The 57,671-nt window shown below is 73.1% G+C and carries 46 protein-coding genes; 27 read left to right on the top strand and 19 right to left on the bottom strand.

Annotated features, from left to right (window positions below):
• Positions 1-3 precede the first annotated feature (3 nt).
• Positions 4-1,239 (top strand): RNA polymerase sigma factor, encoded by a 1,236-nt coding sequence (locus ACFYYN_RS07035; RefSeq protein WP_500544969.1) that lies wholly within the window; start codon positions 4-6, stop codon positions 1,237-1,239.
• Between the two features lie 383 nt (positions 1,240-1,622).
• On the opposite strand, the gene ACFYYN_RS07030 is transcribed toward ACFYYN_RS07035, so the two are convergent.
• Both ACFYYN_RS07030 and ACFYYN_RS07025 read right to left on the bottom strand, forming a co-directional pair.
• Entirely contained in the window at positions 1,623-2,021 is a 399-nt protein-coding gene (locus tag ACFYYN_RS07030; RefSeq protein WP_500321844.1) for a RidA family protein, read from the bottom strand.
• Positions 2,018-3,124, bottom strand: coding sequence for an acyl-CoA dehydrogenase family protein (locus tag ACFYYN_RS07025; protein ID WP_500544968.1), 1,107 nt, complete (start codon positions 3,122-3,124; stop codon positions 2,018-2,020). Before ACFYYN_RS07025 ends, ACFYYN_RS07030 begins: the two co-directional genes overlap by 4 nt.
• Positions 3,125-3,219: 95 nt before the next feature.
• On the opposite strand from ACFYYN_RS07025, the gene ACFYYN_RS07020 reads away from it, so the two are divergent.
• From ACFYYN_RS07020 to ACFYYN_RS07010, 3 genes are all read left to right on the top strand, one after another.
• Positions 3,220-4,824 (top strand): AMP-binding protein, encoded by a 1,605-nt coding sequence (locus ACFYYN_RS07020; protein WP_500544967.1) that lies wholly within the window; start codon positions 3,220-3,222, stop codon positions 4,822-4,824.
• A 4-nt stretch (positions 4,825-4,828) separates the two neighbouring features.
• Positions 4,829-5,653 carry a PaaX family transcriptional regulator gene (locus ACFYYN_RS07015; RefSeq protein ID WP_500544966.1) on the top strand — a complete coding sequence of 275 codons (825 nt, stop codon included), beginning with the start codon at positions 4,829-4,831 and terminating at the stop codon, positions 5,651-5,653.
• An 82-nt stretch (positions 5,654-5,735) separates the two neighbouring features.
• On the top strand, positions 5,736-6,317 hold the full coding sequence (locus ACFYYN_RS07010) for a Uma2 family endonuclease (protein WP_500544965.1): 582 nt from the start codon (positions 5,736-5,738) through the stop codon (positions 6,315-6,317).
• A 12-nt stretch (positions 6,318-6,329) separates the two neighbouring features.
• Here the strand turns inward: ACFYYN_RS07010 and ACFYYN_RS07005 are convergent, their stop codons facing one another.
• The 11 genes from ACFYYN_RS07005 to ACFYYN_RS06955 all read right to left on the bottom strand — a co-directional run bounded on the left by ACFYYN_RS07005 (position 6,330) and on the right by ACFYYN_RS06955 (position 20,222).
• Positions 6,330-8,597, bottom strand: a complete 2,268-nt coding sequence (locus ACFYYN_RS07005) for a bifunctional salicylyl-CoA 5-hydroxylase/oxidoreductase (RefSeq protein WP_500544964.1) — start codon at positions 8,595-8,597, stop codon at positions 6,330-6,332.
• A gap of 2 nt (positions 8,598-8,599) precedes the next feature.
• Entirely contained in the window at positions 8,600-9,427 is an 828-nt protein-coding gene (locus ACFYYN_RS07000) for an enoyl-CoA hydratase family protein (RefSeq protein ID WP_499514561.1), read from the bottom strand.
• Between the two features lie 98 nt (positions 9,428-9,525).
• A complete protein-coding gene (gene argF / locus ACFYYN_RS06995; protein ID WP_500544963.1) occupies positions 9,526-10,530 on the bottom strand; it encodes an ornithine carbamoyltransferase in 1,005 nt (334 codons plus the stop codon).
• Positions 10,531-10,644: 114 nt separating this feature from the next.
• Entirely contained in the window at positions 10,645-11,868 is a 1,224-nt protein-coding gene (locus ACFYYN_RS06990; RefSeq protein WP_499514559.1) for an arginine deiminase, read from the bottom strand.
• 75 nt (positions 11,869-11,943) lie between these two features.
• On the bottom strand, positions 11,944-14,490 hold the full coding sequence (locus ACFYYN_RS06985; RefSeq protein ID WP_500544962.1) for a polynucleotide kinase-phosphatase: 2,547 nt from the start codon (positions 14,488-14,490) through the stop codon (positions 11,944-11,946).
• On the bottom strand, positions 14,487-15,944 hold the full coding sequence (locus ACFYYN_RS06980) for a 3' terminal RNA ribose 2'-O-methyltransferase Hen1 (protein ID WP_500544961.1): 1,458 nt from the start codon (positions 15,942-15,944) through the stop codon (positions 14,487-14,489). The genes ACFYYN_RS06985 and ACFYYN_RS06980 overlap by 4 nt, the downstream gene beginning before the upstream one ends.
• A complete protein-coding gene (mmuM, locus tag ACFYYN_RS06975) occupies positions 15,935-16,897 on the bottom strand; it encodes a homocysteine S-methyltransferase (protein WP_500544960.1) in 963 nt (320 codons plus the stop codon). The genes ACFYYN_RS06980 and mmuM overlap by 10 nt, the downstream gene beginning before the upstream one ends.
• 30 nt (positions 16,898-16,927) lie before the next feature.
• A complete protein-coding gene (locus ACFYYN_RS06970) occupies positions 16,928-17,851 on the bottom strand; it encodes an LLM class F420-dependent oxidoreductase (protein WP_500321857.1) in 924 nt (307 codons plus the stop codon).
• 118 nt (positions 17,852-17,969) lie between these two features.
• Positions 17,970-18,425 (bottom strand): DUF6099 family protein, encoded by a 456-nt coding sequence (locus tag ACFYYN_RS06965; protein ID WP_499514554.1) that lies wholly within the window; start codon positions 18,423-18,425, stop codon positions 17,970-17,972.
• 184 nt (positions 18,426-18,609) lie between these two features.
• The gene (locus tag ACFYYN_RS06960; RefSeq protein WP_500321859.1) at positions 18,610-18,942 is read right to left on the bottom strand and encodes a nucleotide pyrophosphohydrolase; all 333 of its coding nucleotides are present in this window, start codon (positions 18,940-18,942) and stop codon (positions 18,610-18,612) included.
• 11 nt (positions 18,943-18,953) lie between these two features.
• A complete protein-coding gene (locus ACFYYN_RS06955) occupies positions 18,954-20,222 on the bottom strand; it encodes an AAA family ATPase (RefSeq protein ID WP_500544959.1) in 1,269 nt (422 codons plus the stop codon).
• Between the two features lie 102 nt (positions 20,223-20,324).
• On the opposite strand from ACFYYN_RS06955, the gene ACFYYN_RS06950 reads away from it, so the two are divergent.
• On the top strand, positions 20,325-20,867 hold the full coding sequence (locus ACFYYN_RS06950) for a DUF1697 domain-containing protein (RefSeq protein ID WP_500544958.1): 543 nt from the start codon (positions 20,325-20,327) through the stop codon (positions 20,865-20,867).
• A 39-nt stretch (positions 20,868-20,906) separates the two neighbouring features.
• On the opposite strand, the gene ACFYYN_RS06945 is transcribed toward ACFYYN_RS06950, so the two are convergent.
• From ACFYYN_RS06945 to ACFYYN_RS06935, 3 genes are all read right to left on the bottom strand, one after another.
• The gene (locus ACFYYN_RS06945) at positions 20,907-21,902 is read right to left on the bottom strand and encodes an extracellular catalytic domain type 1 short-chain-length polyhydroxyalkanoate depolymerase (protein ID WP_500544957.1); all 996 of its coding nucleotides are present in this window, start codon (positions 21,900-21,902) and stop codon (positions 20,907-20,909) included.
• An 85-nt stretch (positions 21,903-21,987) separates the two neighbouring features.
• On the bottom strand, positions 21,988-23,937 hold the full coding sequence (locus tag ACFYYN_RS06940; RefSeq protein ID WP_500544956.1) for a GTP-binding protein: 1,950 nt from the start codon (positions 23,935-23,937) through the stop codon (positions 21,988-21,990).
• 176 nt (positions 23,938-24,113) lie between these two features.
• The gene (locus ACFYYN_RS06935) at positions 24,114-25,127 is read right to left on the bottom strand and encodes an alcohol dehydrogenase (RefSeq protein WP_500544955.1); all 1,014 of its coding nucleotides are present in this window, start codon (positions 25,125-25,127) and stop codon (positions 24,114-24,116) included.
• A gap of 145 nt (positions 25,128-25,272) precedes the next feature.
• Between ACFYYN_RS06935 and ACFYYN_RS06930 the strand changes: the two genes are divergently transcribed.
• On the top strand, positions 25,273-25,665 hold the full coding sequence (locus ACFYYN_RS06930; protein WP_500321865.1) for a PPOX class F420-dependent oxidoreductase: 393 nt from the start codon (positions 25,273-25,275) through the stop codon (positions 25,663-25,665).
• 46 nt (positions 25,666-25,711) lie between these two features.
• Here ACFYYN_RS06930 and ACFYYN_RS06925 read toward each other — a convergent pair whose 3' ends face one another.
• Positions 25,712-27,385: an acyl-CoA dehydrogenase family protein gene (locus ACFYYN_RS06925; RefSeq protein ID WP_500544954.1), complete on the bottom strand. Its 1,674-nt coding sequence runs from the start codon at positions 27,383-27,385 to the stop codon at positions 25,712-25,714.
• Between the two features lie 29 nt (positions 27,386-27,414).
• Complete coding sequence (locus ACFYYN_RS06920; RefSeq protein ID WP_500544953.1) at positions 27,415-28,020, bottom strand: TetR family transcriptional regulator; 606 nt, start codon at positions 28,018-28,020, stop codon at positions 27,415-27,417.
• Between the two features lie 975 nt (positions 28,021-28,995).
• Between ACFYYN_RS06920 and ACFYYN_RS06915 the strand changes: the two genes are divergently transcribed.
• The 21 genes from ACFYYN_RS06915 (at position 28,996) to ACFYYN_RS06815 (ending at position 56,599) form a co-directional block, all read left to right on the top strand.
• Complete coding sequence (locus tag ACFYYN_RS06915; protein ID WP_500544952.1) at positions 28,996-30,474, top strand: sugar transferase; 1,479 nt, start codon at positions 28,996-28,998, stop codon at positions 30,472-30,474.
• 73 nt (positions 30,475-30,547) lie between these two features.
• On the top strand, positions 30,548-31,864 hold the full coding sequence (locus ACFYYN_RS06910; RefSeq protein ID WP_500544951.1) for a nucleotide sugar dehydrogenase: 1,317 nt from the start codon (positions 30,548-30,550) through the stop codon (positions 31,862-31,864).
• Positions 31,854-33,119 carry a glycosyltransferase family 4 protein gene (locus ACFYYN_RS06905; protein ID WP_500321873.1) on the top strand — a complete coding sequence of 422 codons (1,266 nt, stop codon included), beginning with the start codon at positions 31,854-31,856 and terminating at the stop codon, positions 33,117-33,119. Before ACFYYN_RS06910 ends, ACFYYN_RS06905 begins: the two co-directional genes overlap by 11 nt.
• Positions 33,116-34,483, top strand: a complete 1,368-nt coding sequence (locus ACFYYN_RS06900; RefSeq protein ID WP_500544950.1) for a Wzz/FepE/Etk N-terminal domain-containing protein — start codon at positions 33,116-33,118, stop codon at positions 34,481-34,483. The genes ACFYYN_RS06905 and ACFYYN_RS06900 overlap by 4 nt, the downstream gene beginning before the upstream one ends.
• Positions 34,480-36,009: a Wzz/FepE/Etk N-terminal domain-containing protein gene (locus tag ACFYYN_RS06895; RefSeq protein ID WP_500544949.1), complete on the top strand. Its 1,530-nt coding sequence runs from the start codon at positions 34,480-34,482 to the stop codon at positions 36,007-36,009. Before ACFYYN_RS06900 ends, ACFYYN_RS06895 begins: the two co-directional genes overlap by 4 nt.
• Before the next feature lie 2 nt (positions 36,010-36,011).
• Positions 36,012-37,946 carry an asparagine synthase (glutamine-hydrolyzing) gene (asnB, locus tag ACFYYN_RS06890; RefSeq protein ID WP_500544948.1) on the top strand — a complete coding sequence of 645 codons (1,935 nt, stop codon included), beginning with the start codon at positions 36,012-36,014 and terminating at the stop codon, positions 37,944-37,946.
• Positions 37,947-37,975: 29 nt separating this feature from the next.
• Positions 37,976-40,156 (top strand): bi-domain-containing oxidoreductase, encoded by a 2,181-nt coding sequence (locus ACFYYN_RS06885; RefSeq protein WP_500544947.1) that lies wholly within the window; start codon positions 37,976-37,978, stop codon positions 40,154-40,156.
• Positions 40,153-42,114: an alginate lyase family protein gene (locus ACFYYN_RS06880; protein WP_500544946.1), complete on the top strand. Its 1,962-nt coding sequence runs from the start codon at positions 40,153-40,155 to the stop codon at positions 42,112-42,114. Before ACFYYN_RS06885 ends, ACFYYN_RS06880 begins: the two co-directional genes overlap by 4 nt.
• Positions 42,115-42,122: 8 nt before the next feature.
• Entirely contained in the window at positions 42,123-43,664 is a 1,542-nt protein-coding gene (locus ACFYYN_RS06875; protein ID WP_500544945.1) for a right-handed parallel beta-helix repeat-containing protein, read from the top strand.
• A gap of 1 nt (position 43,665) precedes the next feature.
• Positions 43,666-44,970, top strand: a complete 1,305-nt coding sequence (locus ACFYYN_RS06870) for an O-antigen ligase domain-containing protein (RefSeq protein ID WP_500321882.1) — start codon at positions 43,666-43,668, stop codon at positions 44,968-44,970.
• A gap of 2 nt (positions 44,971-44,972) precedes the next feature.
• Positions 44,973-46,250 (top strand): glycosyltransferase family 4 protein, encoded by a 1,278-nt coding sequence (locus tag ACFYYN_RS06865; protein ID WP_500544944.1) that lies wholly within the window; start codon positions 44,973-44,975, stop codon positions 46,248-46,250.
• The gene (locus ACFYYN_RS06860; RefSeq protein ID WP_500544943.1) at positions 46,247-47,482 is read left to right on the top strand and encodes a class I SAM-dependent methyltransferase; all 1,236 of its coding nucleotides are present in this window, start codon (positions 46,247-46,249) and stop codon (positions 47,480-47,482) included. Before ACFYYN_RS06865 ends, ACFYYN_RS06860 begins: the two co-directional genes overlap by 4 nt.
• On the top strand, positions 47,479-48,273 hold the full coding sequence (locus ACFYYN_RS06855) for a sugar phosphate nucleotidyltransferase (RefSeq protein WP_500321887.1): 795 nt from the start codon (positions 47,479-47,481) through the stop codon (positions 48,271-48,273). Before ACFYYN_RS06860 ends, ACFYYN_RS06855 begins: the two co-directional genes overlap by 4 nt.
• A complete protein-coding gene (locus ACFYYN_RS06850; RefSeq protein WP_500321888.1) occupies positions 48,270-48,917 on the top strand; it encodes a PIG-L deacetylase family protein in 648 nt (215 codons plus the stop codon). Before ACFYYN_RS06855 ends, ACFYYN_RS06850 begins: the two co-directional genes overlap by 4 nt.
• 3 nt (positions 48,918-48,920) lie before the next feature.
• On the top strand, positions 48,921-49,946 hold the full coding sequence (locus ACFYYN_RS06845) for an NAD-dependent epimerase/dehydratase family protein (RefSeq protein ID WP_500544942.1): 1,026 nt from the start codon (positions 48,921-48,923) through the stop codon (positions 49,944-49,946).
• Positions 49,934-51,217, top strand: coding sequence for a DUF4910 domain-containing protein (locus tag ACFYYN_RS06840; RefSeq protein ID WP_500544941.1), 1,284 nt, complete (start codon positions 49,934-49,936; stop codon positions 51,215-51,217). The genes ACFYYN_RS06845 and ACFYYN_RS06840 overlap by 13 nt, the downstream gene beginning before the upstream one ends.
• 5 nt (positions 51,218-51,222) lie before the next feature.
• Positions 51,223-52,518 carry a hypothetical protein gene (locus ACFYYN_RS06835; RefSeq protein WP_500544940.1) on the top strand — a complete coding sequence of 432 codons (1,296 nt, stop codon included), beginning with the start codon at positions 51,223-51,225 and terminating at the stop codon, positions 52,516-52,518.
• Complete coding sequence (locus ACFYYN_RS06830) at positions 52,515-53,462, top strand: glycosyltransferase family 2 protein (RefSeq protein ID WP_500544939.1); 948 nt, start codon at positions 52,515-52,517, stop codon at positions 53,460-53,462. The genes ACFYYN_RS06835 and ACFYYN_RS06830 overlap by 4 nt, the downstream gene beginning before the upstream one ends.
• The gene (locus tag ACFYYN_RS06825; protein WP_500544938.1) at positions 53,459-54,709 is read left to right on the top strand and encodes a polysaccharide pyruvyl transferase family protein; all 1,251 of its coding nucleotides are present in this window, start codon (positions 53,459-53,461) and stop codon (positions 54,707-54,709) included. Before ACFYYN_RS06830 ends, ACFYYN_RS06825 begins: the two co-directional genes overlap by 4 nt.
• On the top strand, positions 54,706-55,257 hold the full coding sequence (rfbC, locus tag ACFYYN_RS06820) for a dTDP-4-dehydrorhamnose 3,5-epimerase (protein WP_500544937.1): 552 nt from the start codon (positions 54,706-54,708) through the stop codon (positions 55,255-55,257). Before ACFYYN_RS06825 ends, rfbC begins: the two co-directional genes overlap by 4 nt.
• Before the next feature lie 7 nt (positions 55,258-55,264).
• Entirely contained in the window at positions 55,265-56,599 is a 1,335-nt protein-coding gene (locus tag ACFYYN_RS06815; protein ID WP_500544936.1) for a glutamate-1-semialdehyde 2,1-aminomutase, read from the top strand.
• Positions 56,600-56,606: 7 nt separating this feature from the next.
• Here ACFYYN_RS06815 and ACFYYN_RS06810 read toward each other — a convergent pair whose 3' ends face one another.
• Positions 56,607-57,347: a phosphatase PAP2 family protein gene (locus tag ACFYYN_RS06810; RefSeq protein ID WP_500544935.1), complete on the bottom strand. Its 741-nt coding sequence runs from the start codon at positions 57,345-57,347 to the stop codon at positions 56,607-56,609.
• Between the last annotated feature and the right edge of the window lie 324 nt (positions 57,348-57,671).

The following is a 57,671-nucleotide window of genomic DNA, read 5'->3' as shown; positions in this document are numbered from 1 at the left end:
GGCGTGCCGGAGCCGGGCGCACCGGAGGTCGAGCGGGTCTTCCGCGAGGAGTACGGGCGCGCGGTGGCCGTCCTGGTCCGCCGGTTCGGCGACATCGACGTCGCCGAGGAGGCGGTCCAGGACGCCTTCACCACGGCCGTCCAGCGGTGGCCGCGGACCGGACTGCCGCCGAGCCCCGCGGGGTGGATCATCACCACCGCCCGCAACCGCGCGATCGACCGGCTGCACCGGGAGGCGGCCCGCGAGGACCGGCACGCCCGGGCCGCCCTGCTGCAGGACGCCCGGGACGTCCGGGAACCCGGCGAGGAGGGCCCCGTGCGGGACGAACGGCTCCGTCTGCTCTTCACCTGCTGCCACCCCGCGCTCGCCCCGGCCTCACGGGTGGCGCTGACGCTCCGGCTGCTGGGCGGGCTCACCACCGCCGAGATCGCCCGGGCCTTCCTCGTCCCCGAGAGCACCATGGCCCAGCGCCTGGTCAGGGCGAAGCGCAAGATCCGCGACGCCCGGATCCCGTACCGCGTCCCGGACGAGGCCGACCTGCCCGAACGGCTCGGCGCCGTCCTCGCGGTGGTGTACCTGGTCTTCAACGAGGGGTACCTGCCCGGCTCCGGGGACCGCCTGGTCCGCGAGGACCTGTGCGCCGAGGCGATCCGCCTGGGCCGGCTGCTGGCCGGGCTCATGCCCGACGAGCCCGAGGTGCTGGGGCTGCTCGCCCTGATGCTGCTGGTCCAGGCACGCCGCCCGGCCCGCACCGCCGCGGACGGCGAAGCGGTGCCGCTGGCCGAGCAGGACCGCGCCCTGTGGGACCGGGCGCTGGTCGCGGAGGGCCGGGCACTGGTCCGCCGCTGCCTCAGGCGCGGCCGGCCGGGGCCGTACCAGATCCAGGCGGCGATCAGCGCCGTGCACAGCGACGCCCCGGTCGCGGCCGCCACGGACTGGCGGCAGATCCTGGGGCTCTACGACCAGTTGACGACGCTCGCCCCGGGCCCCGTGGTCGCCCTCAACCGCGCCGTCGCCCTCGCCGAGGTCGAGGGTCCGGCCGCCGCGCTCGCCGCCGCCGACGGCCTCCCCCTGGAGGGCTACCCCGCCTTCCACGCCGTCCGCGCCGACCTCCTGCGCCGCCTGGGCCGTACGTCCGAGGCCGCGCAGGCGTACGGAGCAGCCGCCGCCCGCACCGAGAACGAGGCCGAACGGGACTTCCTGCTGCGCAGGCGTGAGGCGCTCGGCGGCCCGCCCTGACCGCCGTGCGGGGCCTTCGGAACCGGGCGGACGCGCGCGGAGCGGTGCCACCTCCGCCGCGACTGCGCGGGCCCCGCACGACGCCGCGGCCGCATCACCGGTGGTGACACCGCCTCGCGTCCCGGCCCGGGCCTCACGCACCCACCCGGACTCGTCTCGTACCGGCAGCGGCCGCGCCATCCTGACGTACGCCCGGCGGCGCGTGGAGCCGCGCCACAGCCACCGTCGCGAAGCGTCGCGGACACCGTGACGGCCGGCCACCGCCCCCGGCACGCGGCGGCCGCCCCCTCGGCGAGCCCCGGCCGTCGGACGCAGGCAACGGCGAGCGGCCACCACCGACGTGCCGGGCCACCCCCGTATCCCGGGTTCCTCCTGACCTCGGGTCAGGAGAGCACGGCGAGGCCGTCGAGTTCGACCATGGCCTCCTCGTCCCACAGGCGGGTGATGCCGATGACCGCCATCGCCGGGTAGTCCCGGCCGGCCAGGGCGCGCCAGATCCGGCCGAGTTCGGGCGCGTGGTCGCGGTAGGCGGCGACGTCGGTGGTGTGGACGGTGAGGCGGGCGAGGTCGGCGGGGGTGCCGCCGGCGGCCTGGAGGGCGGTGAGGAGGTTGATCAGCGCGTGCTCGAACTGGGCGGGGAGGGTGTCCCCGACGACCTTGCCCCCGGAGTCCAGCGCGGTCTGGCCCGCGAGGAGGACGAGGGTGCGGCCGGTGGCGGTGACGGCGTGGCTGAAGCCGGTGGGCGGGGAGAGCTCGGGCGGGTTGATCCGGTTCAGGGTCATGCGAAGAGCTCCTTGGCGATGATCGACCGCTGGACTTCGGTGGCACCTTCGTAGATACGCGGTGCGCGGACCTCGCGGTAGAGGTGTTCCAGGACGTGGCCGCGCTCCAGGGCGCGGGCCCCGTGGATCTGGACGGCCGCGTCGACGGCGTACTGGGCGGTCTCGGTGGCGAAGAGCTTGGCCATGGCGGAGCTGCGGGCGGTGCCGGGGGCACCGGAGTCGTAGGCCTCGGCGGCGGCGTAGACCAGCAGGCGGGCGGCCTCGGTGCGGGTGGCCATCTCGGCGAGGGCGTGGGAGACGGCCTGGAGCTCCTTCAGGGGCGCGCCGAAGGCGGTGCGGGAGGCGGCGTGGGCGGTGGCCGCGTCGAGGGCGGCCTGCGCCATGCCGACCGCGAAGGCACCGACGCTGGGCCGGAAGCGGTTGAGGGTGGTCATGGCGACCCGGAAGCCGCGGTCGACCTCGCCGATCACGTCGTGCCGCCCGACCGGTACGGCGTCGAAGCGCAGCCGGCCGATGGGGTGCGGGGAGAGCATGTCGAGGTGTTCGCCGCCGAGGCCGGGGCGGTCGGCGGGGACGGCGAAGGCGGTGACGCCGCGGGCCCCGGCGCCGGGGGTGGTCCGGGCGAAGACCGTGTAGAGGTCGGCCTCGGGGGCGTTGGAGATCCAGCACTTCTCGCCGGTGAGCCGCCAGCCGCCGTCCGGGGCGGGCTCCGCGGCCAGTTCGAGGGCGGCCGCGTCGGAACCTGCGCCCGGCTCGGTGAGCGCGAAGGCCGCGACGGCCTCGCCGGAGACGACCCGCGGGATCCAGCGGGCGGCCAGTTCGGGGGATTCCAGCAGGGGGTGGGCGCCCAGGCCCTGCAGGGCGAGTGCGGTCTCCGCCTCGGTGCACTCCCGGGCCAGGGACTCCCGGAGCAGGCACAGCTCGAGGGCGGTACCGGGGAAGAGGCGCCCCAGCAGACCGAGTTCACCGAGGGCCGCGAGCAGTGGCCGGTTGACCCGCCCGGGTTCGCCGGACCCCGCCAGCGGCCGGAGCCGTTCGGCGGCCCAATCACGGACCTGTGCGCACCACTTGAGCTGTTCCGGGTCCAGCGCGAACGATGCCACGCGGCACCTCCCGTATCGCGTACCGTTGACTGCCGTCACAAACACGTTACGCTGAATCCGTCCGCAACCAGGGGCCAACGAGGGGCGAACCCGCCATGGACCTGCTGCCATCAGCACACGTGGACACTTTCCCGCGGGATCACCTCCCGCCGCGTGACCAGTGGCCCGTCCTGACCCAAGACCTCCCCGAACTGGCCTATCCCGGCCGGCTCAACTGCGGCACCGAACTCCTCGCCGCCGGCCTGCCCGAGGCGCCCTGCCTGCGGATGCCGGGCGGTGAGGTCTGGTCGTACGCGGACCTGCGCGCCGCCTCCGACCGCATCGCGCACGTGCTGACCGACGAGCTCGGGGTGGTGCCCGGCAACCGCGTGCTGCTGCGCGGCCCCACCACGCCGTGGCTGGTGGCGTGCTGGTTCGCCGTCATGAAGGCGGGCGCGGTCGCGGTGACCGTGCTCGCGGCGCACCGCCCGCACGAGCTGGCGACGATCTGCGAGATCGCCGCCGTCCGGCACGCGCTGTGCGACATCCGCGCGGTCGACGACCTCGCCAAGTGCGAGGCGCCCGGGCTGCGCATCGCCACGTACGGCGGGGAGGCGCCGGACGATCTGCTGCGGCTCGCGGCCGACCGGCCGGACTCCTTCCCCGCGGTGGAGACCTCGGCCGACGACGTCGCGCTGATCGCCTTCACCTCCGGGACGACCGGACGGCCCAAGGGGTGCATGCACTTCCACCGGGACGTGCTGGCGATCGCCGACACCTTCTCCGCGCACATACTGCGACCGACCTCCACCGACGTGTTCGCCGGCAGCCCGCCGCTGGGCTTCACCTTCGGGCTGGGCGGCCTGGTCGTCTTCCCGCTGCGCGTGGGGGCGTCGGCGCTGCTGCTGGAGCAGGCCGGCCCCGAACAGCTCGCCCGGGCCGTCGCGGAGCACGCGGTGACCGTGCTGTTCACCGCGCCCACCGCCTACCGGGCCATACTCGCCTCGCACGGCACCCGCGACCTGTCCTCGCTGCGGCGCTGCGTGTCGGCGGGCGAGAACCTGCCCGAGGCGACCTGGCACGCCTGGTACGAGTCGACGGGGCTGCGGATCATCAACGGCATAGGGGCCACGGAGCTGCTGCACATCTTCATCTCCGCCGCCGACGACGTGATCCGGCCGGGCACCACGGGCCTGCCGGTGCCGGGCTACCAGGCCCGGGTCGTCGACCCCTCGACGCTGTCCCCCGTGCCGGACGGCGAACCGGGGCTGCTCGCGGTGCGCGGTCCCACGGGCTGCCGCTACCTGGCGGACGAACGGCAGCGGGAGTACGTGCGCGACGGCTGGAACATCACCGGCGACACCTACGTGCGCGAGCCGGACGGCTACTTCCGCTACGTGGCCCGCGCCGACGACATGATCATCTCGTCGGGGTACAACATCGCGGGCCCCGAGGTCGAGGAGGCGCTGCTGCGCCACCCCGACGTACGGGAGGCCGCGGTCATCGGCGTGCCGGACGACCAGCGCGGCCAGATCGTCCGGGCCTTCGTCGTGCTGCGGGACGGCCCCCCGCGCGACGAGCACACGGTCGAGGCGCTGCGCGCCTTCACCCGGGAGGAGATCGCGAGCTACAAGTGCCCCCGCGAGATCGCCTTCCTCGACGCCCTGCCCCGCACTCCCACCGGGAAACTGCAGCGCTTCCGGCTGCGCGACCTACAGTGATCGCGTGACCGAGCACACCCCCAGTTCGCTGATCGTGACCTTCTTCGGCGCCTACGGCCGGGCCGAGGCCTGGGACGGGCGGATACCCGTCGCCGGGCTGATCCGGCTGATGGGCGCCGTGGACGTGGACCCGCAGTCGGTACGCTCGGCGGTCTCCCGGCTCAAGCGCCGCGGCCTGCTGGAGCCGGACCGCGTCGCCGGCGCCGCGGGCTACGCCCTGTCCGAGGACGCCCGGCAGCTGCTCGCCGACGGCGACCGCCGCATCTACGGTCACCCGGCCGGCGGAGCCGGCGACCAGGAGTGGGTGCTCGCGGTCTTCTCCGTGCCGGAGAGCGAGCGCCACAAGCGGCACCTGCTCCGCTCCCGCCTGGCCCGGCTGGGCTTCGGCACCGCCGCCCCGGGCGTGTGGATCGCGCCCGCCCGCCTCCACGAGGAGGCCCTGCACACCCTGCGCCGGCTCGGCCTGGACACCTACGTCGACCTCTTCACCGGCACCCACCTCGGCTTCGAGCCGACGGCCGCGGCCGTGCGCCGCTGGTGGGACCTCGACGCCGTCGCCAAGCGCCACCACGCCTTCCTCGACGCCCACGAGCCCGTGCTGCGCGCCTGGGCCGCCCGGGAGGCGACCCCGCCGCAGGAGGCCTTCGCGGACTACCTGCGCGCCCTCGACTCCTGGCGCCGCCTCCCCTACGCCGACCCGGGCCTGGCGCCCGCCCTCCTCCCGCCCGACTGGCCCGGCGGCCGCGCCGCCGCCGTCTTCGAGGGCCTGCACGCGCGCCTGCACGACGCCGGGGCGGAGTTCGCGCGGTCCGCCGGCCCCACGGCGTGACCGCCCTGCTCCGGTGATCGTTGGCAGGATGTACGCCCGCGCCACCCGGCGGGGCATAACCTGACCACATCGGAGCGGAACCATGACGATCGAGGAGGTACGCGAGATGGCACTGCCCGCGACCGAACGCCCGGGCTCCGGCGGCGACGCCGTGCTCGCCGCCTTCCTCGACCTCACGGTGCCCGAGGGGTACCGCGCCGAGCTGATCGAGGGGGAGATCGTCGTGACCCCGCCGCCCGACGGAGACCACGAGGACATTCTCGGCCGCTTCGTGCGCCAGATGATCCGCAAGTCCCCCGCCGAGTTCTACACGTCCGGGGCCAAGGGGCTCATCACTCCTGCCGGGCGCTTCATCCCGGACCTGACGGTGGGTCCCGAGGGCGTGTTCGCCGGCACGGACTCGTGGTTCGTCCCGGACGGCGTGGTCATGACCGTCGAGGTGACGTCCTCCCGCCCGGACAAGGATCGCGGCCCGAAGCGACGCGGCTACGCCGCCGCCGGCATCCCGTTCTACCTGCTGGTGGACCGCACCGAGGGCACGGTCACCCTGTACGGCGAGCCGGACGCCGAGGACTACCGCCAGGACGTCCGGGTGCTGTTCGGCAAGGAGCTCGACCTCCCCGAGCCGTTCGCGTTCGCCCTCGACACCTCCGCCTTCGGCTGAGGCGGCCGCCTCTCACACGTCCAGCGTGAGCCGGGGCCGGGGGGCGTCCGTGCGGCCTGTGGGCGGGCGGCGGCTGCCCGCCTGGTAGGGGAGGGGCCAGGGGGCGCCGGGGCCGGAGTAGTCCTGTTCGGCGGCTGCGTGGAGCGTCCAGTTGGGGTCGTAGAGGTGGGGGCGGGCGAGCGCGCACAGGTCGGCGCGGCCCGCGAGGATCAGGGAGTTGACGTCGTCCCAGGAGGAGATGGCGCCGACCGTGATGACGGGCACCCCGAGTTCGTTGCGGATCCGGTCGGCGTAGGGGGTCTGGTAGGAGCGGCCGAAGTCGGGGGCCTCGTCGGCGACGACCTGGCCGGTCGAGACGTCGATGGCGTCGGCACCGTGCGCGGCGAAGGCCCGGGCGATCTCGACCGCCTCGTCGGCGGTCGTGCCGCCCTCGGCCCAGTCGGTGGCGGAGATGCGGACGGTCATCGGGCGGTCGGCGGGCCAGACCTCGCGGACGGCGTCGAAGACCTCCAGGGGGAAGCGCAGCCGCCCGGTCAGGTCGCGGCCGTAGGCGTCGGTGCGCCGGTTGGTGAGCGGAGAGAGGAAGGACGAGAGCAGGTAGCCGTGGGCGCAGTGCAGTTCCAGCAGGTCGAACCCGGCGCGGGCGCCGCGCGCGGCGGAGGCGGCGAACTGCTCGCGGATCGCGGCCAGCCCGGCGTCGTCCAGGGCGTGCGGGACCTGGCTCACGTGGGGGTGGTACGGCAGCGGGGAGGGGGCCGCGAGCGGCCAGTTGCCCTCCGGGAGCGGCTGGTCGATGCCCTCCCACATCAGCCGGGTGGACCCCTTGCGGCCGCTGTGGCCGAGCTGGAGGCCGATCGCGGCCCCGGGCCGGGCGTGCACGAAGTCGGTGACGCGGCGCCAGGCGTCCTCGTGCCCGTCGTTCCACAGGCCCGCGCAGCCGGGGGTGATGCGGCCCTCGGGGCTGACGCAGACCATCTCCGTCATGACCAGGCCGGCGCCGCCGAGGGCGCGGGCGCCGAGGTGGACGAGGTGGAAGTCGCCGGGGGTGCCGTCGGTGGCGGAGTACATGTCCATCGGCGAGACGACGACCCGGTTGCGCAGGGTCAGCCCGCGCAGGGTGAAGGGGGTGAACATCGGCGGGGTGTCCGGACCGGTGCCGAACTCCCGCTCCACGGAGGCGGTGAACTCCGCGTCGCGCAGCCGCAGGTTGTCGTGGGTGACCCGGCGGCTGCGGGTGAGCAGGTTGAAGGCGAACTGCCGGGGCGGCTGGGCCGTGTACTGCTCCAGGTGCTCGAACCACTCCAGGCTGGCCCGCGCGGCGCGCTGCGTGCTGGCGACGACCGGCTTGCGCTCGGCCTCGTAGGCGGCCAGCGCCTCGGGGACGCCGGGCTGCTCGTGCAGGCAGGCGGCGAGGGCGAGGGCGTCCTCCATGGCGAGCTTGGTGCCGGAGCCGATGGAGAAGTGCGCGGTGTGCGCGGCGTCGCCGAGGAGCACGATGTTCCCGTGCCGCCAGCGCTCGTTGACGACGGTGGTGAAGGCGATCCAGCGGGAGCGGTTGCCGCGCAGGCCGTGGCCGTGCAGGGCGTCGGCGAAGATCTTCTCGCAGCGGGCGATCGACTCGGCCTCGTCCAGCCGGTCCAGCCCGGCGCGCTGCCAGACGTCCTCGCGCATCTCGACGATGAAGGTGCTCGCGTCCGGCCGGTACGGATAGCCGTGGGCCTGCATCACGCCGTGCTCGGTCTCGGCGATCTCGAAGCGGAAGGCGTCCAGGACGAGGTCGGTGGAGAGCCAGATGTAGCGGCAGCGGTGGCCGGTGAGGGTGGGGCGGAAGACGGCGGCGTGGGCGCCGCGGGTGGCGCTGCCCGCGCCGTCGGCGGCGATGACCAGGTCGTGGTCGCGGGCCAGCCGTTCGGCGGCCGGGGCGAGTTCGCGGCTGCGGACGGTCACACCGAGCTCGCGGCAGCGGTCGTGGAGGACCGCCAGCAGCGTGCGCCGGTCCACCGCCGCGAAGCCGTGGCCGCCGGAGGTGACGGCACGGCCGCGGTGGCGCACGTCGATGTCGTCCCAGCGGGTGAACTCCCCTTCCAGGGCACGGAAGACGACCGGGTCGGCGTGCTCGATGCCGCCGAGCGTCTCGTCGGACAGCACGACGCCGAAGCCGAAGGTGTCCTGCGGCGAGCCGCGCTCCCAGACGGTGATCTCGCGTTCCGGGTCGAGGCGCTTGAGCAGTGCGGCCGCATAGAGCCCGCCGGGGCCGCCGCCGATGATGGCCACCCGCACGGCTAACGGCCCTTCCAGTTGGGGCTGCGCTTGTCGGTGAACGCGGCGTGGAACTCGGCGTAGTCCTCGCTGGTCATCAGGAGCGCCTGGGTCGCGGCGTCCATCTCCACGGCCGCGCCGAGCGGCATGTCGAGCTCCGCGGTGAGCAGGGCCTTGGTCTGCGCGTACGCCAGCGCAGGGCCGGCCGCCAGGCGCTTGGCGAGGGCGGCGGCGCTCGCGTCCGCCTGCCCGTCGTCGACGAGCTCGCTGACCAGGCCGATGCGGTCGGCCTCCGCGGCGCCGACGGTGTCGCCGAGCATCAGCAGCCGGGTGGCATGGCCGAGGCCGACGATGCGGGGCAGCAGGTAGGCGGCGCCCATGTCGGCGCCCGCGAGGCCGACCTTGGTGAAGAGGAAGGCGAAGCGGGCCGAGCGCTCGACGATCCGGAAGTCGGACGCGAGGGCGATGACGGAACCGGCTCCGGCCGCGACGCCGTGGACGGCGGCGACGACGGGGAAGGGGGCCTCGCGGAGGGCGCGGACGACCTGCCCGGTCATGCGGGTGAAGTCCAGGAGCTGGCCCGCGCCCATGGCGAGGGTGGCACCGATGATCTCGTCGACGTCCCCGCCGGAGCAGAAGCCGCGACCGGCCCCGGCGAGCACCAGCACACGGGTGTCGCCGTGGTGGGGCAGCTCGGTGAGCAGGTCGCGCAGGTCGGCGTAGGCGCCGAAGGTGAGCGCGTTGAGCTTGTCGGGCCGGTCGAGGGTGACGGTGACGACGCCGTCGGCGCGCTCGACGCGCAGGTGCCGCCATTCCTCGGTCCGGCCTGCGGAGCCTCGGTAGGGGCTCATGGGCACGTCCTCCTTCGCGGGGGAGGCAGGCTTGCCAACACCGCGAAGTTATCACTCCTTCGTGACCGCCGTCACGAGTGCGCGATATGCGCGGCGCCTCACATGCCTGCCAGCGTGGCGACGAGCACGGCCTTGATGGTGTGCATCCGGTTCTCGGCCTGGTCGAAGACGATGGAGCACGCCGACTCGAAGACCTCGTCGGTGACCTCCAGCGAGGTCAGCCCGTGCCGTTCGTGGATCTCCCGGGCCAAGGTGGTGCCCAGGTCGTGGAAGGCGGGCAGGCAGTGCATGAACTTCGCGTCGGGGCGGCCGGTGGCCCGCAGCACGTCCGCGGTCACGGCGTACGGCTTCAGCAGTGCGATGCGCTCGTCCCACACCTCGGCGGGCTCGCCCATGGACACCCAGACGTCGGTGTGGACGAACTCCGCGCCGGCGACCCCCTCGGCGACGTCCTCGGTCAGGGTGACGCGGGCGCCGGTGGCCTGCGCGAGCCGCCGCGCCTCGGCGACGACGCCGTCGTCCGGCCACAGCTGCTCCGGGGCGGCGATGCGGACGTCCATGCCGAGGAGGGCGCCGGTGACCAGCAGCGAGTTGCCCATGTTGGAGCGGGCGTCGCCGAGGTAGGCGTAGGCGGTCTCCCCCAGCGGGGAACGGGAGTGCTCGGCCATGGTGAGCACGTCGGCGAGCATCTGGGTGGGGTGCCACTGGTCGGTGAGGCCGTTCCACACCGGCACCCCGGCGTGGGCGGCCAGTTCCTCGACGACCTCCTGGCCCGTCCCGCGGTACTCGATGCCGTCGTACATCCGGCCGAGCACGCGGGCGGTGTCCTTCACCGACTCCTTGTGGCCGAGCTGGGAGCCGGCCGGGTCCAGGTAGGTCGTGGACGCGCCCTGGTCGGCCGCGGCGACCTCGAAGGCACAGCGGGTGCGGGTGGAGGTCTTGGCGAAGATCAGGGCGATGTTCCGGCCGGCGAGCCGCCGGACCTCGGTGCCCGCCTTCTTGGCCGCCTTCAGCTCGGCGGCCAGGTCCACCAGCCCGCGGAACTCCTCGGGGGCGAAGTCCAGCTCCTTGAGGAAGTGGCGGCCCGTGAGGTCGATGGCCATGGGGGCTCCTAGGTCGGGGTCGGCCGGGTGCCGAACATGAGTGCGCCGAGACCATGGAAGTCTATACGACCAGTCGCATCCTTATACAGCCGGGCCCGGCCCCGGATCGCCCCGTCAGACCGGGTCCCGCTCGATGGGGCAGCTCATGCAGCGTGGACCGCCGCGGCCGCGCCCCAGTTCGCTCCCGGGGATCTCTATGACCTCGATGCCGCGCTTGCGCAGGAAGGTGTTGGTGGTGACGTTGCGCTCGTACGCCAGCACGACGCCCGGCTCCAGCGCGAGCACGTTGCACCCGTCGTCCCACTGCTCGCGCTCGGCGGAATGGACGTCCTGGGTCGCGGTGAGCACGCGGATGTCGTCCAGGCCCAGTGCCGCCGCGATGGCCCGGTGCATGTGCTCCGGCGGGTGGTCGGTGACCTTCAGGTCGCGCTCCCCCGCGCCGGGCTCGATGGTGTACGAGCGCAGCATGCCCAGGCCCGCGTACTTGGTGAAGGTGTCGCCGTCGACCATCGTCATCACGGTGTCCAGGTGCATGAAGGCACGGCGCTTGGGCATGTCGAGGGCCACGATCGTGGTGGCCGACCCGGCGTTGAACAGGCGCTGGGCCAGCATCTCCACGGCCTGCGGGGTGGTGCGCTCGCTCATGCCGATGAGGACGGCGCCGTTGCCGATCACCAGGACGTCGCCGCCCTCGATGGTGGACGGGTAGGCCGCCTGGCCCTCGGACCACACGTGGAAGGAGCCGCCCGCGAAGAGCGGGTGGTGGCGGTAGATCGCCTCGTAGTGGATCGTCTCGTGCCAGCGGGCCGGCCAGCGCATCGCGTTGATGCTGACCCCGTCGTAGACCCAGGCCGAGGTGTCCCGGGTGAAGATGTGGTTCGGTAGCGGGTTGACCAGGAAGTCGTCCAGGTCCGTCACATGGAAGCGGACCGAGGTCGGCTCCGCGAAACGGGCCAGGAACTCCCGCTTGGTCATGCCGCCGACCAGGGCCTCGGTCAGCTCGGCCGCGGACAGCTCGTCGAAGGCGGCGCGCAGGTGGTCGGTGACCACCGGGCCGTACTCCTTCTCGTCGAAGACCCGGTCCAGCACCATGCGCCGGGCCTCGGGCAGGGTCAGCGTCTCCCGCAGCAGGTCACCGAAGAGGTGCACGGCCACGCCCCGGTCGCGCAGCACGTCGGCGAAGCCGTCGTGCTCGGCACGGGCCCGGCGCACCCACAGGACGTCGTCGAAGAGCAGGGCGTCCTTGTTCGACGGCGTGAGCCTTTTCAGCTCCAGGTCGGGGCGGTGGAGGATGACGCGGTGCAGCCGCCCTGCCTCGGAGTCCACATGGAATGCCATGGAGCTAGACATTCCCACTTGGCAAGGGTTTACCGCCAGGGAGGGGCGGGCACCCGGGTGCCCGCCCCCCGCCCGTCACAGCCGGGGGTCCACCGGCTCGGACTCCAGCGCCAGGACGGCGAAGACCGCCTCGTGCACGCGCCACAGCGGCTCGCCCGCGGCCAGCCGGTCCAGCGCCTCCAGGCCCAGCCCGTACTCGCGCAGCGCGAGGGAGCGCTTGTGGCCCAGTGCGCGGGAGCGGAGCCTGGCCAGCTGGTCGGGCCGGGTGTACTCGGGACCGTAGATGATCCGCAGGTACTCCCGGCCGCGGCACTTGATGCCGGGCTGGACCAGCCGGTTGCCGTCCTCGGTGCGCACCAGGGCCTGGAGCGGCTTGACGACCATGCCCTCGCCGCCGGCGGAGGTCAGCTCCAGCCACCACTGCGTACCGGCCGCCACCGACTCCTCGTCGCGGGTGTCGACCAGCAGCCGGCGGGTCTCCTGGAGCAGCCCCGTCGGGTCGTTGGCGACCATGCGGTCGATGAGCGCCAGCTGCTCGTCGTGCGCGAGCGCGGCGAGACTGCGGCCCTGGGCGGCCAGGATCTGGAACGGCGCGAGACGCACCCCGTCCAGGCCCTCGGTCGTCCAGCAGTAGCGCCGGTACGCCTCGGTGAAGGCGGCGGCGTCGGCGGACCGCCCGCGCTGCCGCTCCAGCAGGCCCGCCACGTCGGTGCCGCGCGCGGCGGCGGACTCCAGGGCGGCGATCGCACCCGGGAAGACCGCGCCGGAGGCGGCGCCCACGGCGGCGTACTGCCTGCGCAGCAGGCCGGTGGCCTTCAGCGACCAGGGCAGCAGCTCGGCGTCGAGCAGCAGCCAGTCCGTGCCCAGCTCCTCCCAGAGGCCGGCGGCGGTGACCGAGGCCCTCAGCCGGTCCAGGACCTGCTCGGTGACGGCCGGGTCGTCGAAGAACGGACGGCCCGTACGGGTGTGCAGCGCGCCCGTCACGCCGCCGGTCACCCCGAAGCGCTCGCCGGCCGTCTCCGCGTCGCGGCACACGAGCGCCACGGCGCGGGAGCCCATGTGCTTCTCCTCGCAGAGCACCTGGCCGACGCCGTCCGCGCGGTAGGCGGCGAACGCCTCGTGCGGGTGCTCCAGGTAACCCTCCCGTTGCGAGGTCGCGCACGGCGACATCGTCGGCGGCAGGTACATCAGCAGCCGCGGGTCGACCGCGAAGCGGCTCATGACCTCCAGCGCGGCGGCAGCGTTCTCCTCACGGACGGCGACCCGGCCGTGGTGCACGGTCTCCACGACACGGCGGCCGGCGACGTCGGCGAGGTCGAGCGGCCGCCCGTCCTGCCCGCCCGGGGCCTCGCTGGCGAGCGGCTTGGCCGGCTCGTACCAGACCCGCTCGGCGGGGACGTCGACGATCTCGCGCTCGGGCCAGCGCAGGGCCGTCATCCGCCCGCCGAAGACGGCGCCGGTGTCGAGGCAGATCGTGTTGTTGATCCACGAGGTGCTCGGCACGGGTGTGTGGCCGTACACGACGGCGGCGCGGCCGCGGTAGTCCTCGGCCCACGGGTAGCGCACGGGCAGGCCGAACTCGTCGGTCTCGCCGGTGGTGTCGCCGTACAGGGCGTGCGAGCGGACCCGGCCGGAGGTGCGCCCGTGGTACTTCTCGGGCAGGCCGGCGTGGCAGACGACCAGCTTGCCGCCGTCGAGGACGTAGTGGCTGACGAGCCCTTCGATGAACTCCCGCACCTGCTCGCGGAAGGCGGGGTCCTTCTCGTCCTCCTGCTCCAGCTGCTCGATGGTCTCGGCGAGGCCGTGGGTGTGCTGGACCTTCTTGCCCTTCAGCCAGCGGCCCAGCTTGTTCTCGTGGTTGCCGGGCACGCACAGGGCGTCGCCTGCGGCGACCATGCCCATGACGCGGCGCAGCACGCCGGGGCTGTCGGGGCCGCGGTCGACGAGGTCCCCCACGAAGACGGCCGTGCGGCCCTCGGGGTGCACGCCGTCGACGTAGCCCAGCTTGCCGAGCAGGGTCTCCAGCTCGGAGCTGCAGCCGTGGACGTCGCCGATGATGTCGAACGGGCCGGTGAGCTCGCGCTTGTCGTTGTAGCGGCGCTCCAGCACGACCTCGGCCGCCTCGACCTCCTCGGTGCCGCGCAGGACGTGCACCTTGCGGAAGCCCTCGCGCTCCAGCTGCCGCAGGGAGCGGCGCAGCTCGCGCTGCTGGCGCTGCACGACGTGCCGGGGCAGGTGGGCGCGGTCGGGACGGGACGCGTTCCGCTCGATGCAGACCTGCTCGGGGACGTCGAGGACGATCGCGATGGGCAGCACGTCGTACTCGCGGGCGAGCCGGACGAGCTGGCGGCGGCTCTCCTGCTGCACGCTGGTGGCGTCGATGACGGTGAGCCGGCCGGCGGCCAGCCGCTTGCCCGCGATGTAGTGCAGCACGTCGAAGGCGTCACCGCTGGCGCCCTGGTCGTTCTCGTCGTCGCTGACCAGGCCGCGGCAGAAGTCCGAGGAGATCACCTCGGTGGGCTTGAAGTGGCGCCGCGCGAAGGTCGACTTGCCGGAGCCGGTGGTGCCGATCAGGACCACGAGGGAGAGGTCGGTCACCGGGAGGGTGTGCTTGCCGGTCATGCGGACGTGACCTCCTTCGCGGTCATCGTGAAAACGGCCATCTGGGTGGGCGGGCCGACCTCGGGGTCGTCGGGGCCGACGGGGACGAACCGCACGCCGTAGCCGTGGCGTCCGGCGACCTGCTCCGCCCACGAGCGGAACTCCGCCCGGGTCCACTCGAAGCGGTGGTCCGCGTGCCGGGCGTGCCCGGCGGGCAGTGTCTCCCAGCGCACGTTGTACTCGACGTTCGGCGTGGTCACGAGCACGGTCGCGGGTCGTGCCGCACCGAAGACGGCGTACTCCAGGGCGGGGAGCCGGGGCAGGTCGAGGTGCTCGACGACCTCGCTGAGCACCGCGGCGTCGTAACCCTTGAGGCGGGCGTCGGTGTAGGTCAGGGACCCCTGGACGAGCCGGACGCGGGAGGACTGCCGCTCGCCCATGCGGTCCAGCCGCAGTCGCCGCGCCGCCTCGCCCAGGGCCCGGGCCGACACGTCGACGCCGAGGATCTCGGTGAAGCGGACGTCCTTCAGCAGCGCGCCGACCAGCTGGCCCTGACCGCAGCCGAGGTCGAGGACCCGGCTCGCCCCGGCGTCGCGGAGCTCCGCCAGGATCGCCTCGCGGCGCTGCACCGCCAGCGGCAGCGGCTTCTCCTCGGTGTCCACCTCCTCGTCGACGGCGTTGTCCAGCTCCTCGGCCTCGCTGTCGTCGGCCTCGGCGAGCCGGGCCAGTTCCAGCCGCTCCATGGCCTGCCGGGTCAGCGACCAGCGGCGGGCGAGGTAGCGGCTGGTGATCAGCCGCTGCTCCGGGTGGACGGCGAGCCATCCGTCGCCCATGCGCAGCAGCTTGTCGACCTCGTCGGGCGACACCCAGTAGTGCTTGGCGTCGTCCAGGACCGGGAGCAGCACGTACAGGTGCCGCAGGGCCTCGGACAGCCGCAGCTCGCCCTCCAGGGCCAGCCGCACGTAGCGCGACTCGCCCCACTCGGGGAACCGCTCGTCCAGCGCGACCGGTTCGGCCTCCACGGTCCAGCCCAGCGGCTCGAACAGCCGGCGGACGAGGGCGGCGCCGCCGCGCGCGGGCACGGCGGGGATCTCGATCCGCAGCGGCAGCGGCTGCGCGGCCCGCTCGGGACGGGCGTCGCAGACGCCCCTCAGGGCGCTGGCGAACACCGTGCGGAGGGCGACCGCGAGCAGCGACGAGGCGGCGTACGGCCGGTCGTTGACGTAGTGGCCGAGAGCGGAGTCCGGGGCCCCGCCCCGGCCCTTGCCCTTGCCGCGCCGCACGAGCGCCACCGGATCGACCTCCAGCAGCAGCGCGGCCGTGCACCGTTGCTCGGACGCCATGGGGTAGAAGACGTGGGCGTCGCCGTAGGAGGTCGAGAAGACCTGGGCCTTCTCCGGATGCTTGTGCAGCAGGAAGCCGAGGTCCGTGGCGGGCATGCCGCCGCTGCCGGTGGTCGTTATCGTCAGGAACACCGCCTGAGTATCGCCTGCCCGTCCCTGCTCCGAACAGCGGTTTTCCCCGGCTGTTGGGTGAGCGTGGACGCGAGGGCGGATATCTGCGCGGGCCCGACCCGGCAGCATCCCCCGATGAGCCGGGCACCGGCCCGCTGCCAGCCGGACGCCAGCGCCGGGTCGAAGACCGAGCCGCCGCGCCAGCCGCGGGCCCGTTCGTCCCAGCTCTCGCCGCTGTTGGGGTAGACGACCACGGGCCGGTCCACGGTCGCCGCCGCCGTCTCCACCGCCAGGGCGGCGTCCGCCGGGTCGCAGCAGTTGACGCCGACGGCGATCACCGCGTCCGCATCCGCCGCGATCCGGAACGCCTCCTCCAGCGGCTGGCCCGCCCGGGTCGTCCCGCCGGCGACGGTGTAGCTCAGCCAGACCGGCACCCCGAGGTCTGCGACGATCCTCAGCAGCGCCTCCGCCTCGTCGGTGTCGGGCACGGTCTCCAGCGCCAGGACGTCCGGACCGGCCTCGGCCAGCGTCTCGATCCTGGGCCGGTGGAAGCGCTCCAGTTCCGCGACGCTCAGCCCGTAGCGGCCCCGGTACTCGCTGCCGTCCGCGAGCATGGCGCCGTACGGTCCCACGGAGGCCGCCACCCACACGTCGTCGCGGTCGCGGGCGGCGGCACGGGCGAGGGCGACGCTGCGGCGCAGCAGGGTGGTCGCCTCCTGCCGTCCGATGCCGCGCGCGGCGAAGCCCTCGTAGGTCGCCTGGTAGCTGGAGGTGATGAGCACCCGCGCGCCCGCCCGCACGTAGGCGGTGTGCGCCGCCTCGATCTGCTCCGGCGCGTCGGCGAGCAGCCGGGCCGACCAGAGCGCGTCGGCCAGGTCGCAGCCCTGGTCGGCGAGCTGGTTGGACAGCCCGCCGTCGAGGACGACGGTGGACTCGGCGAGGGCCTGCGCCAAGGGCCGGTGGGATGCGGGCATCGCGGGTGCTCCTTGCGTGGTGTACCGGGGTCAGCCGAGCTGCGACTGGACCTCGGAGGCGATCAGTTCCAGGTGCCCGAGGTCGCTCAGGTCCAGGATCTGCAGGTAGAAGCGGGTGGCACCGAGCTCGGCGTAGCGGCCGATCTTGTCGACGACCTCGGCAGGGGACCCGGCGAGGCCGTTGGCCTTGAGCTCCTCGACCTCGCGGCCGATGGTGGCGGCCCGCCGGGCGACCTCGGCGTCGTCCTTGCCGACGCACACGACGAGGGCGTTGGAGTAGACGATCTCGTCCTTGCCCCGGCCGTGCTCCTCGGCGGCCTCCCGCACCCGGGCGAACTGCTGGGCGGTGTCCTCCAGCGAACCGAACGGCAGGTTGAACTCGTCGGCGTAGCGGGCCGCGAGCCGCGGGGTGCGCCTGGCACCGTGCCCGCCGATGAGGACGGGGAGCTTCGCCTGCGCCGGCTTGGGCAGGGCGGGCGAGTTCTCCACCGAGTAGTGCGCGCCCTTGAAGTCGAAGGTCTCGCCCATCGGGGTGCCCCACAGCCCGGTGACGATGGCGAGCTGCTCCTCCAGCCGGGCGAACTTCTCCTTCGGGAAGGGGATGCCGTACGCGGTGTGCTCGTCCGCGTACCACCCGGCGCCCAGGCCCAGCTCGACGCGGCCGCCCGACATCTGGTCCACCTGCGCGACCTGGATGGCGAGCACACCGGGCAGCCGGAACGTGGCGGCCGTCATCAGGGTGCCGAGCCGGATCCGCTTCGTTTCGCGGGCGAGGCCGGCCAGGGTGATCCACGCGTCGGTCGGCCCCGGCAGACCGTCCGCGTCGCCCATCTTGAGGTAGTGGTCCGACCGGAAGAAGGCATCAAAGCCGAGTTCCTCGGTCGCCTTGGCGACGGAGAGCAGGGTGTCGTACGAGGCCCCTTGCTGGGGCTCGGTGAAGATTCGAAGATCCATGCCTCCATCCTGCACCTCTCCGGTCCGAATCGATCGGCAACCTGTCGCGTGTGGGACCTTCCCGGACCGGAGACGACGGCAATCCGCCAACTCCGTTCGCGCTCGGGCGGCTTACCGTTCATGCGCCCTCCCGCTGCCGCGCCTCGACCGCGCGCAGGAGCACTCCCACCCGGTCCTTGGACTCGTCGGCGGCGTCCACCGCCTCGATGCACTGCCAGTACTCCGTCTCGCTCTCGGCGGTGCAGGCCACCGAGACCAGGGCCATGCCCAGCTCCGACAGCAGCTCGCGCAGTTCGCGCAAGGTCCCGGCCGGCTCGCGCACGTCGGTGAGCAGGGACGCCCGCAACGGCCCGGAGGCCACCCCCGGCGGTCCCGTGGCGCCGCACGCCCTGCCGCCCGCCTCGCAGACGGAGAAGCCGGGGGTGCGCAGCTCGGGCGCCCCGTGGAGGGCGAGGTGGCTGCCGACCGCCTCCGTCAGCGCCTGCACCTGCCAGGCCTCCGCCATCAGCTCACGCTCGGTCCCGCCGCTTCGCAGCGCCTCCCGCGTGGCCCGGATCAGCCGTACCGCGTCCATCACGACGCACCCCCGCCCCGTCTCCGCCCCGTCGATCCCGTCCCTCACTCAGAGTGACGGATCATGACGCGAGGTGGAAGTGGCCGGTTCCCGCCTGTGGACAACCCGCTCACCCGCCCGGGCCAACGGGCGAACGCGCGGTTGACCGGAACGCCCGTACCCGCGGCGCACCGGCCGCCGCGCCTCAGTCCCCGGCCCCCGGCAGCGGGAAGCGCAGCTCGTTGCGGTCGATCTTGGCGGACAGCGCCTGGAGTACGTCGACGCCGAGCACCTCGCAGAACTGCAGCAGGTACGCGAGCACGTCCGCCACCTCGTCCCGTACCCGGTGGGCGCTGTCGGGGTCCTCCATGACCCGTGCCGCCTGCTCGGGCGTGAGCCACTGGAAGATCTCCAGGAGCTCGGACGCCTCGACGCTCAGGGCCACGGCCAGGTTCTTGGGCGTGTGGTACGGCTCCCAGCGCCGGGCGGCCGCGAAGGCGGCCAGCCTGCGCTGCAGCGCGTGCAGATCCTCGGTCACACCCGCAAGGTCTACCCCATCGCCGCCGCGTGCTGCGCCGCGGCCTGCCCGGCCGGCGGGGTCCCGGCGTCCGGCGCGTCCGGACCCGCCCCCTGGGCCGGCACCCGTTCCGGGCCGGCCGCGGCGCTCCCGAGGCGCAGCAGGGTGACCCCGTCCGCCCCCTCGGCCACCGAGGGGTCGTGCACCGTGCCGAGCAGCCTGATGTGGCCGCGCTCGGCGACCAGGGCGGCCAGCGCCAGCAACTGCCGCGTCTGCGCCCGGTCGAGACCGGCGTCCAGTCCGTCCGCCAGGACCGTGAGCACCTGCACGGCGTCCGGCACCTCGCCGCTGGTGTCCACCTCCAGCACGCCCGGCCCGGTGAGCAGCACCAGCGCCAGCGCGAGGAAGCGCAGCTCCCCGTCGCCGAGCCGGTCCACCGGCACCAGCCCCAGCGGTCCCCGGTCGACGGCCGCCAGTACGGACTCCGCGTACGCCCCCGTCCCCGGCTCCCCCGCGGGGATCACCGTCAGTCCTTCGACGGGCGGGCTGCACACCGCCCGCAGGGCGCCGACCAGCGCCGCGTGCCGCGTACGGCACTCGCCCTGGGTGCGGCGCAGCACCGCCGAGAGGTTGTCGCAGCCGCCGCGGAGCAGGCCGTCCGCCACGCGCGCGGGTTCCCGCATCGTGTGCGGCCGGGGGTCGACGGGGAACGCCCCGCGCAGCGCGAGCACCGTCTGCTCGGCGGCGGCGAGCACCAGCCGCTGCCCCTCGGTCGTCCCCGCGACGCGCAGCGGCAGCAGGGAGGTGGCCAGCCGGTCGTCGGGCAGCGGGGCCCGGGTCACCGGGACCAGCCCCGCCGTGTGCCAGGCCGCCTGGACCGTGCGCCGTCCCGGGTCGCGCAGCGCGGTGGCGAGCAGGGTCTCCCCGGCGCCGGTCAACCGCTCGCCGACGATGCGCAGTTCGGGTTCGGTCTGCACGGCGACGTCGAGCACGACGGGGCCGACCGCGCCGTCCACCGTGCACCCGATGCGGAATCCGCGCCGCCCCTCCGCGTCCGGCCGGGCCGCATGGGGCACGCAGGCCGCCACTCCCCCGCGCACGCCGTCGAACGCCGTCGCCAGTTCCTCGCCCGCGGCGAGCCGGCCGAGCAGGCCGAGCCCCTCCAGGACGCTGGACTTGCCGGTCCCGCTCGCCCCGCCCAGCAGGGTGAGCGGCCCGAGCGGGAAGCTCGCGCCGCGATGCGACTTGAACGCGGAGAGCCGCAGTTCGGTGACGACCGGGCGGTCACGCTTCGTGCTCATGGACGCGAACGTAGCGGCGGCGCCCGGTGCCGAACCGTTCCGCCGGGCCGGTGGTCCTCCGAAAGTGGGTACGCCCGGCGAGGCGACGGTTAATGTGGCGGGGTGACCGGATACGTGGCGCTCCTGCGCGGGATCAACGTCGGGGCGACGACCAGGCTCCCGATGCAGGACCTGCGACGGCTGCTGGAGGAGATCGGCGGCACCTGCGTGCGCACCCATCTGCAGAGCGGCAACGCCCTGTTCGAGCACGAACGGGCCGACCCGGCAAAGCTGGCGGACACACTGGAGGCGGCCATCGCCGCCGCGTTCGACAGGCGGAAGGTGCCGTGCGTCGTCCGCGAGGCGACCGCGCTCGCCGGGGTCGTCGAGCGCAACCCGTTCGACATGACGGGCATCGATCCCGCGCGTTTCCTGGTCACCTTCCTGTCCGGGCCGGTCGATCCGGACCGGATCGCCGGTCTCGACCCGGCCGACTTCGCGCCCGACGACTTCCGCCCCGGCGAGCGCGAGATCTACGTGCACTGCCCGGGCGGGGTGCAGAAGACCCGGCTCTCCCACGCGCTGTGGGAGAAGCGTCTGGGCCTGACGGCCACGGCCCGCAACTGGAACACCGTGACCCGCCTGGCGGCGATGGCCGCGGAGTGACGGGGCACAGCCGGCGCGCGCCCCGTCACCCCCTCCCGCTCAGCCCAGGCCCCAGCCCGTCCCGAGCCGGTACGCCGCGCAGAGGTTGACGTCGAGCATGTAGGCGGCCGCCGTGCCGCACTGGGCGGCCCCGCTGCCCGGGTCGACGGGCTGGCCGTGGCCCATGCCCGTGATGCTGTACGTCTCGACGACGGCGGCGCCGGAGGCGTCCTTGTACGTGCGGTGCGGGAAGCCCGCCACGGTGTCGGAGACGTCGGCGGTCTGGTCGGCGCCGTGGACGTCCGTCCACTGCCGTACGAGGTCGTCCATGTTGACGGGCTTGACCGTGTAGTCGGCGGTGCCCTGGAAGACGGTCAGCCGCGGCCACGGGCCCGCGTGCCCGGGGAAGGCAGCGCGGACCCGGGCGCCCCACTGCGCGGGGGTCTGCGTCGCGCCGACGTACATGCACACGTACGGCGAACCCGCCGCCTGCGCGCAGCCGTACGGCAGCCCGGCGACCACGCCGCCCGCGGCGTACACGTCGGGGTAGGCCGCCATCATCACCGCGGTCATCGCGCCGCCCGCGGAGAGCCCGGTGACGTACACCCGGGAGGGATCCGCGCCGGTGTCCGCGATCTGACGGTCGGTCATCTGCCGGATGGAGGCGGCCTCACCCTGGCCGCGCGCGATGTCGCCGGTCTGGAACCAGTTGAAGCACTGGCTCAGGTTGTTGGCCGAGGTCTGCCCGGGCAGCACCACGGAGAAGCCCCAGCGGTCCGCCAGAGCGGTCCAGCCGCTCTGGGCGCCGTACCCCTGGGCGTTCTGGGTGCAGCCGTGGAGGGCGACGACGACCGGCCGGCCCTGCGGCAGCCCGGCGGGGACGTAGCGGTACATCCGCAGCGCGCCGGGGTTGCTGCCGAAGCCCGTCACCTCCTCGATCGCGCCGGCGGCGTGGGCGGGACGGACGGGGACGAGCGCGGCGAGGAGCGCCACGAGGACGGCGAGCAGGGCGGCACGCGGGCGGCCCCGGTGGAGTGCGGCTCTGAATGAGGTCATGCGCCGGACGGTAGGAGCGGTGTGACGCCCGCGACATGGCCCGGGGCACCACATCGCGGGCGCCGCGCGTGGTGCCCCGGACCGCTCAGTCCCTCCGGTGCCCGGGCAGCGCCGGGGGCTCGCCGCGGACCTCCCGCCAGTGGTCGAAGACGTACTCCAGGACGCCCTCGCCGCTGGTCAGGGCGGGTAGTCGGCGTTCCAGGGCGTGCACCTGCGCCGCGGAGACGTCGCCCTCGACGACGTAGGACGCACCCTGCGGCGCCGAGGTGCGCGGCACCGCGCCCAGCCGGGCGAGCACGGGCAGCACCCGGGCGTAGGCCTGCTCGGGGAGGTCGAGGGTGAAGCGGTGGACCGGCTCGCAGACGACCGTGCCCGCCTGTTCCAGCGCGCGCATCAGCACCACCGGGGTGAGGCCCCGGAAGTCGCCCGCGGTGCTCGACATGCTCTTGTCGAACACCGCGTGCGCGTGGCTCTGCCGCGGGGCGTAACCCGAGTGCGTCATGGTGACCTTGCAGTCGACGACCCGCCAGCCGTACAGGCCGTGCCGCAGCGTCTCGGTGACGGTCTCCTCGACGGCCCGGATGAACGCGTAGGGCATGGAGCCGAGTTCGACCTCCAGACCGAACGCCACCCCGCTGCCCGTCGGTGCCGGGTCGACGCGCAGTCCCACGGTCGCCAGGAAGGGGTTGGAGCCGGTGTGGATGACCTCGGCGGCCGCACCCGTGCCCACCGGCCGCTCGATGTGGACCGTCGTGGTCTCCTCGAAGGTCACCTCGACGCCGAAGTCGTCGGCCAGCGTCGCCTGCACGACCTCCTTCTGCACCTCCCCGTAGAGGGAGACGGCGATCTCCTGCCGCACGTCGTCCATCCGCAGGTCGATCAGCGGGTCCTGTTCGGCGATCCGGGTGAGCGCCACGTGCAGCGCGCCCGCGTCCGCCGGCCGCCGGGGCACGACGACCGTCTCCAGCGTGGGCGGCGCGAAGTGCCGGTCCGCGCCGGGGGCCGTACGGTGCGGCTCGCCGATCGCGTCGCCGACGCGGATCCCGCCGAGCCCCCAGAGCCGGCCGATCTGCCCCGCGCAGACCGCCTCCCCGGGCGTGTCCACGCCGCGCTCGAACACGCTGACCGCGGTGACCTTGCCCTCCTCCCCGGCGCCGTGCGGCAGGCGGTCCCGTACGCGGACGGTCCCCGAGAACATCCGTACGTGGGCGATCTTCTCCCCCGCGGGGCCTCGTTCGATCTTGAAGACGGTGCCGGAGACCGGGCCGTCCGCGCTGCCCGCGGCGACGGGGAGCAGTTCCGCGATCCCCCGGACCAGGGCGTCCACCCCGGCGCCGGTGGCGGCGGAGCCGAAGTACACCGGATGGACCAGCGCCCCGCGCGTCTGGGCGGCGAGGGCCGCCCGCAGCCTCGGGTAGGACGGCGCCGTCCCGTCCGCGACGTAGGCGGCCAGGAGCTCCTCGTCCCGCACGGACAGGACGTCCAGCAGCCGGGTGGTGAACCCGGTGTCGTCCGGACCGTACGGCGTGGAGCGCGCGTCCCGGGTGCCGAGGCCCTCGACGCGGCCCATGGCCACGCAGGCCGGGCTGAGCCGCTCCGCGAGGGCGCGCACCACTTCGGCGTCCCGGGCGCCGGAACGGTCCGTCTTGTTGACGAAGAGCAGGGTGGGGATGCGCAGCCGGCGCAGCGTCCGCATCAGCACGCGGGTCTGCGCCTGTACGCCCTCCACCGCCGACACCACGAGCACGGCGCCGTCGAGGACGCCGAGCGCCCGTTCCACCTCCGCGATGAAGTCCGGGTGGCCGGGGGTGTCGATGAGGTTGACGGTGACGTCGTCGCCGATCGCGAATGAGGCGACGGCGGACCTGATGGTGATGCCCCGTGCCCGTTCCAGGGCCAGGGTGTCGGTCTGCGTGCTGCCGTCGTCGACGCTGCCGAGCGTGTCGATGACGCCGGCGGTGTGCAGCAGCCGCTCGGTCAGGCTGGTCTTCCCGGCGTCAACATGCGCCAGGATCCCGAGATTGAGCACGTGCATGGAATGCCATGTCCTCCGAATGGGCGATGAATTCGGGCTGGGTGGACATGTGCAGTCCCCGCATGATCACGACTCCCCGGTGGATGGCCTGTGGTCCTGGCAGTGCAGCAGAGGCCGCCGGCCGGGGGCAACCGGATTACCCCCTGCCGCCGGCCGGCCGGCGGCACCCGGGCGGCTCAGGGGACGAGGACCATGCGGAAGCGCGCGGCACCGGACATCATGCGGGCGAACGCCTCGTTGACCTCCTCCAGCGGCACCGTCTCGGTCATCGGGCGGATCCCCGCGAGCGCGCTGAAGTTCATCGTGTGCTCGACGTCGCGCGAGGTGCCGGACGGGTGGCCGACGACCGAACGGGACGACAGGATCAGCTGGGCCGGGGTGATCGGCAGCGGCTCGGAGTCGATCCCGATGACGATCAGCTCGCCGCGCGGCTGGAGACCGTCGACACCGGCCGCCATGGCCTGGGAGTTGGAGGCCGTGGCGAGCACCGCGGTGGCCCCGCCGAGGGCCTGGAGTTCCTTGGCCGGGTCGCCGGCGGAACTGTCGATGTAGTGGTGGGCCCCCAGTTCCATGGCCAGGGCCCGCTTGTCCTCGCCTCGCGCCACGGCGACCGTCTCGAAGCCGAACCTGGCCGCGTACTGCACCGCGAGGTGGCCGAGGCCGCCGATGCCGATCACCGCGACGAGGTCGCCGGGCCGGGCGGAGCTCTTCTTGAAGGCGTTGTAGGTGGTGACGCCGGCGCAGCCGAGGGGGGCGGCGTCGACCGCGGTCAGCCCGTCGGGGATCCGGGCCAGCGCGTTGACCGGCGCGACCATGTGCGTGGCGTAGCCGCCCTCGTACGCCCAGCCGGGCACCTGCAGGTTCCGGCAGTCGATGAAGTCGCCCTCGCGGCAGGGCGGGCAGTGCCCGCAGTGCCCGCCGAACCAGCCGACCTCCACGCGGTCGCCGACCGTCCAGTGCCGCACGCCCTCACCGAGGGCGTCGATGCGCCCGGCGACCTCGTGGCCGGCGACCAGGGGGAAGGTGATGTGGGGGAAGGCGTTGTACACGAAGCCGGCGTCACTGTGGCAGACGCCCGACGCCTCGACGGCGATCCGGACGTGGCCGGGGCCGGGCTCCGGCAGCGCGCGCTCGACGATTTCGAATGGTCCGCCCGGTTCTGCGACCTGGGCCACCCGCATGGAGTTCATGGCCGTCCGGTGTGTGAGGGGTTGCGGCGCGTGGCGCCCTTCCCACCCATCGTGACCCCGGGGGCGTGATTTCTCGCGCCGAGCACCGGTCGCCGGTCCGCCAGGCGGGGAGCGTAGGCTGCGCCCAGCCGACCGAGGGATCGCCGTGAAACCACCCGCCGACCTGCTCGACCTCCTGCACCGCCCGAGCCTGTGCTTCCTGGCGACCACCATGCCGGACGGCTCGCCGCAGCTGACCCAGACGTGGGTCGACACGGACGGCGAGCACGTGCTCGTCAACAGCGTCCAGAGCCATGTGAAGACGCGGAACATCGCGCGGGACCCGCGGGTGGCCGTCGCCGTCTCCGATCCGGACGACCCGTCCCGCTACTTCCAGGTCCGCGGGCGCGTGCGCGAGGTGACCACGGAGGGCGCGGCCGACCACATCGAGAAGCTCTCGCACCGGTACACCGGCGGCCCCTACCCCTGGTACGGCGGCCGTGACCAGGTGCGCGTGATCTTCGTGATCGAGGCCGAGAGCATCAGCGGCACGGCGTGAGCGCGCGGGTCCGCGACCGCGGCAGGCGGCCGCGGACCCCGGCCCGTCAGCCCGTGGCGCCCGGCACGCGCTCGATGACGGCGGCCAGGTCCGTCCCGGCCGGGAGGGTGCCGAAGGCCAGGCCCCGGTCGCCGGCCAGGCGGGAGGCGCAGAAGGCGTCCGCGACCGATGCCGGCGCGTAACGGACGAGCAGCGAACCCTGCAGCACCAGCGCCAGGCGCTCGACCAGACGGCGGGCCCGCAGCGGGGCGTCCTCGGTGGGCACCAGTTCGCCGCGCACCTGGCGCCACGCCTCGTCGAGGCGGGCGTCGCCGCCCGAGGCGGCCTCGACCTCGGCGCGGAAGGCCTCGAGGGAGTCCGGCTCACGGGTCAGGGCGCGCAGCACGTCGAGGGCGTTGACGTTGCCCGAGCCCTCCCAGATGCCGTTCAGCGGGGCCTCGCGGTAGAGCCGGGGCATGCCGGACGCCTCGTCGTAGCCGTTGCCGCCCAGGCACTCCAGGGCCTCCGCGACCGCCGCGGGCTGCCGCTTGCACACCCAGTACTTGCCGACCGCGGTGGCCAGCCGCAGGAAGGCCCGCTCCTGCGCGTCCCCGCGGCGGGCCCGGTCGACCGCTCCGGCGACGCGCAGCGCGAGGGCGGTGGCGGCCTCGGACTCCAGGCTCAGGTCGGCGATGACGTTGCGCATCAGGGGCTGGTCGATCAGCCGGGCTCCGAACACCGAGCGGTGGCGGACGTGGTGGGCGGCCTGGGCGAGCGCGGCACGGGTGCCGGAGGCGGAGCCGAGGATGCAGTCCAGCCGCGTCATGGTGACCATCTCGATGATGGTCCGTACGCCCTGGCCCTCGGGACCGACCAGCCAGGCCACGGTGTCGTCGAACTCGGGCTCGCTGCTGGCGTTGCTGCGGTTGCCGAGCTTGTCCTTCAGCCGCTGGATGCGGAAGGTGTTGCGGCTGCCGTCCGGCAGCACCCTGGGCACCAGGAAGCAGGACAGGCCCGCGGGGGCCTGGGCCAGCACGAGGAACAGGTCGTTCATGGGCGCGCTGGTGAACCACTTGTGCCCGCGCAGCCGCCAGGTGCCGTCCGGCTGCTCGACGGCGGTGGTGGTGTTGGCCCGCACGTCGGTGCCGCCCTGCTTCTCGGTCATCCCCATGCCCGCCAGGAGCCCGTGCTTGCCGGCGGGGGCGCGCAGTCCGGGGTCGTAGACGCGGCTGGTGAGCAGCGGCTCGTACGCCGCCGCCAGGTCCGGCGCGGCACGCAGCGCGGGGACGACGGCGTAGGTCATGGACACCGGGCAGCCGTGGCCGGCCTCGGCGGTGCTCCACACCATGAAGCCGGCCGCGCGGGCCACGTGCGCGCCGGGCCGGTCGTCGGCCCAGGGCGCGCCGGCCAGGCCCTCGGCGAGGGCGACCTCCATGAGCGCGTGGTAGGAGGGGTGGAAGTCCACCTCGTCGACACGGTTGCCGTACCGGTCGTGGGTGCGCAGCACCGGCTCGTACCGGTTGGCCTCCTCGGCCCAGCGCTGCACCTGCTCCGATCCGGCGAGCCGGCCCAGCCGGTGCAGGTCGTCGAGGTACCACCCGGCTCCCTCGCGGCGCACGCCCTCCAGCAGCACGACGTCGTCGGCGACGTCGTGGCCGACCAGCGGCGGGGCCTGGTTGGTCACCTCGTGCGTGCGCGCGGTGGGGTTGCTGCGCGGCGCGGCATCTGCGATCGCGGTCATGGCAGTCGGCCCTTCGTGGTCGTGGGGAGTCAGACGGCGGGCGCGGCGCCCGCGCAGCGCAGGGACATCGCCACCAGTTCGGTGACGAGGTGGTCGGCGGCGGGGGCCGACAGCGGGTCCACCAGGACCTCGCCGATGGCCCCGGTCAGCGCCGCCGCGGTGACCTCGGGGTCCTGGGCGGGGAGGAGCCCGGCGGCCATCCCCTCGCGGATCACCTCGGCGAAGACGGCGCGGTAGCGGCGCCGGAAGTCCAGCCGCTCCGCGCCCACGGCCGGTTCCGCTGGGGCCGCGAGCAGGGCGTGGGCCAGTCCCCGGTTCTCCATGGCGCGGCGGGCGAAGACGGTGACCCCCAGGGCCAGCCGCTGCACCGGGTCGCCGGCGCCGTCGCGGAGCACCCCGCCGAGCACCTCGACCTCGCGGCCCGAGGCCCGGCGGAAGACCTCGACCGCGAGCGCGCCCTTGGACGCGAAGTGCTGGTACACCGTGCCCACGGACATGCCGGCCGCGGCCGCCACCGCGGTGACGGAGGCGTTCGCCCAGCCCACGTCGGCGACGACGGCCGTGGCCCGCGCCACCAGGTGCTCCCTGGCGGCGGTCAGGCGGTCCTGCACCGCGGGGGTCTTCCGGTAGGCCATGGCAACAAGTGAAGCACCGTTCAGAGCTTCGAGCCACCCCTCGGCCGGCAGGGCCGCCCGCGGAGCCGGCGGCTCGCGCCGCAGCTCAGGGCAGCCCCGCGACGGGGCCCGCAACTGCGGCCGCACATCGCCGGGTTGCTGTTCGATCCGCCCGTTCCGCCCGCTCCGGGGCCGCTCCGCACGTCACGTGGCGTGCCGCCGGGAAGACGCGCAATGGATCTCTGCGAAGTAAACCCAAAGATCAGGCCATGTTTTCGGGCTTTCCGGCCAGGATTTGCGAGTCGATGGGCGTCCCATGGGCGTCACGAATTCCGATCATGCTCGCCCCGCACTTCAAGCACCGGTTGTTCTCGGCCACACTTCCTCCATCAGCGCCCGGGCCGGCGTCGCGGCACGCACCGACGCCTTGAGGCGGTCGCACCCGGCATTGGACACACCGTCACACTTCGGCAAGATCAAGTAGTGGACCACAGCGGGGAGTTGCCGCCTGAGCGCGCGATGGCGCGAAGGCATCCATAGGCGGTCATCGCTCGATGGATCCGGCCTCAAAGCTTGAGCACAAATTACACACATTCACTCTTCATACCGGCGCCGATGGTCTAGATTGACCTTGCTTCAGCCGTTCGGGCACGAGGCGACCATTAATGATCTACAGGTTCGGCGCAACGGAAAGCCGGCAGTCGCATACCCGGCGCCAGACGTGGGGGTGATCGCTTCTTGGAGCCCGAGAAGGGGCCTTGGGTGCGGGGAGCCCTGAGGTTTCGACGGGTCCGGCACACCTCGACAGTCCGGCGGAACCGGTAAGTCCGATTCCGGCAGGGCGGGTTGTTCAAGTGACTCCGAAATAACCGGGAGTTCATGCACGGGAGGCGGGGGCCTCCCGAGGGGGAGGAACGGTGCGGGAGGCGGGGGCCTCCCGGGGGGAGGGACCGTGTTGGGCGAACACGTCGAACCACTGGGGACCTGGGGGGTTCTGTGCGGCATGGGGGACTAGTCAGCCCGTTTCCGTCGGCACGCGAGCATCTGGGGAACGGCGCGATCAGCCGGCCCGCAATCGAATGGGAGCAGCGGTACCGCCGTGCCGTGATCATCAGCGACACGGTGGCCACCGCCTTCGTGGTGGCCGCGATCGGCAGTTTCTTCGGGGTCCGGGACGCGGCCAACTGGCACGAGAAGTGGGGGATCCTCGCCTTCGGCACCGAGCTGCTGGTGCTGGGGACGCTTGCGGTGAGCCGCTCGTGGGCTCCGGCCGTGCTCGGCCAGGGCGCCGAGGAGTTCCGCCGGCTCGGACGCTCACTGTGCACGGCGGCCGTCGTGCTGGCGCTCGGCGGGGTCGCCGTCACCTCGCGCAACATCAAGCTCTGGATCTTCGTCGCGATCCCGGCGATCGCACTCGTCACCATGACCGAGCGGTACCTGCTGCGCCTGTGGCTGCACAAACAGCGGAAGGAAGGGCGGTGCCTGCGACCGGTGCTCGCCGCCGGGAGCCCGGCCACCGTGCGCGACCTGATCACCCGGATCCGCAAGTTCCCGCACCTCGGCTGGCAGGTGGAGGCCGTGTGCACGACGGACGCTCCCGGGCTCGACGGTGACCACGTGGACGGGGTGCCGGTCGTCGGCCGGCTGACCGACGTCGCGGGCCACGTCCGCCGCAACGGCTACCGTGTCGTCGCGGTCACACCGGACCCGCACTGGTCACCGGACCGGCTGCAGCGGCTTGCCTGGAACCTCGAGGGCAGCGACGCCGAGATGGTCGTGGCCCCCGTGCTGATGGAGGTGGCCGGCCCGCGGCTGCACGTCGACGCGGTGCTGGGGATACCGCTGCTGCGGCTCAGCATGCCGACCTTCACCGGGGGCCGCCGCGCGGTCAAGGAGGTCGTCGACCGGCTGGGGGCGGCGGTCCTGCTGGTGCTGTTCGCGCCGCTGATGGTGTTCGTCGGGCTGCTCGTGCTGGCGGACAGTCCGGGTGGGGCGTTCTACCGCCAGCGCAGGGTCGGCAAGGACGGACGCGAGTTCACCATCTTCAAGTTCCGCACCATGGTCTCCGGGGCCGACAGGGCACGTGCCGAGCTGGCCGACCGCAACGAGGGTGCCGGCCTGCTGTTCAAGCTCCGCCGGGATCCGCGGGTGACCCGGGTGGGAGCGGTGCTGCGCCGGTACTCGATCGACGAGCTCCCACAGCTCTTCAACGTGCTCACCGGCTCGATGTCGCTCGTCGGTCCGCGGCCTCCGTTGCCGGAGGAGTCCGCCGCGTACGGCCCGGACATCCGGCGGCGGCTGCTGGTCAAGCCCGGGCTCACCGGCCTGTGGCAGATCAGCGGACGCAGCGACCTGCCGTGGGACGAGGCGGTCCGGCTGGACCTGCGGTACGTGGAGGACTGGTCGCTCGCCCTGGACACGGTGATCTTGTGGAAGACGCTCCGTGCGGTGCTCCACGGGCAGGGGGCCTACTGATGCGCGGAGGTCGCCGTCCGGCCGGCGCGAGGATCGCAGGCCGGGAGAGCCTGCCTGGGGGGAGGAACGGGTCATGAGGGTCAGCGTTTTCGGGCTCGGCTACGTGGGCTGCGTGTCGGCCGCGTGCCTGGCCAGCATGGGTCACGAGGTCATCGGGGTGGACGTGAACCCGGTGAAGGTCGACCTGGTCAACGACGGCAAGGCCCCGGTGGTCGAGGAGCGGATCGGCGAGCTCACCGCCGAGGTCGTGCGGACCGGAGCGCTGCGCGCCACCGGCGACGTCCGCGAGGCGATCATGGGCAGCGAGGTGTCACTGATCTGCGTGGGCACACCGTCGGAACCCAACGGCAGCCTGTGCACCACGTACTTGGAGCGGGTCACCGAGCAGATCGGCGCCGCGCTGGCCGAGCGGGGTGGGCGGCACACCGTCGTGTTCCGCAGCACCATGCTCCCGGGCACCTGCCTGAACCTGCTGGTGCCGATCCTGGAGAAGTACGTCGGCGGCACCGCCGGGGTGGACATCGGGGTCGCGGTCAACCCGGAGTTCCTGCGCGAGGGCACGAGCGTGCGGGACTTCTTCGACCCGCCCAAGACCGTCATCGGCGAGCTCGACCCGGCGAGCGGCGACGTGGTGGCGGCACTGTACGACGGCTTGCCGGGCGAGGTGTTCCGGGTACCGGTCCCGACGGCCGAGGCGATCAAATACGCGGACAACGCGTTCCACGGCCTCAAGATCGGCTTCGCGAACGAGCTGGGTGCGGTGTACCAGGCGCTCGGGGTGGACTCGCACCAGGTGATGGACGTGTTCCTGGCCGACCGCAAGCTGAACATCAGCCCCGCCTACCTGCGGCCCGGCTTCGCCTTCGGCGGCTCCTGCCTGCCCAAGGACCTGCGCAGCCTGGTCCACGCCGCGCAGCGGGCCGACGTCTCGGTACCGATCCTCGCCAACGTGCTGACCTCCAACTCCGAACATCTGCAGCGCGCGGTGGAGCTGGTCGAGCGCACCGGCAAGCGCCGGGTGGGCCTGTTCGGGTTGTCCTTCAAACCCGGCACCGACGACCTCCGCGAGAGCCCGCTCGTCGAGCTGGCGGAGAGGCTCTTCGGCAAGGGGTACGACCTGCGCATCCACGACGCCAACGTGAGCCTCTCCCGGCTGATGGGCGCGAACCGCGAGTACATCGAGACCCGGCTGCCGCACCTGGCGCAGCTGCTCGGGGACTCCGTCGGCGAGGTACTCGAGCACGCCGAGGTGGTCCTGGTCGGGACCAAGGACCCTGCCGTGCTGTCGGCGCTGCCCCATGGCGACGGCCCGGTGATCGTCGACCTCATCCGCCTCCCCGACGCCGAGGCGCGCCGGGCCGAACCGGGGTACATAGGCCTTGCTTGGTGACACGACCAGCGGCGACCGGCCGGACCGGCGCGCGCTGATCCTGGTGGAGAACCTGTCGGTGCCGTTCGACCGGCGGGTGTGGCAGGAGTGCACGACGCTGCGCGACGCGGGCTGGGAGGTGCACGTCATCTGTCCCCGCGGCAGCAAGCGGGACACGGAGCCGGAGGCGGAGATCGACGGGGTGCGGATCCACCGCTACCCGTTGCGCGCGGCCACCGGAGGGCCGGCCGGCTACCTCAGCGAGTACGGATCGGCGTTGTGGCATACGTTCCGCCTGGCCCGCAAGGTCGGCCCGGTCGACGTGGTCCACGCCTGCAACCCGCCCGACCTGCTGTTCCTGCCGGCACTGTGGCTGAAGCGGCGCGGCGCGCGGTTCGTCTTCGACCAGCACGACCTGGTACCCGAGCTGTACCTGTCCCGGTTCGACCGCGGGAAGGACCTCCTCTACCGCGCGGTGTGCGCGCTGGAACGGCGGACCTACCGGGCCGCGGACGTCGTGCTCGCCACGAACGAGAGCTACCGGGACGTCGCGCTGCGCCGTGGCGGCAAGCGGCCGGAGGACGTCTTCGTGGTGCGCAGCGCGCCCGACGTCGACCGTTTCCATCCGGTACCGCCGGAGCCGGAGCTGAAGCGCGGCAAGCCTCATCTGCTGTGCTACCTCGGTGTCATGGGCCCGCAGGACGGCGTCGACTACGCCTTGCGGGCCCTGGCGAAGCTGCGCGACGAGCTCGGGCGGAGCGACTGGCACGCGGTGTTCGTCGGCGCCGGGGACGCCTTCGACGCGATGGTGGAGCTGTCCCGGCGGCTCGGGCTCTCGGACCAGGTGCAGTTCACCGGGCGCATTCCGGACGCCGACCTGGTGCGCTACCTGTCGACCGCGGACGTGTGCCTCTCCCCCGATCCGCGCAATCCGCTCAACGACGTGTCGACCATGAACAAGGTCCTGGAGTACATGGTGATGGGGCGGCCGATCGTCTCGTTCGACCTCCGGGAGGCACGGGTCTCGGCCGGTGACGCGGCCGTCTACGCGCCCGCCAACGACGAGGCCGCATTCGCGGGGCTCATCGCACAGCTGCTGGACGATCCGGAGGAACGGGCCCGGATGGGCAAGATCGGCCAGGAGCGGATCACCGGGCAGCTCTCCTGGCGCACCTCGCAGCGGTCGCTCCTCGCCGCCTACGCCGCCGCCTGTCGTGACCGGGCTCCGGCGTCGGCGGGCGAACCGGTTCCGACAGAGAAAAGGCCGCCCCGTTGAGCGATGACACGATACGCCTGGCCATGATCGGGCGGATGATCCGTCGGCGCTGGCGGCTGCTCGCCGCCCTCGCCGTGGTGGGCGGGCTCGTCGGCTACGGCGCCTCCTTGCTGTTCCCACCGCGGTACACGACGTCGGCATCGGTACTGCTGCCGGGGGCGTGGGAGGAGCGCGAGCTGCTGACCCAGTCGGAGATCGCGACCAGTTCGGTGGTGCTCGACCGGTCGGCCGCCACGCTCGACTGGGCCGGGGTCGGCGGCGCCGAACTGCGGGACCGGGTGAGCGCCAAGGCCACCGACGGGAACATCATCAAGATCTCGGGTACGGCCGACACCCCGGAGCGCGCTCAGCGGCTCTCCGACGAGGTGGCCCAGCAGTACGTCACCTTCGCCGCACGGGTCGTGGGCGACACCACCGATCCCGAGGGGTCGGCGAATCCCGAGGCGCTGCGGGAGCTGATGGAGCAGACCAGCCGCCGCATCACCGACCTGGCCAAGGCGGCCGATCCGGGCCGGACCGTGGAGAGCGTGCAGGCCCGCACCGAGCTCGAGAAGCTGCGCACGACGCTGGAGCAGGCCATGGACAAGCTGGACCAGACCGATCCGGCGACCAACAAGGCCAACATGGTCGTCATGGGGGCGGCGGCCCGGCCGATCGGCGAGGCACCACCGACCAGGACGCAGTTCGTCGTCACCGGGGCGCTGCTGTTCCTCGTGTTCGCGGTCATCGGTCATCTCGTCGCCGCACGGATGAGTCGCCGACCGCGCACCGAGCCCGAGATCGCCGCGGCGCTGGGGTCGGCGCTGCTGGGTACCGTCGACGTACCTGATGGACGGCGCGCGCACGGGCCGGAAGGCCGTGGCGCGCGGACCCTGATCCGCCGGCTGCTGGGTGTCGACACCCGGTGGGACGTGCCGGCCCTGCACGCGTCCGGTGACGAGGCCAGCAGGAAGATCCGCTACGGCCGGGTCTGCGCTCGTCTCCGGGACCAACTGCCGGCCCCCCGGCGGCTGCTGGTGGTCGTCCCGGACGGTGACGGGACCGCCCGCCGGGCCGCCGAACAACTCGTCGCCGAGGCCGGGAGCGATCCGCTGCTGCGGGTGGTGGGGGTTTCGGTGTCCCGGCCGTTGGTGCCGGACCGCGACACCGAGTCCGGTGTCCTGGTCGTGCTCAGCGCGGGCAGTTGGACGGCAGGGGAGCTCGCCGGCATCGGCGAGGCATGCGCGGACGCCCGCCATCCGGTCGTCGGCATCGTCGTCGCCGGCGGGGTCAGGGACCGTCGGACACGGTCTGCCGCCCCTCCTCCGGATGGCGCCACGCCGGCGATCGCGGTGGGCGTCGACGCGATGGGAGGTTCGGTGTGACGACGAGCACGACTTCGCAGTCGTCGACAGCCGCTCCGCTGCTGGACCTGCAGGCGCTGGTGGTGGCGGTACGCAGGCGCCGCCGCCTGTGGTGTTCCGTGGCGCTGCTGGGGTTGCTGGCCGGCGCGGGGGCCGCGGTCCTGCTGCCGCCGCAGCCGACCGCGGTGACCACGGTGCTGGTCGCCCATCAGGCGGACCAGCCGAACGACCCCGGAACGCTGATCCGCACCGACGCCGCGCTGCTGGAGACCACGCAGATCGCCGGTGAGGCGCTGCGGTCGCTGAACTCCTCGGAAGACCCGGAACACTTCATGCGGGACTACCGGGGCATCGGTTTGACCAACAACCTGCTGCAGATCAACGTGACGGGTGACAGCGACGCGGAGGCCGTGGCCCGTGCCAAGGCACTGGCCGACGCCTTCGTCGCCGACCATGTCAAGCGGATACAGAAGGCCGCGAACGCCGAGGCCAAGACCCTGCTCGACCAGCGTGACCGCATGCGGGACGAACTCGCCCGGGTCAACAAGTCGATCGGCGAAGGGCCGCCGGAGAGCGACCCGAACGCGTCGGCGAACCTCGAGTCGCTCTTCGCCCGCCGGGCCGAACTCACCTCGCGCATCGCCGATTTCGACCAGCGCGCCGCGGAAGCGGGCATCGGCACGCCCCAGCTCATCGCCGGTACGCAGATCGTGGACGCCCCGCGCACGGTGCAGCACTCCCTGCCCAAGGCCGCTGCCACCAACTCCGCGATCGGACTCGGCCTCGGGCTCGTGCTCGGGCTCGCGCTGGCCGCGGTCGGCGCGGTGGTGGCGGACCGCCCCGTGCTGCGCCGCGAGATCGCGGCGAACCTGGGCGCCTCGGTCATCGCGGAGCTCCGCCGCACGCCCCGCCGCCGGTCGGCCGGGCGGTGGCAGCGCCGACGGACCCGGGCGGCACGCGAACGGCTCACCGCGACCCTGGCCCGCACCGTACGCGGCTCCGCTGAGCCGGTGTCGCTGCTGGAACTGGGCTGCGCACGCGGCGCGAGCGTGATCGCCCTGGACCTCGCCGGCGCACTGGCGGCGGAGGAGCCCGTGGTGATCATCGACGGTCTGCCCGGCCGGCACCTCGCCGACCGCCGCCGGAAGCCGGGAGACCCGGCCGTGGTCGGCGGCGAGCGTGCCGCGACCGTCTCGCACGAGGTGCGCCGGCTCGGCGTCGGCTCGGTCGCGCCCGGCACGGCGTGGACCGACCTCCAGTACCTCGGCACCCAGACGGTGCTCGTCGTGCGTGCCGGGCACGGCAGCGCCGCATGGCTGCACACCGTGGCGCGGCAGCTCGCGGACCTGCGCATCCCGGTGATCGGTGTGGTGCTGATCGACCCCGATCCGCGTGACCGGACCGACGGCACGCTGTGGGACGGGCTGCACACCGCGCTGCGCGGCCACAACGAGCGGCTGGCCCGGCAGAGCGGGACGGGCCAGCCGCGGCCGAAGCAGCCGTCGTGGGCCGCACGGGTCCCGGACAGCGACCAGGAGGCGCGCTAGACATGTGTGGCATCGCAGGCACGTACCGATGGCCGGACGGGAAGGCCGTGGCCGACCGGCTCACCGACACCCTCGCCCACCGCGGTCCGGACGGGGCGGGCCGGTACGGCCATCCCGTCGGTGACGGCGAAGTGCACCTCGGGCACCGCCGGCTGGCCATCATCGACCTGTCCGTGACCGGCGCCCAGCCGATGGTCTCGGACGGCCTGGTCCTGACGTACAACGGCGAGCTGTACAACGCGCCCGAGCTGCGTGCCGAGCTGGCGGCCGCCGGGGTGCGCTTCCGCGGTACCTCCGACACCGAGGTCCTGCTGGAGGCCTGGCGGCGCTGGGGCACGGACTGCCTGCCCCGGCTGCGCGGCATGTTCGCGTTCGGGATCTTCGACGAGCGAACCGGCGAACTGGTGCTCGCCCGCGACCAGCTCGGCATCAAGCCGTTGTTCCTGCTCCGGCGCGGCGAGGGTCTGGTGTTCGCCTCCGAGCTCAAGGCGCTCGCCGCCGTGACCGACGGGTCGCTGCAGGTGGACCCTGCGGCGCTGGTGGCCTCGCTGCTGTACTACTGGGTGCCGGACTCGCGGTGCGCGTTCCGCGAAGCGGAGAAGCTGCCGCCGGGGACCTGGCTGCGCTGCCGGCCCGACGGCCGCGTGGAGCGCGGCCGGTTCTGGAACCTCAAGGACGTCGCCGCCGAGGGACGGGAGCGGGCCCTCAGCGGCGAGCAGCCGGACATCGCCGCCGTCGTCGAGGAGTCGACCCGGCGCCACCTGCTCTCCGACGTACCCGTGGCGACCTTCCTGTCCGGCGGGCTGGACTCGAGCTATCTGACCGCGCTGGCCGCCCGCGACCGCCCCGGGATCTCCGCTTACACGATCGGGTTCCGCGCCGAGGACGCCAAGTTCGAGGCGATGCCGGACGACCTGCGCTACGCCCGGCAGGTGGCCGAGCGGTTCGGCGTCGACCTGCACGAGATCGAGATCGCTCCGAACGTGCTCGACCTGCTGCCGCGGATGACCCACCACCTGGACGAGCCGATCGGCGACCCCGCCGCGATCAACACGTTCCTGATCTGCTCGGCCGCCCGGGAGGCCGGGGTCAAGGTGATGCTCTCGGGGATGGGCGCCGACGAGCTGTTCGCCGGTTACCGCAAGCACCTGGCCAACACGATCGCGCTGCGCTACCAGCGCATCCCGCGGTCCGTGCGGCGCGGCCTGTCCGCGGCCGTGGACCGGCTCCCGGTCGCAACGGCCCGCCGGGGGTACCGGTCGGTGCGCTTCGCGAAGCGGTTCCTGTCCTTCGCCGATCTGCCGGAGGAGACCGCGTTCCGGCGCAGCTACACCATGTACGACCAGGACGAGCTGCTCGCCCTGGTCGATCCGGACCTGGCCGGGTCGGTCGAGGACGTGCTGACCGAGCACGCGGACGTCTACCAGGACAACGACCTGGACGACTTCGTCAACCGCATGTGCCTGGGCGACGCCCGGATGTTCCTGCCGGGGCTGAACCTCACCTACACGGACCGGTCGAGCATGGCCGCCTCCACCGAGGTGCGGGTGCCGTACGTGGACGTCGAGGTGGTCAGGGCGGCGTTCGCCGTGCCCGGCGACCGCAAGATCGTCGGACGTCAGGGCAAGGCCGTCCTCAAGGAGGCGGCCACCTCGATCCTGCCCCGGGAGATCGTGTACCGGCCCAAGGGCCTGTTCAGCGCCCCGCTGCGCGCATGGATGAGCCGGGACCTGGCACCGCTGGTGCGCGAGGTGGTGAACGACGGCGTGCTCGTCAGTTCCGGGTTCCTGCGCCGTGACGCGCTGGCGCGCATGGTCGCCGAGGACGCCGCCGGACAGCGGGACTTCTCCAAGCATCTGTGGCATGTACTGACCCTCGAGTACTGGTACCGCGACGCGACCTCCGGGTCCGGCCAGGACTCTCGCTCGGCGGCGTAGAAGACGGCGTAGAAACAAGGGGACTTCGGGTGAAGCAGGTTGTGCAGAACTACAAGAGCGGCGAGCTGGCGGTGCTCGACGTGCCGGAGCCGGGGTGCAAGCCGGGCGGTGTGCTGGTCAGGACCGCCTACTCGCTGATCTCCACCGGGACCGAGCTCATGAAGGTGTCCGAGGCGGGCATGTCGATGCTGGGCAAGGCCCGCTCGCGGCCGGACCAGGTGGCCAAGGTCATGCAGAGCGTGGCCACCAACGGGGTGCCCGCCACCTACCGCAAGGTGATGGGGAAGCTGGACTCCTACACCCCGCTGGGCTACTCGCTGTGCGGGGTGGTCGAGCAGGTCGGCAGCGGGATCGACGACGTGAAGGTCGGCGACCTCGTGGCCTGCGCCGGCAACGAGCACGCGCTGCACGCCGAGCTCAACTGGGTTCCCAGGAACCTCTACACCCCGGTGCCGGACGGCCTCGCGCCGCGGCACGCGGCCTTCGGCACCGTCGGGTCGATCGCGATGCAGGGCGTCCGCCAAGGCGAGCCGCAGCTCGGCGAGGTGGCGCTGGTCATCGGCCTCGGGCTGATCGGGCAGCTGGTGGTGCAGCTCCTGACCGCCTCGGGGGTGCGCGTCGTCGGGGTCGACCCCGACCCGGTGCGCTGCGATCTCGCCGAGCGCCTGGGCGCCGCGGCCTGCGGCGATCCCTCGTCCGCGGCCGTGGAAGCCGCCGTCGCCGAACTCACCGGCGGTCACGGGGTGGACCAGGTGTACCTGGCCGCCGGCGGCGGCAGCAACCAGCCCGTCGAGCTGGCCGCGCGGCTGAGCCGGGACCGCGGCCGGGTCGTCGACATCGGCAAGTGCCGTCTGGACCTGCCGTGGAACGCGTACTACGAGAAGGAGCTCGACGTCCGGTTCTCCCGCTCCTACGGTCCCGGGCGCTACGACCCGGAGTACGAGCTCGAGGGGCGGGACTACCCGATCGGCTACGTGCGCTGGACCGAGCGCCGCAACCTGGCCTGCTTCCTCGATCTCCTCGCCCGCGGCGCCGTCGACGTGGAGCCCCTGGTCTCCCACGTCGCCGACTTCGATGACGCCGTCGAGACGTACCGGAGCCTGAAGGACGGCGACCTGAAGGCCGTGGCCGTGCTGTTCCGCTACCCCGAACACGCGGGAGGGGCGCAGGCCCCGGAGGTGGCCGTGCCCGCGGTGCGACGCGAGGCAGGAGTCCCCACCCCGGCCCGGTCCGCCACGACGCCGGTGCGGCTCGCGTTCGTCGGTGCGGGGAACTACGCGACGTCGATGCTGCTGCCGCACCTGGCACGGCGCGACGGCGTCGAGCTGTCCACGGTCGTCACCACGACGGCGCTGTCCGCGGCCAACGCGCAGCGGAAGTTCGGCTTCGCGCAGGCCACCACCGATCTCGACGCCGTCCTCGGCGACACGTCCATCGACGCGGTGTTCGTCGTCACCCGGCACAGCTCGCACGCCGAACTGACCCGGAGGGCGCTGCTGGCCGGCAAGACGGTGTTCGTGGAGAAGCCGTTGGCACTCACCGAGGACGAGCTGGCGGACGTGCTCGCGGCGGTCGAGGAATCCGGCAACGACCGGCTGCAGGTGGGCTTCAACCGCCGGTTCGCGCCGCTGCTGCAGGACGCCAAGAAGCGGTTCGGCGCCCGGACCGGTCCGGCGAGCCTGCGCTACCTGGTCAACGCGGGCCGGCTGCAGCACGGGAGCTGGTACCTCCAGCAGGGCACCGAGGGCTCGCGCTTCGCCGGCGAGGGCGGGCACTTCATCGACACGGCGAGCTGGCTGCTCGACGCCGACCCGGTGTCGGTGTACGCGGTCGCCACCTCCGGCAACGAGGACCTGCAGGTCATGCTGCACTACCCGGACGGGTCCACCGCCACCATCAGCTACGTCACCACCGGCGCGCCCGGCTTCCCCAAGGAGACGCTGGACCTCGTCGCGGACGGCAGGGTGCTGCGGCTCGACGACTTCGTCCGTGCCTCGGTCTACGGCCGCAAGCGGTGGGTCAGTTCGAGGCTGCCCAAGGCCCGGGACAAGGGCCAGTCCGCCGAGCTGGCCGCGTTCGTCAAGGCCGTGCGGACCGGCGGACCGATGCCGGTGCCGCTGGAGTCTCTGGTCGCCACCACGGCGGCCACCCTCGCCGTGCAGGCCGGCCTGGCCGGCGGCGCGCCGGTGACGTTGGCGAGGGCGCGATGACCATGACCGCGGGCTGGTACCTGCGGCGGCTGTCCCGGATGGGACCGCGTGAGGTCGGCGGCCGGGTGGGCGACGCGGTGCGCAGGCGGCGGTGGCGGTCGGCGCTGCCCGACGGCCCGGGCGTGACCGGCGCCCGGTTCACCGCGGTCCTGCCCGCCGGGACGATCGCCGCGGTGCCACCGGACGCGGCGAAGCGGCTCATCGCCCAGGCGGACCGGCTGATGGACGGGCACGCCGAGTTCTTCGGGGTGGAACGCGACGACCTCGCCGCCCCGGACTGGTGGTACGACCCGAAGACCGGGCTCCGGGCCCCGGCGGGTTACGCCTTCGACGTGCCGTACCGGAACGAGGACGCGGTCGGGGACATCAAGCAGATCTGGGAGCCGTCCCGGCACCAGTACCTGACCGTGCTCGCCGTCGCCTACGCGATCACCGGGAACGACCGGTACGCCGAGCGGGTGGCCGAGCACCTGCGGTCGTGGTGGGCGGCCAACCCGCCGCTGCGCTCGGTGCACTGGATCAGCGGCATCGAGCTGGGCATCCGGCTGCTGTCCTGGGTGTGGATCCGCCGGCTGCTCGACGGCTGGCCGGGCGCGGCCGGGCTGTTCGAGGACAACCCGGTGGCGCTCCGGCAGATCTGGCACCACCAGCGCTGGCTGGCCGCCTTCCCCAGCCGGGGGTCCTCTGCGAACAACCACGTCATCGCCGAGGCCGCCGGGCAGCTCGCCGCGGCCTGCGCGTTCGGGTGGTTCCCCGCCTCGGCGCGCTGGCGGGCCGGCGCGGTGCGGTCGCTGGAACGGCACCTGCGGAACAACACCTTCGAGTCCGGCCTCAACCGCGAGCTGGCCACCGAGTACCACGGACTCGTGCTGGAGCTCGGCCTGGCCGCGGTGGCCGAGGCGGACGCCGCCGGCGTGCCGGTCCCCGCGTCGATCCGGCTGGTATTGCTGCGGATGACCGATGCGCTCGCGGCCGTCGTGGACAGCCGGCTGCGGCCGCCGCGTCAGGGGGACGCGGACGACGGCCACGGTCTGGTCGTGGACGGCGCGGGCACCGACCGCTGGGCCTCGCTGCTGGCGACCGGGGAGGCCGTGTTCGGCCGGCTGGCCTGGTGGCCTGCGGTGACCGGCGCGGACGTACGCACCCCGCTGCTGGCCGCGCTCATCCGGCCCGGCGCACCGGCCGCGACCCGCCCGGCAAGCCGACCGGACCACCTCGCCGACGCGGGGCTCACGATCCTGCGCGGTCCGGGGGAGATCTGGTGCCGCTGCGACGGTGGTCCGCACGGCTTCCTGTCCATCGCCGCGCACGCCCACGCGGACGCGCTGTCCGTCGAGGTCCGGCACGACGGGGTCGACGTGCTCGCCGACCCCGGGACGTTCTGCTACCACGGGCAGCCCGAGTGGCGGCGGTACTTCCGCTCGACCCTCGGCCACAACACCCTGCAACTGGACGGCGGCGACCAGTCCGTCTCCGGGGGCCCGTTCCTGTGGACCCGGCACGCCCGCAGCCGCGTCCTGGTCGCGGACACGGCGGGCGCCTCGGAAGGGGGGACGGTCCGCTGGTGCGCGGAGCACGACGGTTACCAGCGCTCCGTGCACCGCCGCCGGGTGGAGCTGACAGCCGCGAGCCGGGAGCTGCGGGTGGTCGACGAGGTGCGCGGCCCGCGCCGGGCCGTGCAGCTGGCGTTCCACCTCGGCCCGGCGATCGCCGCGGACCTGGTGGGGAACCGGGCGGTGCTCACCTGGACCCGGGACGGCGAGGACCGCTCCGCGGTGCTCGACCTGCCCGGGCAACTGCGCTGGCGGGCACATCGCGGCGAGAGCGACCCGCCGCTGGGCTGGTACTCCGCCGGCTTCGGGCGCAAGGAACCCGCCACGACGCTGGTCGGCACCGGCTCCGCCGACGGCACGGAGCTGTCCGGGGAGTTCACCACCGTACTCACGTTCCGCGGCTAGGGGGACGCGTGGGATTCAAGTGGAGGCACAGGTCGTGGCCGGCGGCACCGCTGGCACTGACCCTGCTGGCGGCGACCGCCTGTACGAGCACGCCGGACGACGCCCGGGCGGAGCCGACGCGTGCGCCCTCCACGTCCGGAGCGCCCTCCACGTCCGTGGCCCGGGTGTGCGCCAAGCCCGCGGCCGGGCCGGCGAAAGCGCCGGCGGGCGCGGTGACGGTCGACCCCGGGGTGGTCGGCGACCTGGCCGAGAAGACCGAGAACAGCCCTCCGGGCACCACGTTCTGGCTTCGACCGGGCACGCACACGCTCGACAAGGGCCGCTACGCCCAGGTCATCGCCAAGAAGGGGAACCGCTACCTCGGCGCGCCGGGCGCGGTGCTCGACGGCCGGAAGACCAACAACTACGCGTTCAGCGGCACTGCCCCCGACGTCACCATCAGCCATCTGACCGTGCAGCGTTTCGTCGCTCCGCACGACGAAGGCGTGGTCAACCACGACATGGCCGACGGGTGGGTGATCGAGCACGCGACGATCCAGAACAACTCCGGCGCCGGGCTGATGGCCGGTGCCCGCCAACAGGTCCGGGCCAATTGCCTGCGCGACAACGGGCAGTACGGAATGAACGCGTACAAGACCGGTGACACCATCCGCGACCTGGTGGTCGAGGGCAACGAGATCGTGGGCAACAACACCGACGACTGGGAGAAGCAGCGGCCAGGCTGCGGCTGCACCGGTGGCATCAAGTTCTGGGCCGTCAACGGCGCCGAAGTCCGCGGCAACTGGGTGCACGACAACCGCGGCGCCGGGTTGTGGGCGGACAACAACAACAACGACTTCCGCATCGAGAACAACGTGCTCGAGGCCAACGACGGTGCCGCGCTGATCTACGAGACCAGCTACAACGCGGTCATCCGGAACAACACGATCCGGCGGAACAACTGGGTCGAGGGCCGCGCGTCCGCTGAGGCCGGCGACAGCTTCCCGTTCGCGACCATCTACCTGTCCGAGTCCGGCGGCGAGCCACGGATCCGGGCCCGCACGGACAAGATCGAAATCTATCGGAACGTCCTGACGGACAACTGGTCCGGGATCACCCTGTGGGAGAACGCCGACCGGTTCTGCAACAGCCCGGCCAACACCTCGGCCGGCGAATGCACCTTGCTGGTGCCGGACATCGACCGCTGCGCGCGTCCGGCGATCGCCACCGCACCGCTCTACGACGACTGCCGGTGGAAGACCCAGCGGGTGGACATCCACGACAACCGCTTCATGCTGGACGCGTCCGTCGTCGGGTGCACGGTGCAGTGCGGCCGCATGGCGGTGCTGTCCAACTACGGCACCTATCCGGACTGGTCGCCGTACCACGGCGATCGGGTGGCCGAGGCGATCACCAACAAGCAGCACAACCGCTGGCACGACAACGTCTACGTCGGGCCGTGGAGCTTCGTCGTCCACGACCCGAGCCGGACGCTCGACGTCCTGCAGTGGCAGGGCACGCCGTACCGGCAGGACACGGGCAGTACCTTCCGCCCACGGGCCGGTGGTTGAGATGGGCGGGGACATGACGCCCGGTCGGCCGCCGGGCGGACCGGCCGCGGCGGGCACGCGGCCCGGCGCCGAACCGCACCCTTCCGGCACGCCGAAGACCGTCGGGGTGGTCTGGGGGCTGCTGGTCCTCAACACGCTCGGCTCCGCCGGGGCGAAGACCATCGTCCCGCTGCCCCGCTCCCTCATCCAGATGGCCACCATGGGTGCGCTGGTCGCCGCGTTCGCGCTGGCGCTCACGCTCAATCTCCGGCTGCGCATCCGGCCCAGCGCCTTCGTGCTCCTGCTCACCCTGCTGCTGGTGCCGAGCGTGATCTCCAGCGCGGACCTGGAGTCGGGGTTCGGCGCGCTGTTCCGCTGCGCCCGGCTCGCTCTCTTCGTCGGCACACTGTGGCTGCTCAGCCGCTGGTGGGACGGCAGCCTGACGTTCGTCCGGTACCACATCCGGATGTACTTCGCGGTGCTCGCGTTGGTGATGGCCGGCCTGGTCATCTCCCCGGGTGCGGCCATGCCCGAGCTCTACGGCGGGCGACTGGTCGGCGCGTTGTGGCCGCTCACGCCTCCGCAGATCGGGCAGTACGCCGCGGTGATCATCGGGCTCACCGTGCTGCTCCTGATCGGCCGCCGGACCGACAGGGCAGGCGCGGCGGTGATCATCGTGCCGTCACTCGTCCTGCTCGCGTTGACCCATACGCGGACGGCCACGGCCGGCCTGCTCCTCGGGTTGGCGTTGGCGATCGGCTCGCTCGTCCTGACCAGCGCCGCCGCCCGCCGGTTCTTCGCCTGGGCGGTGCTGTGCGTCACGGTGGCCGCGGTGGGGTTCGCCTCCGCGCTACGGGCGTGGTTCCTGCGTGGACAGAGCCAGGAGAACTTCACCAGTCTCACCGGTCGGGCCAAGGTCTGGGACGCCCTGCTGGCAGCGCCCCGGACGACGGCGGAGAAGTTGTTCGGCACGGGTCTGGGCGACAAGTCGTTCGGCGGGCTGCCGATCGACAACAGCTGGCTGGCCGTTTACAACGAGCAGGGTCTGATCGGCGTCACGCTCGTGGCGGCGTTCATCCTCGTGCTGGGCGGTGTCGCGTTGCTGCGGCCACCGTCGCTGCCGAGGGCCTGCGCGATCTTCCTGATCAGCTACGTCGCGATCTCGTCGTACACCGAGGCCGGGCTGGGCGACGCCTCGCCGTACCTGCTGCATCTGGCCCTGGCCGCCTCGCTGCTGGCGGCACCTGCCGCGGCCACGCCCCTGACGACGCCCGCTGTCCCCCGGCGACGCATCCCGCGCTGGGCGCGGGATCGGGAGGTGACCTGACCATGCACGTCCTCGTGGTGCACAACCGCTACTCCTCGGCGCAGCCGAGCGGGGAGAACAGGGTCGTCGATGAGGAGGTGGGGCTGCTGCGCGAAGCCGGCCACCGGGTCGAGGTGTTCGAGCGCCGCAGCGACGACATCGCCGCCCGGTCCCTGCTGCGCAAGGCCGCGGTGCCGCTGCTGGTGCCGTGGAATCCGGCGGCCCGCGCGGAGCTCGCCGGTCGGCTCCGCACCGAGCGGCCGGACGTGGTGCACGTCCACAACGTCTTCCCGCTCCTGTCGCCCGCGGTGCTGGCCGCCTGCGCCGACGCCGGCGTGCCCACCGTCGCCACGCTGCACAACTACACCCAGGTCTGCCCGCCCGGCACGCTGCAGCGGGACGGCCGGCTGTGCACCGAGTGCGTCGGGTCGGCGACGCCGCTGCCCGCCGTCCGGCACGGCTGCTACCGGAACTCCCGGCTGGCGACGGTGCCGCTCGCGGTCAGCCTGTCGGTCAACCGGCGGCGGTGGTGGTCCGGCGTGGACCGGTTCTTCTGCATCTCCGCGGCCCAGCGCGACGTCCTGGTGCGGTCCGGCATGCCGCCCGAGCGGCTGGCGGTGAAGCACAACTTCGTGCCCGACCCGGGCGCCTGCCGAGCCGGCGTCGGCGAGCAACTGCTCTTCCTCGGCCGGCTTGCGGAGAGCAAGGGCGTGCCCCTGCTCATGGCCGCGTGGGACGAGATCGCAGCGAGCGGCGGTGTGGGCGTACCGCTCCTGATCGCCGGCGCGGGGCCGCTGGAGCGAGACGTGACCGCCTGGGCGGCGGGCCGGGACGACGTGCGGTACGTCGGCCTGCTCGACCCGGCAGAGTGCCGGCAGGCCGTCGCGCGGTCGGTCGCCGTGGTGGCTCCCTCGATGGCCCTGGAGACGTTCGGCCTGGTGGTCGCGGAAGCCATGGCGGCGGGGGTCCCGACCGTCGCGGCCCGTCACGGCGCCTTCGTCGAACTCGTCGAGGACGGGGTGACCGGTCTGCTGCACCAGCCGGGCGAGGCCGCCTCGCTCGCGTCGTGCCTGCGCCGGATCACGGCCGACGCGGCCGGCAACCGGGAGATGGGCCGGGCGGCCCGGCGCCGTTACGAGCAGGGTTTCAGTCCGGCCGTCGGGCTGGAGCGTCTGGTGGAGGGGTACCGAGCCGCGATCGCGGGTCGGTCCGGCGGCGGGGACGACGCGCCGCCGGTAGGAACGGAAACGCTGGCTCGCGGAGGGGACACCCGCGCGAGCAGGGATGGGGGCAGTAGATGACACGATGCCGACTCTGCGGCTCGACGGCGCTGGCGAGCGTCGTCGACCTGGGGGCGACCCCGCCGTGCGAGAGCTTCCTCGCCGCGGACCAACTCGACCGACCGGAACCGGCGTACCCGCTGCACCTGCGGGTCTGCACCGACTGCTGGCTCGCGCAGATCCCGCCGCTGATCACGCCGGAGGAGACGTTCCAGGAGTACGCGTACTTCTCCTCCTACTCCACCTCCTGGGTGGAGCACGCGCGCACGTTCGTCGCCGGTGCCGTGCAGCGGCTGGGTCTCGGCCCCGAAGCCTTCGTGGTCGAGGTCGCGAGCAACGACGGGTACCTGCTGAAGCACGTGATGGACCGGGGGATCCGCTGCCTCGGCATCGAGCCGTCGGTGAACGTCGGCGGCGCGGCGCGGGACGCGGGCGTGCCCACGCTCACGGAGTTCCTGAGCCCGGAGACCGGCGCGGCCGTCCGCGCGGAGCACGGCCCGGCGGACCTGGTCGTGGCCAACAACGTCTACGCCCACATCCCCGACGTCGTCGGGTTCACCCAGGGGCTGCGCGCCCTGGTCGCCGACGACGGCTGGGTCTCTATCGAGGTGCAGCACCTGCTGACCCTGATCGAGGAGAACCAGTACGACACGATCTACCACGAGCACTTCCAGTACTACACGGTCGCGTCCGCGATCCGGGCGCTGGCCAGCGGCGGGCTCACGCTCGTGGACGTCGAGCTGCTGCCCACGCACGGCGGCTCGATCCGGCTGTGGGCCCGGCCGTCCGAGGTGGCCGGCGAGCCGACGCAGCAGGTGGCCGACGTACTGGCCCGGGAGAAGGCCGCCGGGCTGCAGGAGCTGTCGGGGTACACCGAGTTCTCCGCTCGGGTGGCCAAGGTGCGCCGGGACCTCCTGCGGTTCCTCATCGAGGCGGCCGAACGCGGCGAGACGGTCGTCGGCTACGGCGCCCCGGGCAAGGGCAACACACTGCTCAACCACTGCGGCATCCGGCCCGACCTGCTCGCGTACACGGTCGACCGCAACCCCTACAAGCACGGCAGGTTCACCCCGGGCACCCGCATCCCGATCCTGCCGCCCGAGCAGATAGCCGCCGACGAACCCGACTACGTCCTCGTCCTCCCGTGGAACCTGCGGGCCGAGCTGGTCGAACAGCTGTCCTTCGTGCACGACTGGGGCGGCCGCCTTGTCTTTCCCATCCCGGAACTGAGCATTGTCGAGGTCGAGTCATGAAGGTCGTCCTGTTCTGCGGCGGTTATGGGATGCGGATGCGCAACGGCGTCTCCGACGACGTGCCCAAGCCGATGGCGATGGTCGGCCCGCGTCCGCTGATCTGGCACGTCATGCGCTACTACGCGCACTTCGGGCACAAGGAGTTCATCCTGTGCCTCGGGTACGGGGCGCACCACATCAAGAACTTCTTCCTCAACTACGAGGAGACGACGTCCAACGACTTCGTGCTGCGGGGCGGCAAGACCGAGCTGCTGTCCACCGACATCGCCGACTGGACGATCACGTTCGCGCAGACCGGCATCGAGTCCCCGATCGGTGAGCGGCTGCGCCGGGTGCGGCACCACCTGGACGGTGACGAGATGTTCCTGGCCAACTACGCCGACGTGCTCACCGACGCCCCTCTGCCGGAGATGATCGACCGGTTCGCCGGGCGTGACGCAGGGGCGTCGATGATGGTGGTGCCGCCCCAGTCCTCGTTCCACTGCGTGGAGTTGGGCGAGGACGGTCTGGTGGGGGGCATCACCGCGGTGAGCGACCTGCCGATGTGGGAGAACGGCGGCTACTTCGTGCTCCGCCAGGAGGTCTTCGACCACATACCGGAGAACGGGGACCTGGTCGCCGACGGATGCGCCCAACTGGCCAAGCGCGGCCGGCTGGTGGCGCACCGGCACCGCGGCTTCTGGAAGCCGACCGACACCGTGAAGGAGCGGGCCGCGCTCGACGACGCCTACGCCAGGGGCGACCGCCCCTGGGCCGTGTGGGAACAGGGCGCCGGAACGAGGACCGCATGATCCGGCTCAGCGCGGGGCGCCCGGACCGGATCGTCGCGGTGGGTGCGCACTGCGACGACATCGCCATCGGCGCCGGCGGCACGCTGCTGACCCTGTGCCGCGCGCGGCCGGGCGTCCGCGTCGACGCGCTGGTGCTCTCCGGCGGCGGCAGCGAGCGGGAGCAGGAGGAGCAGGCCGCGCTCGCCGCCTTCTGCCCCGGTGCCGACGTGCGGCTGACCGTGCTCAAGCTGCCGGACGGCCGGCTGCCCGCGCACTGGGAGGAGGCCAAGGCCGCGGTCGAGGAGCTGCGCGAGCGGACCGAGCCGGACCTGATCCTCGCGCCGCGTACCGATGACGCGCACCAGGACCACCGCGGCCTGGCGCAGTTGCTGCCCACCGCGTTCCGCGACCACCTCGTGCTCGGCTACGAGATCGTCAAGTGGGACGGCGACCTCGGCCGACCGTCGGCGTACCAGCCGCTGTCGCCGGAGACCGCCGAGCAGAAGGTGCGGCTGTTGCAGGAGCACTACCCCTCGCAGCGGCACCGGCCCTGGTACGACCGGGAGGCCTTCCTCGGCCTTGCGCGGATCCGCGGCATCGAATGCCACGCGCGCTACGCCGAGGCGTTCGCCGTCACCAAACTCACTCTCGACCTGGGGGAATGAACCTTGCGCGTACTGCTGACCGGACACCAGGGCTACCTGGGCACCGTGATGGCCCCGGTCCTGGCGGCCGCCGGGCACGAGGTCGTCGGTCTGGACGCCGGCCTGTTCGCCGACTGCGTGCTGGGCCCGGCGCCCGCGGACCCGCCGGGGCACCGGGTGGACCTGCGCGACGTCACGGCCGACCACGTGGCCGGGGTGGACGCCGTGATCCACCTGGCCGCGCTCTCCAACGACCCGCTGGGATCGCTGGCGCCGGAACTCACCTACGACATCAACCACCAGGCCTCCGTGCACCTGGCCCGGCTGGCCCGCGACGCCGGGGTGCGGCGCTTCCTGTACGCGTCGACCTGCTCCGTCTACGGCGCCGCCGGCGGCGACGACCTGGTGACCGAGGTCGCCCCGCTGCGCCCGGTGACGCCGTACGCGGAGTCCAAGGTGCGCGTGGAGGACGACCTGCACGAGCTGGCCGACGGCGACTTCACCCCGGTGTTCATGCGCAACGCCACCGCCTTCGGCTACTCGCCCCGGCTGCGCGCCGACATCGTGCTGAACAACCTGGTGGGCCACGCGCTCCTGTCCGGCGAGGTCCTCGTGCTCTCCGACGGCACCCCCTGGCGCCCGCTGGTGCACGCCGCCGACATCGCACGGGCCTTCACGGCCGCGCTGACCGCGCCGCGCGAGGCGGTGCACGACCGCGCGTTCAACATCGGCAGCGAGGTCAACAACGTCACGGTCGCCGAGATCGCCGGGCAGGTCGCCGAGGCGGTGTCCGGCGCGAAGGTGGTGATCACGGGCGAGACCGGTGCCGATCCGCGGTCGTACCGGGTGGACTTCTCCCGGTTCCGCGCCGCGATCCCCGGCTTCGACTGCGAATGGACGGTGAAGCAGGGCGCGCTCGAACTCGCCGACGCCTACCGGAAGTTCGACCTGACCCGGGAGGACTTCGAGCAGCGCTTCACCCGGCTCGCCGTGCTGCGCGCGGCGTCCGACGCCGGCGAGGTCGACGACACCCTGCGGTGGCGCCGATGACCGCAGTCGGCGAGGAGATGCACGCGCTGGTGGAGCGGCTGTACCCGCTGTGCCGGAGCATCACCGGCGACGGTGTGCGCGCCACCCTGGAGATCGTCGGCGAGTACGTCCCGCTGCAGGTGCACGAGGTGCCGACCGGCACGCAGGTGCTCGACTGGACGGTGCCGCAGGAGTGGAACATCCGTGACGCGTACGTCGCCGACGCCGGCGGCAACCGGGTCGTCGACTTCGCCGCGTCGAGCCTGCACGTGCTCGGCTACAGCGTGCCGGTGTCGGCGACCATGCCGCTGGCCGAGCTGCGGTCGCACCTGCACACCCTGCCGGAGCACCCGGCCTGGGTGCCGTACCGCACCAGCTACTACAAGCCGGAATGGGGATTCTGCCTGGCGCAGGAGACCCTGGACGCGCTGCCGGACGGCGAGTACGAGGTCCGTATCGACTCCACGCTCGCGGACGGTCACCTCACCTACGCCGAGCACGTGGTCCCCGGGCAGGTCCCCGACGAGGTGATCGTCTCCTGCCACGTCTGCCACCCGTCGCTGGCCAACGACAACCTGGCCGGCATCGCGGTGGCGACGTTCCTGGCCCGCGCGCTGGCACAGGAGACGCCGTACTACACCTACCGGTTCATCTACGCGCCCGGCACCATCGGGGCGATCACCTGGCTGGCCCGCAACGCGGAGCGGGTGGACCGGGTCAAGCACGGGCTCGTACTGGCCTGCGCCGGGGACCCGGGCCAGCTGACGTACAAACAGAGCAGACGCGGTGACGCGGAGATCGACCGGGTGATGCGACATGTCCTGACCGCCTCCGAACGGCCGCACCACGTCAAGGAGTTCACCCCGTACGGCTACGACGAGCGGCAGTACTGCTCGCCCGGGTTCGACCTCGGCGTGGGATCGCTCAGCCGGACCCCGTACGCCGGGTACCCCGAGTACCACACCTCGGCGGACAACCCGGACTTCGTCTCGCCGCAGGCGATGGCGGACACCCTCGCGGTCTGCCTCGAGGCGTTCGCCGTGCTCGACCGCAACCGGCGGTACGTCAACCTCAGCCCCTACGGCGAGCCACAGCTGGGCCGGCGCGGGTTGTACGACTCGCTCGGCGGCCGCAGCGACGCGCAGCAGGCCCAGATGGCCATGCTCTGGGTGCTCAGCCTCTCCGACGGCGAGCGCAGTCTGCTGGACGTCGCCGAGCGGTCCGGGCTGCCGTTCGACACCGTCGCCGCCGCGGCCGGCGCCCTGCACGACGCCGGGCTGATCAAGGCATGACACCGATGACCACCGAGGGGGAGAATCCGCGGACGACGGCGCCACCGGCCCGGTCCGCCAGGCGGGCCCTGGTCGGCCGGCTGTCCTGGGGACTGGCCGACCAGGCGGCCTCCAGCGTGAGCAACTTCGTGGTGGGCGTCTACGTGGCCCGCTCGCTGGGGGTGACCGCGTTCGGCGTGTTCAGCCTCGCCTGGGTGACGTACGGCGTGGTGCTCAACGTCTCCCGCGGGCTGGCCACCGATCCGCTCGTGGTGCGCTTCAGCGGCGTGCCGGACGCGTCCTGGCGCGGGGCGGTGGCCCGGTCGACGGGTACCGCACTCGGCGTCGGTGCGGCCATCGGCGCGGCGTGCCTGGTGGCCGGGCTCGGCCTCGGCGGCCGGGTGGGGCCCGCGTTCGCCGCCCTTGGTGTCGTGTTGCCGGGGCTGCTGCTCCAGGACGCCTGGCGGTTCTCGTTCTTCGCCGCCGGCACCGGGCGGAAGGCGTTCGTCAACGACGTCGTGTGGGGAGTCGCCCTCGTCCCGGCCATGGTGGTGGCGGCCCGTGCGGGCAGCGTGGCGGCCTTCGTGCTCGCCTGGGGCGCGTCCGCCACGGTGGCGGCCGGGTACGGCTACCTCCAGTCCGGTATCCGGCCGCGGCTGACCGAGGCGCGCGGGTGGCTCCGCGAGCAGCGCGACCTCGGCTACCGGTACCTGGTCGAGAACGTCAGCCTCAGCGGTGCGAGCCAGCTGCGGGCGTACGGGCTCGGCGCGATCGTCGGGGTGAGCGCGGTGGGTGCGGTGCGGGGCGCGGAGCTCCTGCTCGGCCCGTTCCTGGCGGTGCTCATGGGGCTCTCGCTCGTCACCGTCCCGGAGGCGGCCCGGGTGCTACGGCAGGCCCCGCACCGGCTCGGCACGTTCTGCCTCCTGCTGGGCGGGGGGCAGGCCGCCGCCGCTCTGCTCTGGGGCTCGGCGCTGCTGCTGGTCCCCGGCCGTCTCGGCGAGCTGTTGCTCGGCGGAGTCTGGCACTCCGCCTCGCAGCTCATCGTGCCGGTCACCCTCGGCGTCGCGGGCGCGGGCCTGGGCACCGGCGCGGCGGCCGGGCTGCGCGCGCTCGGCGCGGCCCGGCGCAGCCTGCGCTGCCAGCTGTTCGCCTCCGCCTGCTACGTCAGCGGCGGGCTCGGCGGGGCCGCCGCCGGCACGGTCGGCTCGGCCTGGGGCGTCGCCGCCGCGACCGTCGGCAGCTCGGCCGTGTGGTGGCTGCAACTGCGGTCCGCCCTGCGCGAGCACCACCGCGATCCCATCCCCGAAGTGAGGACCTCATGACCGCCCAACCCAGGCTGAGCATCGGCCTGCCCGTGTACAACGGCGAGGAGTACCTGGCCGAGTCGCTCGACGCCCTGCTCGGCCAGACCTACGAGGACTTCGAGCTGGTCATCTCCGACAACGCCTCCACCGACGGAACCCAGGAGATCTGCCGCGAGTACGCCGCGCGGGACTCGCGCATCCGGTACCTCCGGCTGACCCGGAACATCGGCGCCGCGCCGAACCACAACCACGTGTTCACCGAATGCCGCGGCGAGCTGTTCAAGTGGGCCTCGCACGACGACCTGTACGCCCGGGACCTGCTGCGGCGCTGCGTGGAGGCGCTCGACGAACGGCCGGACGTGATCCTGGCGCACGCCGACCAGGCGGTCATCGACGCCGATGGCAAGGTGAAGGTCCCGTACGAGTACACGCTCGCCACCGGCTCGCCGCACGCGCCGGAGCGATTCCGCAGCATGCTGTTCGAGCCCGGCGGCGACGACTTCTACGGGGTGATGCGTGCCGACGTGCTGCGCCGGGTGAAGCCGCACGACAGCTACCACCACGCGGACCGCACGTTCGTCAGCGAGATCGGCCTGCACGGGCCCTTCCACCAGGTGCCGGAACTGCTGTACTTCCGCCGCGACCACCCCACCCGTGCCGAGCGGGCGAACCCTTCCAAGCGCTCCCGGTGCGTCAACCTGGACCCGCGCCGGGCAGGCCTGCTGCACCCGACGCCCCGGCTGCTCGCCGAGTACGTCTGGGGCTTCGCCTCGGCGATCCGGCGCGCGCCGTTGTCCCCGGCCGACCGGCGTGCGTGCTACCGCCACCTGGCCGCCTGGATGACCAGCCGGGTCCGGCCGGGCGCCGGCGAACGGGTCGAGGACCGCGCCCCGGTCGACCCGGGTCTGCTCACCGTCTCCGTCGACGCCCTCGTCGCCGGCCGTGAGGGGAGGCGCACGTGACGGCCACGGCCGGGGCCCCGGTGCGCGTCGGGGTGTTCGGCCTGCTCGGCTCGGGCAACCTCGGCAACGACGGTTCGCTCGAAGCCGTCCTCGGGTACCTCCGCGCCGAACACCCGGACGCGGTCGTGGACGCGCTGTGCGGCGGACCCGAGACCGTGACGACCCGGTTCGGGATCCCCGCGACGCGGCTGCACTGGTACCGCGGGGAGTACCGGACCGCCTCGCGTGCGGGCGCGGTCGCGGGGAAGGGCCTGGGCAAACTCGTCGACGTCTTCCGCACCGCCGCCTGGGTGCGCCGGCACGACGTGGTGATCGTCCCGGGCATGGGCGTCCTGGAGGCCACGCTGCCGCTGCGGCCCTGGGGCTTCCCGTACTCGCTGTTCCTGCTCTGCGCCAGTGGCCGGCTGCTGCGCACCCGGGTGGCGCTGGTCAGCGTCGGCGCCGCGACGATCGGCGACCGGCCGACCCGGGCCCTGGTGCGCTGGTCGGCGCGGCTGGCCGCCTACCGGTCGTACCGGGACGCGCAGTCCCGCGAGGCGATGCGGGCGATGGGCGTGGACACCGCGCGCGACGAGGTCTACCCGGACCTCGCGTTCGCCCTGCCGACGCCAGGGTCGGGCGGGCCCGGCAAGCTCTCGGACCCGTCGGCGCCTCAGGGCCCGGTCTGCGTCGGCGTCATGGACTTCCACGGCGGCAACGACGATCGTGCCCGGGCCGACGAGATACACCGGCGCTACCTCGACGGGACGATCCGGTTCGTCCGCGCGCTCGTCGAGGAGGACCGGGCCGTCCGGCTGCTCACCGGTGACCAGTGCGACACGTCGGTGGTCGCCGCGATCCTCGACGCGGTGGACTCGCCGCTGGTCACCGCTGCCGAGCCGTCCTCACTGGCCGACCTGATGAAGGAGATGGCGGCTGCCGACACGGTGGTGGCGGCCCGCTACCACAACCTGATCTGCGCGCTGAAGACCGGTACGCCGGTGCTCGCCCTCAGCTACGCGGGGAAGAGCGACGCGCTCATGGCGGAGATGGGCCTCGGCGCGTACTGCCACCCGGCGCGCGAGGTCGACGCCGACCGGCTGCTCGAACAGTTCCGTGCCCTGGAGAAGCGTTCGGCCGAGCTGCGGCGGACCCTGACCGAGCGGAACCTGGCCGCCGCCCTGCGGCTCCAGCACCAGTTCCACTCCTTGACCGCGGCCCTGTTCCCTGCGGCCGGCCACCCCCACACCTCGCGGAAGGCCCCATGAAGGCGATCCACGTCCCGGAGATCACCGGCGCGTACCTCTTCGAACCGACGCCGTACACCGACGAACGCGGCTTCTTCTGCCGCACCTTCGACACCGACGTGGTCCGCTCGGTGGGCCTCGACCCGGACGCCTTCGTCCAGGACAGCCTGTCCCGCTCGGTCCGGGGCGTGCTGCGCGGCCTGCACCTGCGCTCCGGCGCCGGCGAGGCCAAGTTGGTGCGGTGCTCGTACGGGAGGATCTTCGACGTCGTCGTGGACCTGCGGCCGGACTCGCCGACGTACCGCAACCGGGCCACCTTCGAGCTGTCCGGCGAGACGCAGGTGTCCCTGTACATCCCGGCGGGGTGCGCGCACGGCTTCCAGGCGCTGACCGACACCGCCGACACCTCGTACCGGATCGACCGCCCGCACGATCCGGCCGAGGACGTGACGATCGCCTTCGACGACCCGGAGCTCGCCATTGCCTGGCCGCTGCCGGTCACATCGATGTCCCAGCGGGACCGGGAGGCGCCGAGCCTCGCCGAGGTCCTCAAGCACCTGGAAAGTTGAGGTCGGCGTGTACACCGAAGACACCGGAGAGTTCCTCCTGCCCCGGTCGCGGATGGCGAACGAGCGGCTGCACGCCATGATCCCCGGGGGCGCGCACACCTACGCCAAGGGCGACGACCAGTACCCCGAGAACCTGGCCCCGGTCATCAGCCACGGCCACGGTGCCCACGTGTGGGACGTCGACGGCAACCGCTACGTCGAGTACGGCTCCGGCCTGCGGTCGGTCAGCCTCGGCCACGCCCACCCACGCGTGATCGAGGCGGTGCGGCGGGAACTCGACCGCGGCAGCAACTTCGTCCGGCCGTCCATCGTGGAGGTCGAAGCCGCGGAACGCTTCCTGGCCACGGTGCCGACCGCCGAGATGGTGAAGTTCGCCAAGAACGGCTCGGACGCCACCACCGCCGCGGTGCGCCTCGCCCGCGCCGCCACCGGGCGCCCGCGGGTGGCCCTCTGCGCCGACCATCCGTTCTTCTCCGTCGACGACTGGTTCATCGGCACCACGCCGATGTCCGCCGGCATTCCGGCGGCGACCAACGAGCTCACCGTGGCGTTCCCCTACGGGGACCTGGCCGCCACGGAGGAGCTGCTCACCCGGCACCAGGGCGAGGTCGCCTGCCTGATCCTCGAACCCGCCACCCACACCGAGCCGCCGCCGGGGTACCTCGCCGGCCTGCGCGAGCTGGCCGACCGGCACGGCTGCGTACTGATCTTCGATGAGATGATCACCGGCTTCCGCTGGTCCGAGGCGGGCGCCCAGGGCCTGTACGGCGTCGTCCCCGACCTCTCCACGTTCGGCAAGGCGCTGGGCAACGGATTCGCCGTCTCCGCGCTGGCTGGGCGCCGCGACCTGATGGAGCGGGGCGGGCTGCGGCACCCCGGCGACCGGGTGTTCCTGCTGTCCACCACGCACGGTGCGGAGACGCACTCCCTGGCGGCCGCGATGGCCGTGCTCACCACCTACGTCGAAGAGGGCGTCACCGCGCGGCTGCACACCCTGGGCGAGCGGTTGGCCGCCGGTGTCCGCGACGCCGCGGCCGCCATGGGCGTCGGCGACCACATCGTCGTCCTGGGCCGGCCCAGCAACCTGGTCTTCGCCACCCTCGACGAGAACCTGCAGCCCTCGCAGGAGTACCGCACCCTGTTCCTGCACCGGCTCCTCGCCGGCGGGGTACTGGCCCCGTCGTTCGTGGTGAGCAGCGCGCTCAGCGACGCCGACATCGATCACACCGTCGACGTGGTGGCCGGGGCATGCGCGGTGTACAGGAAGGCACTGGACGCCGCCGACCCCACCCCCTGGCTGACCGGACGACCGGTGAAACCCGTGTTCCGCAACCGTGCCTGACAGGGCGTCAGCGACGCTCCAGCCGACCGGCGTCGGCCGTCTCGCCGGCCGTCCCATCGGCCGTCCCGTCGGCCAGCCGGTCGGCCGTCCGGTCGGCCGTCCCGTCGGCCAGCCGGTCGGCCATCCGGTCGACCAGCCAGGCGGTCGCCGGTACCACGGCCAGCGCGGTGCACCCACCGCCGAGGGCGTCGGTCGGGTAGTGCGCGCCCAGGGCGACCTGCGCCCAGCCCATGGCGGCACCGGCGACCAGCGCCGCGGCGAGCACGAGTGACGTGCCGGCTGTCCTGCGGAGGCCGAGCCGGTCGGCGGCGAGCAGCGCCACCACCAGGGCGAGCGCGGTGGCGAAGGCGGTGTGCCCGCTCGGGTAGGACAGGTTCGCGCCGTGGATGGTGCGTCCCACCACGGACTTGAGCAGCGTCGTCGTCGCCACGGTCAGGCCCGCGCCGGCGACGACGAGCACCGCAGCGCGAGGACGCCGAAGCAGCAGGCAGCCCGTCACGGTGGCCACGAGCAGCATCACCGCTCCCCCGGGCTCCCCCAGGAAGTCCGTGGCCAGAGCGACGTCGCGCCACGGCGCCCGCACACCGTCCACTGCCGCCATGATCCGCGCGTCCACCGTGCTGGGCTCGCTGTCGCCCGCGTACCGGACCCCGAGCACGAGGACCATCAGCGCCGCGAGGGCCGCGATCGGCCCGAGCCACCCACGAAGCGACGGAGGCAGCGCCGCGGGCCCCGGCCGGCGGTTCACCCGCCCACCGGGTGGTCCGGACCCGCGCCGCGGGCCCCTCCGTGGCGGCGGTCGAACCGGACACCCCGCACACCGTCGCAGACCATCCGGCGGATGCGACGCACCTCGCCACCGCCCGCCGGCATGGCCGGGATCGTCAGTCGCACGGGCTGCGCACGCCTCGACCGGGCACGATGACCAGCACGTCGAGCGTGAACGGAGCCGGGCCGACGTCCGGGCCCGCTCCGGCCTTCGGCTCCTGCCGGCGCCAACTCCCCACCAACGACCCCCCGTCGTGTCCGGCGTGGCCCTCGCGGGAGCCACCGGCCCGTGCGGCCCACCCTA

Origin of the sequence: Streptomyces sp. NPDC001902 (assembly GCF_042891295.1) — a bacterium.
Taxonomy (GTDB): domain Bacteria; phylum Actinomycetota; class Actinomycetes; order Streptomycetales; family Streptomycetaceae; genus Actinacidiphila.
This window is presented reverse-complemented; position numbering and strand designations above follow the sequence as displayed.

Bases quoted from the DNA above. Each gene is read 5' to 3' on its own strand.
- ACFYYN_RS07030 (WP_500321844.1), bottom strand. From the start codon at position 2,021: ATGACCCTGAACCGGATCAACCCGCCCGAGCTCTCCCCGCCCACCGGC.
- ACFYYN_RS07020 (WP_500544967.1), top strand. From the start codon at position 3,220: ATGGACCTGCTGCCATCAGCACACGTGGACACTTTCCCGCGGGATCAC.
- ACFYYN_RS07010 (WP_500544965.1), top strand. From the start codon at position 5,736: ATGACGATCGAGGAGGTACGCGAGATGGCACTGCCCGCGACCGAACGC.
- ACFYYN_RS07000 (WP_499514561.1), bottom strand. From the start codon at position 9,427: ATGAGCCCCTACCGAGGCTCCGCAGGCCGGACCGAGGAATGGCGGCAC.
- argF (WP_500544963.1), bottom strand. From the start codon at position 10,530: ATGGCCATCGACCTCACGGGCCGCCACTTCCTCAAGGAGCTGGACTTC.
- ACFYYN_RS06990 (WP_499514559.1), bottom strand. From the start codon at position 11,868: ATGGCATTCCATGTGGACTCCGAGGCAGGGCGGCTGCACCGCGTCATC.
- ACFYYN_RS06985 (WP_500544962.1), bottom strand. From the start codon at position 14,490: ATGACCGGCAAGCACACCCTCCCGGTGACCGACCTCTCCCTCGTGGTC.
- mmuM (WP_500544960.1), bottom strand. From the start codon at position 16,897: ATGCCCGCATCCCACCGGCCCTTGGCGCAGGCCCTCGCCGAGTCCACC.
- ACFYYN_RS06970 (WP_500321857.1), bottom strand. From the start codon at position 17,851: ATGGATCTTCGAATCTTCACCGAGCCCCAGCAAGGGGCCTCGTACGAC.
- ACFYYN_RS06965 (WP_499514554.1), bottom strand. From the start codon at position 18,425: ATGGACGCGGTACGGCTGATCCGGGCCACGCGGGAGGCGCTGCGAAGC.
- ACFYYN_RS06955 (WP_500544959.1), bottom strand. From the start codon at position 20,222: ATGAGCACGAAGCGTGACCGCCCGGTCGTCACCGAACTGCGGCTCTCC.
- ACFYYN_RS06945 (WP_500544957.1), bottom strand. From the start codon at position 21,902: ATGACCTCATTCAGAGCCGCACTCCACCGGGGCCGCCCGCGTGCCGCC.
- ACFYYN_RS06940 (WP_500544956.1), bottom strand. From the start codon at position 23,937: ATGCACGTGCTCAATCTCGGGATCCTGGCGCATGTTGACGCCGGGAAG.
- ACFYYN_RS06935 (WP_500544955.1), bottom strand. From the start codon at position 25,127: ATGAACTCCATGCGGGTGGCCCAGGTCGCAGAACCGGGCGGACCATTC.
- ACFYYN_RS06925 (WP_500544954.1), bottom strand. From the start codon at position 27,385: ATGACCGCGATCGCAGATGCCGCGCCGCGCAGCAACCCCACCGCGCGC.
- ACFYYN_RS06920 (WP_500544953.1), bottom strand. From the start codon at position 28,020: ATGGCCTACCGGAAGACCCCCGCGGTGCAGGACCGCCTGACCGCCGCC.
- ACFYYN_RS06910 (WP_500544951.1), top strand. From the start codon at position 30,548: ATGAGGGTCAGCGTTTTCGGGCTCGGCTACGTGGGCTGCGTGTCGGCC.
- asnB (WP_500544948.1), top strand. From the start codon at position 36,012: ATGTGTGGCATCGCAGGCACGTACCGATGGCCGGACGGGAAGGCCGTG.
- ACFYYN_RS06880 (WP_500544946.1), top strand. From the start codon at position 40,153: ATGACCATGACCGCGGGCTGGTACCTGCGGCGGCTGTCCCGGATGGGA.
- ACFYYN_RS06870 (WP_500321882.1), top strand. From the start codon at position 43,666: ATGGGCGGGGACATGACGCCCGGTCGGCCGCCGGGCGGACCGGCCGCG.
- ACFYYN_RS06865 (WP_500544944.1), top strand. From the start codon at position 44,973: ATGCACGTCCTCGTGGTGCACAACCGCTACTCCTCGGCGCAGCCGAGC.
- ACFYYN_RS06860 (WP_500544943.1), top strand. From the start codon at position 46,247: ATGACACGATGCCGACTCTGCGGCTCGACGGCGCTGGCGAGCGTCGTC.
- ACFYYN_RS06855 (WP_500321887.1), top strand. From the start codon at position 47,479: ATGAAGGTCGTCCTGTTCTGCGGCGGTTATGGGATGCGGATGCGCAAC.
- ACFYYN_RS06850 (WP_500321888.1), top strand. From the start codon at position 48,270: ATGATCCGGCTCAGCGCGGGGCGCCCGGACCGGATCGTCGCGGTGGGT.
- ACFYYN_RS06835 (WP_500544940.1), top strand. From the start codon at position 51,223: ATGACCACCGAGGGGGAGAATCCGCGGACGACGGCGCCACCGGCCCGG.
- ACFYYN_RS06830 (WP_500544939.1), top strand. From the start codon at position 52,515: ATGACCGCCCAACCCAGGCTGAGCATCGGCCTGCCCGTGTACAACGGC.
- rfbC (WP_500544937.1), top strand. From the start codon at position 54,706: ATGAAGGCGATCCACGTCCCGGAGATCACCGGCGCGTACCTCTTCGAA.